Here is a 52,420-nt window from a genome sequence, read left to right as displayed (position 1 = left end):
AGCAATATCAGGAAGGCAGCCTCACCGCCGTTGCGGCTGGAGAGGAAGTCGTTCCTGCTTCTGAGCTTACTGCTGCTCTGAAGCAGGTCCGGGAGCTTCAGCGCCTTCTGGGCAAGAAAACGATGGAAGTTGAGATCCTGAAAGAAGCCGTGGAGTACGGTCAGTCGCGAAAATGGATAGCGCACGCGCCCTTGTTGCCAAAGGACGGGGAATAGCCATGGTCAGCCGGACCATGGGCGTGTCGCGTGCGCAACTGTCACTGCGGATTAACCGTTCTGCCGACTGGCAGGACAGGCGCTGTAACCGGCGTAATGAAGAAGCAGACGCAGAAATACTGTCGGCTATCCTCAACATTATCAGCGATATGCCGAGTTATGGTTATCGACGCGTGTGGGGCATCCTGCGCAAGCAACGTCGCACAGAGGGACAGCCACCTGTGAATGCCAAACGGCTTTACAGGATAATGAGCGAGCATAACCTGTTGTTGTTGCATCACAAACCAGAGCGACCGAAGCGTGAACATAAGGGCAAGATAGCGGTGGCAGAAAGCGATATGCGCTGGTGTTCAGATGGCTTCGAGTTCGGCTGCGACAACGGCGAAAAACTGCGGGTAACGTTCGCGCTGGACTGCTGCGACCGTGAGGCCATAGACTGGGCAGCAAGCACGGGAGGCTATGACAGTTCGACCGTGCAGGATGTGATGCTGAGGTCGGTGGAAAAGCGCTTCGGCGACAGGTTGCCCGACACAGCGGTGCAGTGGCTGACGGATAACGGTTCAGCGTATACCGCGTATGAAACGCGGAGGTTCGCGAGAGAGCTGAATCTGGAGCCCTGCACAACAGCGGTGAGCAGCCCGCAGAGTAATGGCATGGCCGAACGGTTCGTGAAAACGATGAAAGAAGACTATATCGCGTTCATGCCAAAACCGGATGTGAGAACAGCACTGCGAAACCTTGCAGTAGCGTTCACGCATTACAATGAAAACCACCCGCACAGCGCGCTGGGATATCACTCCCCGAGGGAATACCGGCGGCAGCGGACATCGTTAACTTAAGATACAAAAGCTGTTCGGAGATGGAGGGTCAAGATCAGATTTAGGCGCTTTGGAGCTCCATGGTTCATGCTGAAGAGATTGAAGAATTGGGTTCTCGACATCTTCCTTTGATAATTCTAAATAGGGATTCTCTCTTGCTGCCTTTGACCGCATGAAAGCAACGATTCTCATTGCTTTCAGAGCTATTTCAACGGAAGGTGAAACAATCCAGCGAGCATCAGAATCCTCAATGGTTTTTGTTGTTACACCTTTTAGCATGTGAATATCTTCACCGAGCTGATCACGTTCAACCTCATAACAATCAGCACGAAGTTTGGAGCCCTCTTCAATTCGCATCAAAGAAAAGTTCAAAAGATAAGCCAATCCAGCACTGCTAATTAAAGAGAGGTAAGTAGTAAGTGATCTGATTCCACTAACTTTATTAAACAACACCCAACGATCAAGCAATTCAGATATACCAAATTTTTCAGCTGTCTCTGTAAATGACCCATGAAAGATTTTTCCAGTTCTGCTTTCTCCTATAACTCGCGAGTCTCTAAATGGCCCATCACAGCCCAAGCCGTTGAATGCTTTTGATAAATGTCCTCCAGCATTTCTGGCATAAGCTGACAAACAAAAATCGTAACAGGCCTCAACTTGTTCTTGATGCGACAGAAAGTCTTCCAAGCATTCCCGAAGACGTGAAACCTGATAACTCCATATCCTCGCTGGTATATAAGCTGTCTGAGTCGAATCATTCGTTGTTAATACGCTGCTAAGTAGTTTAATTCCGCTTTCGTCAAGCAAGACAAACCCCAAAGTCTCTCGTGCGATGAATAATGAATGGAGACATTCAATCAAGCGATTTCCGCGTTGCTTGTAATATTCGGAGAGCTTCTCGATGACCTTGGGATATCTATAGAGCTCAGTAGCCAGAATACCTGAATCTGTGCAGGCCACAAACAGGGGTTTGATCGTCTCAAACCTAAACACCAATGCCTTGGCAGAACGTATAGCCGCTTCGCCCCAAAGCCACCACGCTACAACTTTACGCAATAACTCCGCGTTCTGAGGACTAACTCTTTTTCCCTGACCAGGACCATCCCCAAAGTAAATGGTGAGGGTGTGCCCAGACCAAGGAGAAAGATCCCATCTTACGTCACCATATCGAGACACAACATGGCCATAGGCGTCTATCACAGCAGGAAAATCCGGCTCTGGGGGCCAGCTTTTAGGTTTAAAATTCAGCGCATCTTCTTTTGATAAGGCTGATTCAATCTGCAATCCCGGGAAGTAAGCCAAGTTCATGCAATTACCTCCATCAGCTCTATATGACCACTCCAATAGGGGTGATATTTACCAGCACGAATCAAATCCCGGGATTCACTTACCCACATTGCTCGTATTTCGCTGCCTGACGCTATTGCTTCAAGTTTTTTGTTTATTCTTTCAATAACTCGATATGCAGGATGAAGGTCTTGCTTTTCCGATGGTTTATACAGGTTTGCTTCCAGGCTCTTGATCTTGGCGTGCGAGGCAAGCTTCCAGCAATAATCTGAACTCATAACATCTCGATGCTTAGTACAAAAAAGACAGCCTTCTGGGCTGATACAGTCCGGTTTCGGCGCTTCTTTAGCTATACCATTGATTGACTCGGGGGCACTACCTTTGTCGATACATACACCTGGTCCTGGTGGTGTATAGGCGGGATCTGTTGATGCATGGAACCGGACTATTTCAGATGCCGCTGATTGATGATGCGGCCTTTCATAATCACGCAGAAGGACTTCCTTGTCATGGGCCATTTGCTCAGCCGTAAGTTCGAGATCGTTACTTCGCCTTAGTAGCCAGTTTACTCTGGTTTTACGCAACTCCTGTGGCCCTATAATCCGAGCATCAATTTTCTTGAAGGATTCTTTCAATGTGTAGAATCCAATCTTTGAATCTTTTGCACGAATCATACCTCGACTTTGCAAAGGGAAAAGCCGGGTATCGTGTTCAGCAAACCCTGTGTCATTCAGCCACCGCAAGTATCGCTCGAGATGTTCCTTATAAGCACGATAGCAACGAAAAACAGCTTCGCCGCTGCGTCGCCCCTTGTATACGCGGAAAACCTCCAGATTGTCACCGTTAGACTTCCAACGATAAGTTTCTCTTTCAAGCGCTGATGCCTGAGTTAGATTCATCCCTGTTTGTGCGATGAATATCAAAAGTTCAGATTCTATTCTCAGATTCAGTATTCCCGATCTTTTATGCCGATCGAAAAGGCTTTCATTCTCCGCTAGTGGCGCTCTGGCTTTCTCGGCATTTTTTCTGACCGTGTTGCATTCTATAGATTCGACATCCATTTCCGGATTAAGCAGGCTTCCTGCAACCACCAAGGTCTTGCCATTTTGCAGCGTGATGCGGATTGGTAGCCGTCCTCTGACCGTCGAACAATCCAAGGCGTCACAGATCGACCTCAGGTAATGACCAAACTCAAATGTACTGCTGAGATTTTGCTTATCTGTGCTGCTGGTCATTACGCTCTTTTTTGAGCTAGGTTTTCTGATCCTTGTTTGCATCAAAAGTGCGCCACCAGGCTTAGCTCCAGGAAGCTTTAAGGCTCTTGCGATGAGGTTGGCTAACTTTGAAGTCTGTCTGTAAGCGTAATTTTCAGACACTTCCTTTTTTATTTTTGATCTATATAACTGGTGTTCCGACCACTTCTTGAAGTTGGTTACCACTTTATCTCGAGACATAGTCAATGAGTTGGTATCTGACCATGCAAAGAACCGCCAAAGCACTTCCAGACTGCCTTCGATAAGTGCACGAGAGCGCCCCTGACTTATCATGCTGGAAATAGCTTCATGAAATGCGAGTACAATTGGAATTCGAAGAACGTCAACATCCTCAGCAGAGGAATGATGTATCGCTTCCATCGCATTTTTTCTCGGTAAACATGCAGCACCATGGTGAAGCAATATGTTCAGGTTCCAGGGGATTTGATGCGTACCAAGACTCATGCCCGGGAAAGTAAGATTTAACTCATGCATTGGCACGCCCTCTTGCCAATCCCATAAAGGCTTCCGAAAAAGCATCAGCAGCATCTGCCATTGCTTTGTTTGTTTCAATAAACTTGATGTATTTCATCGTTATGCTTTCATCGCGGTGCAAACATGCCTCCCTTACAAACTGGATGGCATCACCGACTGGCATGAACTTTAGCGCCACGCGCATTAACTCTGTGGCAAAAGTGGCTCTTGTGCGATGGAAATGAAAACCGCGCATCACTTGCAGCCCAGCCCTTTTACCGGATGTCCGGAGACGAGACATTTCCACGTTAACCGCTCGGCTATCATCACCGCTGTACGAGTTGCCATAGCGAGTGAGGAATAGCAGATCCCTATCTTCGGGGCTCGCTAACATTTGGCGTTTCAGCCGTCTCGTACTCATGGAATAGGCAATAAGTGTTTCGAGAAGCTCATCTGGTATTGGCACTGAACCGGAAACGCCAAACTTGGTTGAGACCATTGGCCTCGCACCAGGGCCAACAGCTAATCGCTTCCAACCGACTTCTGGAACGATGGTTGCGTTGTGAAGAGTTTGAACTTTCAGGTCGGTAATTGAGCCAATGCGCAATCCTGTGAAGAAACCAATACGTAGCATTAACGAGAGCTCTTCGGTTGCGCTGCGATCTGCCAGCGCGAGAATTTCTTTCATTGCAGAAACAGTTACTGGGAGAAGGCCATCCTCAAGCTGTATGGCCCCAGCAACCTTTCGATTGGGAATGGCAAGGTCTGTACTGGCAACTCGCATGGTATGTTCAAGACCAAACGGATTGGTTAGTTTGATTCCAACAAATCGCTGCTCCCACATTGGCCATTCTGGTGAAATTAGTCGACGCGACTGTGTCCATTTATAGAAGCGGATTACAGCCGCCATTCGTTGAGATGCAGTACTTGGAGCAATATCACCATTATTTCTGGCGGCAACAAGGGCTCCGCGAAAGCGAACAAGGCAGCGCTCACTTTCTCGTTCTGGAAAATGCCACCATTGGATTGACTCTGCTTCCAGCCATTTTGCGTAGGCAAGCAGGTGGGACATATTGGATCGAACGGTTTTCAGATCCCGTTTTGAAGATGTTGCCTGATCTAGGGCCCAAAGATTAGCTTCTGCCCAGGTTGAATTATCTTCCCAGACTATTTGGGGAAGATTTCTGATGGGTTTTCTTTTTAATGGAGTCCACTGTAACGAGCTGTCCGATATTTCTGCTCGATGTGGCTGGTAGTTGATTTGCTCAAGGCTGGCCATTCATTTCCCCCTTCGACAACTCAATGCCGTTCAGGAAGGAATCACTTCTGAGCATGGAGTGGTCTAATTTGTCACCATTGAACCATGTATGGTGTGCGATTAAAACTTCGTATGTAACGTTTGCCGCTTGCCGGATCGCTGACGGTAACGAATCCCTCACGGCGTATCGTTTCGTCGACGTCCGGCATCAGCAGCCTCGCCAGCAGTGACTGGACGTGATACGGCGTGAAATACTGTCCGTTGCGGTCGTCGCCAAGCTCAAGCTCCATGAAGATCGCGCCGAGGAAGTCGTGGAATTTGGCCTCCAGTGCGCAGACCATCAGGCAGAAAAGCGTATGCAGGTTGCTGATATCACTCTCGCTGTACTTCGCGCAGATTTTGCGGCTCTGCTCAATATTCTCTGGCGTTCTTATCCGCGCCATATCCAGCTCGCTGGCGGCCAGCGTGATAAAGTCGCTGAACACCTCCCAGCGGCGCAGGCTGCGGGCGGTATCCCTGAACACGCTGATAAACTGGCGGCGGGCCTGGTCGATTGTCATCATCCGGTGCAGTATCGGCTGCGCATTCACGGTGGGCAATACGGGTTTAGCGGGTGTTAAGGGTGCGGCTTCTCTCGCCTGATCAAAGAAGCTGGCAAAACTGAGTTGAGACATATTTCCTCCTTAAATGCCGCCCCGTAAGGAGCGGCTCAGTTATCAGTTAAATGCCCGCTTCAGTTCGAGCGTGCGTAACACCTGCCCCCACTCACTCCCGCGCATGGCAGGAATACGAACGGCGCGCCCCTTCTTCCGGCAGTGCGCTATGTGACGGCCCAGCGCCCGCATTTCGGCGCTGATGTCGTCACGGTCGATATCACTGCGTTTAATACGCACCTGTTTTTTTACGGGTGCGTTTTCCGCCTCAAGCATCTGGACATACAGGGCGGTCGGTGTAACAATCGAAACTTCACTGAATTGCATTGGTTTGTTCCTTTTGGTGAAGGCCGGATTAATCGTTGCAAGCGGGTAAATCCGGCGGGATATGGCAGACGAAAGTCTGCCTTTTTCATTTCTGGCGCTGCACTCCCTCCTTAACGCGTGCCAGAATCTCCGCGTGGTCAAGGTTGCTGTAGTCGCGCATCCGGTAATAACGGATACCGATCCGCGCGTAGATTTCGGTCACATTGCCGCAGACCATTTCCGCCAGCATGAAGGTTTCACACTCGCCGTTCTGACTGCTGCGCCAGTTCATCGGGTACATCAGCCCCAGCGCATCATGGAAGGCGTGTACGTCGATTTCGACGGACGCGGTCAGATATGACTTTTCGCGGCTCAGCCAGTACGCGCGTTCGGCCTCACTGGTCGCATAAATACCCGCTTCAGCGCAGGATTCGGTCAGATTTAAGTGCATGGTTTATCTCCTTCTGGTTAATGGCGTTGATATTTCGCCGTGGTGGTTATTCGTCGAACGTGATGCCGGAAAAATGCGCCATCAGGTGCAGCATGTCGGCAATCCCGTCGACTTTCTGCTGAATGGCTGGCGTGGCTTTCAGGATGCGCGTGACAGCGGTTCTGAGTTCGCCCATATAGCGGTTTGCAGACTCGCCCAGCGCCGTTTTGTCCGTATTGCTCTGGTACTTCATCAGGGCTTTACTGACGTGGTTTTGCAGGGTATCAAGTTCGCTGAGCGCGCTTTTCTCCCATGCGTCAAAGCTGAACGTACTGTTCGTGTTGCTGTTGCTCATAATGTTTCTCCGGTGTGACTGGCGGCATCCCCTGCCGCCAGCCGGTTAAGTAATCAGTAATCCGCCGCCAGCTCGATCATCAGGTCAGCACATTCACCATCGGCACGTTCTTCTTCCGCAGTCGTCAGCATGTAACCCCGTTTCGCTGCCGCCCCCATAAACGCCGGACGGTCTTTCAGTGGCAGTTCTGCCAGGTAGTGCATAGCCATACCCAGCAGACGGGACTCATAAATCTCGTAGTGCAGGCCACACCCCCGGTTAGCCTGTATTTCCATACGGACCAGCACCACGTCCGCGCGAATAACATCGAACGGGTTACGGGAATGGATATTGCGCACAAAGCCATCAGTACGCAGGGACGAGGTTTTCACCCATCTTTCGGTAGATTCTTTGGTGGCGGTTTTGACGTTGACGTTTTGTGTGTTCATCCTGCTTTTCCTCCTGTCTGGTGGTTAATCCATCTCTCGGTGAGTTCCCTGGCGGCAAAGGGCAAAGGAGCAACGGCGGGGCGGCAGGAGAAGGGCGGAGGCAAAAGTTTTTGCGGTCCTTCGCAAAAAGTTTTGGCGGAGTGCATTTCACCCTTCGGATGACGACACGACGGTGCTACGACCAGCCCTCCGCCCGGGGACTTAACGGGAGAGGGCTCGCCAGAGGTACGGGGAGAGGATGAACACACCCGACACGGCGGAACGACGGGGCGTCAGAGGACTGTCGGCAGTTTTACCGCCGACAGGGTGAAGCGGCGCGTCCGTTTACGGACGCAGCAAGCGCAGGGGTTGACGTTGCGTCAGGATGGACGCCCGCAGGGCAGAGACAGCTCGCTGGCTCTGTTCACGACAGCCGTGTCCCGTCAGGGACGACGCCCGGATATTGCCGTAACGGTGATGCCAGCCAGTTCATTAGCCAGCCCCGCCAGCGTGTACCGTTTTTTATCCAGCACATCAGCCCGCAGCAGCAGGCTGTTTATCAGAAAGGTATCCAGTACCGGCATTCTGAGCAGACATTTAATCTGCTGTCCGCTGGCTGACTGAAGCAACAGCATCCAGTGGTCACAGACTTCGCCGGGGCTGGTCAGCATGAACCAGTGTCTGCCATGCGGTGGAACATACCGCAGGCTAACGGGCCATACGCCACCGTATTCAGTGTGATTCTCGGGTGAAACCACCCAGCCCTCCGGCAAAACCAACTCCCGCAGCACGGCCTGCGTCAGCACCTTACGAGAAGACCAGCCATCAGAGCGAAACTGCTCATAATCCTCCGGCGTCATGGCAACCAGCGCCGATAATGTCAGTCCTTTATTCAGAATCAGCCTCCTTTTATGGCTGCAGACTACGACTGCTCTCCGGCTCCTGCAGCCCTGAAGATTTCCAGGGGATAATAACAAAACTCACCGGTGAGACTTCCCTCGATAATAGTCCGGTCGCGCCGCAAGTTCCCGCCCGATGAGTTCATCAGCAAACAGCGGCGCAATTCTGTTAACACGACGCGCCAGATTCCGTCGGCGGGTGGCAGCCTTACGCTCGTCGGTCCAGCGTCTGATCTGTCTGTCACACAGAAAATCAACGCAGACAGCATATCCGGCTCCGGCCACCCACAGTGACATCACGGACTCAGGGGCGGGCTTCCCTGCCTCCACCACTTCTGACGCCAGTTCAGGTTCACCGGGACAGGGACCGGGACGCTTCCAGCGCAGCGAGTAACGCCACTTCATACCTGACTCCGCGCGGTCAGCTTGTTGGGGACCATCCAGCGCTCCAGCTGCCTGACAGACTCAGTGCTTTCCCGCGCCAGCGCATCCGTTTCAGCCATCACCGTCCAGAAAGGCTGGCTCTCCGTCATCCAGCGCTCCACTGGCGCCAGTGACGGGAAACGCTCGCTCCAGCGCCAGAACATCTCCTCCAGGTCGTACTGGCGCAGTTCAGTCCCCGACCAGCGCGCGCTCCAGCTGCTGACCGTTTCCGGCGTATGGAATGCCAGCTCAATCTCCGCCTGCCCCGCCAGCGCCTGGTACGCCCGCTCACGCTGACACTGTTCCTTACGGCGCTGGCGGGTGTATTTTTCATCCCGCAGGGCGTCCTGACAGCGAACCCGCTCGGTCTGCTGAAAGGCCACCTCCGGAAAGAGGCGCTGACCCGCACCGACAGGAAGCGGCAGCCAGCAACGCGTCCCGCGACTTTCAATCAGCGCATCGATGGCAATGAGCCAGCTGTCCCTGCTGCCCCGCAGCTCCCGCGCCGTCAGCACCGGCGAAAAATAATGGATTTCCCTGATGGTGATGCGCGTGCTGCCCGTGAGCCGGCGAAAAAAGGCGCTGGCATATGGGTACGCCGCAGACAGCGAGCCGCGAGACCGCCTGCGCTCAACCTCGGCGATGGCTTCCATCGCGGCGCGTCGCTCAGGACTGAAGGGAACCAGAGAGAGATGTGAAGGGATCATACCGCGCCCTCCGCTGCCAGAATGCTGATGATGCTGGCCTGACTGTATCCGTCCGCATCGAGACGCGCGGTCAGGCTGACGGTGTGGCTGACAAGCTCCGGATGGTAGCCGCTCAGGGTACGAATGACGGAGAACGGGCGACCGCTGGCGGGAACGAACACCACCATCCACGCCGGACTGATAGCACCTGGACTGCACACGGCAATATGGTAGTTGCCGTGCGGGGGCGTAAAGCGCACCTGCACGGGGAAGAAGCCACCGAACTCGCTGCGGTACTCGCCGTTTACATCCCAGTTCTCAGGGCAGGACAGGTCACGCATAACGGCGTGGGTCAGTTCGCGGCGAAAGTCTTCGCCGCTGTCCCGCCAGTCCTCAAACTCATCACAGGACATCGTTTTCAGTACATCGGGGGTAAGAATAGTGCGCATGGATATCTCCTTATTGCCGCCCTGTTCACACAAGGGCGGCTCTCCGTTATCAGGCGGCGTGTGCCGTGTTGGTGGTGTCGTTGTCAGTGCTGTCGGTATCGGAAACCGCGTCGTCAGCACCGGATTCAGCCGCTGGCTCTGGTCCTTTCAGCCATGCCGGAACCCAGCGGGTGTGCTGCATAAAGTGCTCCGCATGCGCTGCTGCATCGCCCTTCTTCATCTTCTCCGCATCACCCGCCGCGCCCGTCAGCCCCGCCTCTTTCAGGGAGGCCACAATCTGCGGATGTTTCAGGCTGCCGAAGTAGTTGTCCTTCGTCGGCTGCCACCAGTCGCGCAGATGGAACCCGATTGCCGCCTCGACCGCATCGAGTGGACTTCGGGAGGTATGCCCCATATCGCGGGTCTGTACCCCGTCAACGGAACAGGCCGTGCAGAAGGCCATCAGCGACATCAACACCCCGCCGTCAAGGGCAAAGAAGGTGGTGAAGTCCTTCTCCCACCCTTCCGGCAGCAGGGCTTTCAGCCTTGCCTGTTCGGTCATGAGCATCTCAAACGCTGCGCCATCCTTACCGGACGGGGCGTTCTCCGTCAGGCTGCCGTGAGACACGGTGAGGCTGATACGGAACGGGTGCGCCGTGGTCAGACAGCCCGAGAAGACGCAGGTACACATGCGCCAGACCATCAGCGCCACCGCCTTTTCGGGCTGCTGCATCAGCGCCGCCTGGACTGCCAGCGTACGCTCGGAGGTCATTTTCGTGAGCAGCGGAACACTGATCCCCTCTGCGGCGTCGGGCTGGCGTGAGGTGAACGGCACCGTTACGCTGCTGGTTTCGGTTTCTTCCGGCATATCTGCTTTCAGGCGAACTCCGCGCTGCACGTACACCTGTCCTTCGTACAGGCTGACCATCACCCCCGCGCCTGACTTCATGTCGTCAGTCCACGCGCTGACTTCTGCCGCCACCTGAATGGCGAGGATGTCCGCTTCGATCGCATCCGACTCGTCGCAAACGCTGTCATATGTGTCGTACTGCTCCCGCAGCGCATCAAGACGCTGCTGTTGTTCAGGGGTATACACCGGATCGGGTTCAACAGGCTGAACGAACTCCTTACCGTCTTCGCCGTGGTACCAGATGCGGGCTGCGCGTCCGCGACTCCATGCCCAGCCCTCACGCTGCTGAATGTCCAGGGCGATACGCTCCAGCTTCTCCTGCACCAGACGCTCAACCAGTACGCTGTCTGCCGTGCCGTCGCCCTCGTCCTGGCTGAACAGATCTTCACGAACGTAACCCCCTGCCGCCTCATACGCTTCGCGCCCGATAAACCGGAATTTGGTGTTGTCGGTGCGCATCTCGGTTTCGGTAATGGCGCGTTTAATCAGGTGTGCGGGCGCGTTCGACCAGCTGGCCTTCACGCTTTCAAATACCTCAACCTGACGGGCAGGATCGTCCTCGAGACAGAGCGCCTGACACTGCTCAACGGTCAGTTCGTCCTGCGCGAGCTTATCCATCAGGGACGGGGCGAGGTTTGCCAGCTTCAGCATGCGCTGCACGTGGCGGGAGCCGAAGCCGAGGGCGTCGCCAATCTGTGCGGGAGTTTTGCCCTGCCCTGCCAGCGTACGGAAACCTGCGATTTGCTCGGCGGGATGCATGGCGGCGCGCTGCTCGTTCTCGGCAACCGAGGCGAGGGCCGCAATGTCGTCTGAGACGCGCTTCACCATGACGGTATGATCGGCCGCAAGACGATCTTCCTGCGCCAGCAGATTCAGGGCAGTCAGTCGGCGGCCACCTGCGGCCACGCCGGATTGTCCGTCCGCGAGGGTGTGAACAATAAGGTTCTGCAGCAGTCCGAGCGCCTCGATGGAGTCAGCCAGACCGCGAACGCTGTCCACGGAATACGGGATGGTGCGCACGTTCAGCGGGGATTTAGCGAGACTGGACAGCGGAACATACTCGATGACAGCGGCCTCAAGGGCGGCTTTCAGGGCTTCTTCCTGCGCCTTCGTGATTTTTTTGCTGCTCGCTTTTTTGGGTGCTTTTGCTTTAACATCGGTTACTGACATAGTTGATACCTCACTGGATATTGATGATTGTCTGGCCCTGCGGAGTTCGCGCTCCGGCAGGGCACCTCTTTCTTACTGCGGCTTGCGGATACCGTAGTCCGCGATATAACGGTTGAGCCAGTACGTGCCGCCCGGCTCAAAGTTCCACGTGCGCCAGACCATTTCACCGTCCTTACGGACAACCAGGCGAAAATGCGCCCCCTGATCGTCCTCTATCGCCACGTTGGTGTACTGTGACGCAACGGCCTCAGCCTGTTCGCGGGTAAAGGTGTCGTCGGGTAAAACCGCCAGCGCCTCGCTCATGTTGCTCCTCCTTCTGAACCTGTTTTGCTTTTAAAAAACCATCACCCGTTGAGTTGCCGGGGCCGCGGTTTTGACGTTTTGCGGGGACCTGCTGAACGCCCCGATGGTTGTTACCTTCACCCGTTTGAGAGCCGTTCGCCGCAGGGGCGTAAACCAGCGCGGGCGATGGCGGATGTCCGGGGCGCGGTTTACCGCGTGCCATTTACCCTGGACAGCTGACAGCGGCTGTGCTTGTCTCAGCCCCGGCGAAAGGACTCAAAAGGGTGAAAAAACCAGGCAAGGAATGAGCAGGAACCCGCCGCAACGACGGAACGCGCGGGCGCGAAACGGCGTTGCCCCGAAGAGGCCCGGCAGCATTACCGCCGGGCTGGTGAGAGCGGCGCATCCGTAGACGGATGCCGCAAGCGTGATGTTAAACCTGCGACAGTGCGATGGAAGCCCGACAGGGCGGAGACGGTTTACCGGCTCCGTTTACGACAGCGCCGGTTCCCGTCAGGGAAGTCGCCCACAGGCAGACACAACAGGAAGAAAAACCGACAGGACAGAGATATCAGCCAGTACGCCATCGGTATGGCCACTATTGCTAACGGCAACGGCAACGGCAACGGCAACGGCAACGGCAACGGCAACGGCAACGGCAACGGCAACGGCAACGGCAACGGCAACGCAGGCATTATCGCCAGAACAGAAATATCGCCGTCCAGCTGCAGCACACCAATATTCATCCCCTGACACCACAGGAGCATCAGGCACTGGCGGAGATGCGCGGCGCCGCAGGCGCGGCGAACTTCGCCGGCAGGCAGAGCCTGCCTGGTTTTCCGCGCGGGCTGACAGGCGGCTGAACCGCCTGCCGGGGAAAATCAGTTGCTGAAGACGTAGCCGTCATGGAATACATAACCGCTGCTGAACAGGTCACGCGCCCAGGCTTCAAAATCGAAATAGCTGCGCAGCGGCTCCGGCACCTCATTCAGCAGGCCGTTGTCTTCAGCCATTTCACGCGCATAGTCCTCCTCGCTCTCCGCCTCGCCGCGATACGCATCGTCAAACGCGTCATAGTCACACTCGCCCGTATACTCTGCCCAGGCGATAAACGCGGTCTCCCTGCCCTCTTCTTCGGCACGTTTGTAAGCGGCGATAAAATCCCAGTCAATGGAGCTTTCAGAGACGAACTGCGAAGGGATGCCTTCCCAGTCCTGGAACATAAACTCGGCATCCCATTCATCGGCATGCAGCGCCTGACAGGCCTCGTAAAAATCCTCCCTGCCGTCAAACTCCGTCAGATCAAACCATTTGCCGAAAATGCTGCCGCAGTTGTATTTATGGTAGGTGCCAACGTAAACCGCAGGTGTGGTGATCGTAGTGCTCATAAAAAATCCTCCATAGTCGATGTTGTCTGAGTTCCGGCTTACGCCGTGCCGACACGACAGCCGGGCGAAAAGCGGAGGATGCAAGGGCGTCACCGAGGCCGCAGCGCAGTAAAAAAGCAGGAGCAGGCTGGACGGTTTGACGGCGAAAAATGAGCCGGAAAACGACGGGAAGACGGCGGATAATGCCGTTGAAATACACTGCGACCGGGTGAAGGTGACGGCGTTTACGCTTCCCTTGCATCAGCCGCGGCCCGGCTACAGTAGAGGCACGGCGTAAGCCGCAGTCCGCACGGGGCGTTACTCACCGCGAAGCCGGAACAACGTGGAGGAAGAGCCATAAAAGTGGAGCCGGCGACATCCTTATCCTTCGATGTTGATTCAGGGGGCCGCCGCCCCCTGCTGTTCGCTATACTGGCCGGATTGCTGACAGGGCATTGCGGACAAGACTGATTTCTGCACGCGCTTCTGCCATGACCTCATGTAACAGGGTTAAATCCATCCACCGGCGCGGGGGCTCGCCAGGAATACGCAGCACATCGCACATCTGGCCACATGCCAGGATTTGATCCACTTTGTCGCTGATAACAAAGAACTCGACGCTGCTGTAGCGTGCCTCTTTGTTCAGGATGGCATCGAGCACCACCGGTAAATTGTCATCATCGTCGTCCAGCCAGCAGGGCATATCGTTTTCCTTCACAACCAGACGGAAGTTTCGGGTCTGGCGATAAAACAGCGTTTCCCCGCGCGTGGTCAGCGCCGCTTTTATCCGGCGCGCATCCTCCCATACCTGCCGGGAGACATCCCGCACGGCGCGGGACAGGCAATCCGTTACAGCCTGAATCTCCGGCTCCGTCAGCCATTCCCCGGCCCAGGGGAACGCTATCTGTGTTCCGTTCTCCGGAAGCTGCGGCGCGTCGGCATAACGGCTGCCGGATAAAATAATCTGCGCTGGCGTCCCGGCTATTTTTGTCATGGCACTTTGCAGCTCTGCGGGTACGTCACCGGTACAAAGCAAAGGAAGCAGATGAGCAATATTTGCCGCATCCAGACGGACATAAATACTTATCCATCCCGGTTTATTGACCGGATCACGCTGATCAACATCGGTATGGTCAGGCCATCCATAATCAGCAATCAAATCGCGCGCACGGCGCATGATAAGGGCGGTTAACGTGGTGATTTCCTGCATAGTGGGTTCCTCTGAACGGGTTCAGTACACGCCGCCCGGGCGGCGTGCAGATTTCAGTTTTTCATTAAGGCGCGAACTTTCGCCGCATCAGCCAGGCGACGGGTCACGCTTTCCGGCACCGGATGGTTCTCATCCCGGGCGGACCATTCTCTGTGCCACAACGCCTGTTCAGCGGTTATCAGCAGGGTTTCTAGCAGGTCAGCCGGCACCATTACCGCCGGAACGGCCTGTTTCACCTGTTCAATCAGATCCATCACCGCACTGGCAGACACGCCCGACTCAAGCCGTTGTTCTTCCGGTATGGCGTCCATACGCGCCAGTACCGCCCTTGTGTCCTGTTTCGAAACGGCATATTCCATTCCGTCGGCCAGCGCTTCGATATCCGCCGGGGACCAGACAATGAGGTTCAAAGGGGTTTCTGCGGGATACTGCTCACGCAACAAGCGGCAGAGGGTTTTACAGGTTCCGTACATGTTTTTCTCCTTAGTCCTTAAAGCAGGCATCCAGCTCAAGAATTTCGTTGTACGCCGCCATAAACAGGGCATTGATGCGAAAAAGGGTCTGACGGGTCAGGCGTTCGGCCAGCACATCGGAGTCAAAGCGATAGCGGTGCTCCATCCCGTTCAGCGTCGCCCGCAGGTCACACATGTTGTTGGCGATTTCCGCCACTTCTGCGCGGAGTTTTTCGTGTCCTGCATAGTTCATTACGCGGCCTCCGGGAACTCGTCGTTAGCGGCCGGGTACTGCATGGCGCGCCGGACGGCGGCCAGACGCTGCTGCCCGGCCCGGTGGTACTGCTCAAGCAGTTCGATACCGATGTAGCGACGGCCAGACTGGAGCGCCGCTACGCAGGTGGAACCGCTGCCGGCAAACGGGTCCATGACTATCGCGCCGGGATGTGTGAAAGACTCAATCAGCGGTTGCAGGCTGGTCACGGGTTTTTCGGTCGGGTGGTGGCGGTTGCCGGAATACTTCCAGCCCAGCACGTCCGGCAGCGGATTCTGCGGCAGGGGCGGACGGCCTTTCGCCAGGATATAGGCGCATTCGTGGCGGTAGCCGACATACGCGGATTTGGACGAGTAGGTTTTGGTAAACACCAGGTGGCCGACGACGCTGAACCCGGCCTTTTTCCACGCGGCCATAAAGCGATCGACGCGGTTCCAGCCGTAGAAGCTCACCATCAGCGCGTCTTTTTTGAGGACGCGATACATCTCATGGCAGGCGGGTTGCAGCCATTCATCGGTTTTATCGCCGGCGATGGTACGCCCCTGACGGTCACGAAAACCGACGAGATATGGCGGGTCAGTCAGTATGAAATCGACAGCATTATCCGGAAAGCCGGACATGATATGGACGCAATTACCCTGGATAAATCGGGACATGGTAGTTCTCCTTTCTCAAATGCGGCGCCAGTTACGCCGTGCCGATACGACAGCCGGGCGAAAAGCGGAGAATGCAGGGGCGGTGCCGCAAGCCGCAGCGCAGTGAAAAAGCCCACGCTGGCTGGACGGTTTGACGGCGAAAATTGAGACGGAAAACGACGGGAAGACAGCGGGTAATGCCTTTGAAATTAACTGCGACCGGGTGAGGACACCGGCGTAGCGAACCCTTGCATTCGAAGCGGCCCGGCTACAGTAGCGGCACGGCGTTCACAGCAGAGCGGTATTAATGAGGAGCGCAGCGACATCGTATTTTCATCGTTGCTGTCCACAATTTCGGTGGGCAATCCTGTGTATAAAGTGAGGGTATTCTGCGCAGGTCGCTACCAGCACGGATGACAGCACGCCTGACAAAACGGTTATCTTTTAACCACACCACGCAGACTTCACTTTTCCTGGTGTGGTATGTTGATGCTGACTGTAAAAAACCGGAGCGGAGAAAGATGGACAGAGAAATGCTGGCAGAGTGGCTGCGGGATATTGCCCAACATATAGAAGAGGAAAGTCCACTGATTCGTGATGTCAGTGTGGATGATGCCCTTTCCGATGAGGGGCTGGCCAGAAAAATCATCACCATCACATTCAATGCACCAGGTCGCGCCTCACCGCCTGAAGAGAACGTCAGCGATATTTCCCGGCATTGAAAACAGCGCTGCTGATACACCCCGTGCTGCCCTCAGTCGTCAAGGATCTGACGCATGAAATGGAATACTTGCGTAATTCAGTAAAAATACTTGTGTATTACATTTGTAATGCTATAGTAATCACACACGGCGATACTCTATTGTCGCAAACGTAATACACCTGTATTTCATTGAGAGAGGAGTTCTCATGTCTGAAATTCCAGTGCAATCTCAGCTGACACCGCTGGTTAACACCGTGGCCCGCATCATTGCCATCATGAATAACAAGGGTGGTGCCGGTAAAACCTCCACGATCACCAACCTCGCCATGAGCCTCGCACATGCCGGGCGTCGGGTATTGCTTATCGACGGAGACCAGCAGGCCAACTCGACTGAGGTGATGGCTAACGGGAAAAAATACTACGCGCAGTATGGCCACACCATCTGCGATTTATATAACAACCCGCGGTTCAGTATTTTTGATGCAATTATCCCGGCCGTCAGTGGTGAAGAGGTGATCGATAACCTTTATATCATTCCGTCAGATCCGTCGTTTGAACGCGTCATGGAAAACTGCCTGACCCGGCACCATCGGGAAAAAATACTGTCCCGCCATCTGCAGTCGGTGATGGATAAATTCGATTATATCCTCATCGACTGTTCTCCAGGTCTGAACCTGTCCACCACGAACGCTGCCTATACCGCGGACCATGTGCTTATTCCCGTTGATGGCGGCAGCTTTGCTCTGACCGGGCTGGATGTTGTACTGGACTATCTCGATGAGATACGTGAAACCCGCTTTACCCGGTTCAGCGTATTCCGCAATGAGTACAATGGTGCCAAGAAGAAGATGAACACCTATCTTCATGAGCAACTGGCTTCCAACGAGCGAACCCGTGATAACTACCTGGAAACCCGTATCCGGGCTGATGAGAACATCTCCCAGGCACAGGTTGCCTGCGTCCCGCTCTGGTATTACAACAAAGGGTCCCTCGCCCTGAACGATTACCGTGCGCTGATGCGTGAACTTGAAACTCTCTTATCAAACGAGGCTGCATAAATGGCTAAAGGCCCTCTCGCGCGTCCCGCAATGGTCAAACCTGAAACCACACAGGGAGAGGCGAAAACCCGCCTTTCTAACGTCAAGGTCAACCGCAACAGAACGACCAGCGAAAACCCCAAAACCATCCGTATGACACCAGCGGAAAAAGTGATGTGCAGCGAACTGGTTGATGAAATTCAGGATCTCACGACAAAAACTATCACCGACTCAACCGTGCTGCGTGCAGCTCTGTACCTGGCCCGGGAAGCCGGACCGGAAAAAATGCTGGAGATGATTAAGGAATACTTGTAATACACAAGAATTACATAAGTAATCTTTCTGGCTTACAAAAAGGAGTGCAACTAATGCCCACTGTTACCGTGACCACTGAGTTAACTGACAGCCAGGCAATGGCGCTGGCACAATTTGTTAAGCGCTTAACCTGGTCAGAAATGCGGGCCTGTGCCGTCGACGATGATGAAACATGGGTGATGAAAGATGCCATCCAGGCACTGCAGAAATCACTCGCTGACGTCGGTTTCAGTCCTCGCTGATTACGGTGGCCTACATGTAGTTCTTATGTATTACATAAGAACTACATGACTTGCTTATTTTGTTCTCTTTGCAGCAAACCAGGCATCAAACTGCTTATGCCGGCTTTTAGGGATAGCGTCCCTCATATTGAAATACTGCCAGGGTTCCAGAAGCCGTATTTGATCTACAACGTTAGCCTTGCGGGTGTTGATTTTAAAATCCCCGGAATTAAAGGTGATCCGGTGGCTTTTACAAAGCACCGCAATCATCTTTAACTGACTGGCGGAGTACCCGACATCAAGATTAGCCACCCATTTCGGATCGCTGAACCTGTCAGGTGCTTTGATTTTTAGCTGTGCCAGAACCGATTTTGCGCGTTCCTGCCTTGAGGTTGCCCTGGCGGCCGCCATAATTTTACGGGCACTGTTGCAAATAGTCGGTGGTGATAAACTTATCATCCCCTTTTGCTGATGGAGCTGCACATGAACCCATTCAAAGGCCGGCATTTTCAGCGTGACATCATTCTGTGGGCCGTACGCTGGTACTGCAAATACGGCATCAGTTACCGTGAGCTGCAGGAGATGCTGGCTGAACGCGGAGTGAATGTCGATCACTCCACGATTTACCGCTGGGTTCAGCGTTATGCGCCTGAAATGGAAAAACGGCTGCGCTGGTACTGGCGTAACCCTTCCGATCTTTGCCCGTGGCACATGGATGAAACCTACGTGAAGGTCAATGGCCGCTGGGCGTATCTGTACCGGGCCGTCGACAGCCGGGGCCGCACTGTCGATTTTTATCTCTCCTCCCGTCGTAACAGCAAAGCTGCATACCGGTTTCTGGGTAAAATCCTCAACAACGTGAAGAAGTGGCAGATCCCGCGATTCATCAACACGGATAAAGCGCCCGCCTATGGTCGCGCGCTTGCTCTGCTCAAACGCGAAGGCCGGTGCCCGTCTGACGTTGAACACCGACAGATTAAGTACCGGAACAACGTGATTGAATGCGATCATGGCAAACTGAAACGGATAATCGGCGCCACGCTGGGATTTAAATCCATGAAGACGGCTTACGCCACCATCAAAGGTATTGAGGTGATGCGTGCACTACGCAAAGGCCAGGCCTCAGCATTTTATTATGGTGATCCCCTGGGCGAAATGCGCCTGGTAAGCAGAGTTTTTGAAATGTAAGGCCTTTGAATAAGACAAAAGGCTGCCTCATCGCTAACTTTGCAACAGTGCCCGGCAGAGTCGGGTTGTCGTTGTCACTGGAAGAAATTATAGCGGCCGTCGGCGCCCGCGCCGATGGGAGCGGGATCAACGCGATATCCGGCCGGTAGATCACGCTGGTGATGGTCAAGCCGAAGCCCTGTTCGACCATCGTCAGCAGGGTTTCTCGGCTGACTTGTTGGATCGAGAGTTGAACCGCTCCGTCTCCGGCGCCCACCATGCGCCGGAGTATGCCAGCGAGCTCACGCCCAGCGCCATCCGAGCGAACGAGGAAGACTTCGTCACAAACGTCCTCCCACGACAGCTGTGGCCGTGCTGCCAACTCGTGAAGCGGGGACAATGCCACGAACAGATCTGGTTCGCAGAGACGTCGAACTTGGAACTGAGGGCTCTTGCTCGCACTCAGGCTGATTGCTGCGTCCAGTAATCCGCGCTTCACCCCCAAAGTGTTTTCTTCTGAAGTGCCTTCCTCAAGCTTTACCTCGATCGTCGGATGTCTATTTCTGAATGCCGAGAGAATGTTGATGATCGGGCACGCCGGGAACGCTTCAAGCATTCCAAACCTCACGAGCCCGGTCTTGAGTTTCCGCGCGGAGCGGATCTCCGTTGCGGCGTTACGAAGGTAGCGCGCTCCCACCACCGCTTGTTGAAGGAAGCGCTCACCTTCTGGAGTCAGCCCTGCCCCCGCTCGCGTACGCTTGAAGAGAGAAAAGCCAAGTTGGCGCTCAAACAGCTGCACACGTCGGCTGACGGTGGATTGCGATATCGATAGGCGCTCCGCCGCTCGGCGGAAGCTGCCGGCCTCGGCGACCTGAACGGCGTACTTCAGGTATCGGAGATCAAGAGTCAGGTCGGGCATGAGACCCGTCCGATCATACCGGCGGTCTCATCGGCGAACCGCCTGCGCCCGGTGAGCGGCACCCATGCACGTCCACTTTCATCGAGCCCACCCCCGCTAGCGCCTGGGGAACGAGCACGTCCGTTGATCTCAGATGTGGAATCCGAGCTGAGCCCCTCAATGAGCATGACCATGTCCGAATCTGTCATAGATGCATGCGGCGGTCATACATTTTCACACGCTTGAAGTCTATGCGCGAAGCATATATTCTTGCGGTATGGAGCCTGAGGTCGCCAAGTACCATTTAGGTGCACTCGCGTTGGCCGTTGCAGACAGCATCGCCAGTGTCTCGGCCTCGTTTTCACCAAGCGGCCCGGGGACCGCCGTGATGGTGTTACTCAGCATGGAGCCCGGACTGCCGATCAGCGTTTTGGCTACCTCGATCGGGCTTTCTCATGCCGGGACGGTGCGATTGATCGATAGGCTCGAGCGCGAACAGTTGGTGGAACGACGAAGACAAATCACCGACAGGCGGGCGCGCTTCATTCACCTCACCAATTCGGGGAAGAAGATAACGGACGCCTTGCTCAAGGCACGGGAGCAGGTGATCTCCGAATGTATTTCGCCCCTGTCGCCCAATGACCTCGACATTCTAGGCATGCTGTCGGAGCGGCTCCTTGTGGCAAACGGCTTCGACAAAGATGGCTCGGTCAGCCTTTGCCATCTGTGCGGCTACAGCAGGATCGCGCCTTCCCGTGGTAAAGCTAAGCCGGGGCGCTCGCCACGCTGGAACGTCGCATCAGAAGGCTGACGATATGATCAGGCAGGCTTGAAATAATGGGATCGTTTGCGCTCGAACTTCTTCTATGCGTACTTGCCTTCGGGTTCGGATATGCGGCGAACCAAGGCGGAACCTGTTTAGTGGTGGCCGCTCATGAGTTACACAGAAGACAGCCGCCGAAAATGTTCGTCGGATTTCTCGCAGCGTCGGCAGCGGCAGGCCTGGTTGCGGTCCCGATAGTCTGGACGGGAACACTGGGCGCAACACTCGCACCCTCGACCAGCATCAATTTCCTCCTGCTCATCGGCGCCATCGCCTTCGGCCTCGGCGCACTCATTAATGACACATGCCTGCTCGGATCGCTGGCGCGGCTTGGGGATGGGGAGATGCGACTTCTAGCTCTACCCTTGGGATTAACGATTGGTATCTTGGCTGCCGACCATGGCAGGTTCGGCTACGATTCAACATGGCCAAGCTTAATCTCCAAACCGAGCGCAACAGGCCTCGTTACTCTCCTAGCCTTCCTAGTTGTGCTCGTGCTGGCACTCGTTTTCGTTTCCACGAAGAGCGTTCTGCGAACAAAGCCGGGTTGGTCGTTCGGCGCTTCGATGATTGGACTCGGTATCACTGGCGGACTTCTATATGCACTCTCGCCGGCCTGGACCTTCGCAGACGTGATTCAACGCGCCCTTCCTCTCAGAATGTCCCCGGCCGGCGAGGTCGCGCTCACTGCGGTGATCTCTTCGATCGCAGGCGCCCTAACCGCCTCCTTTCGCCAAGGCAATCTGCGTCTCCAACTGCCGACAGCCAATGGCATTCTGCGATCTGTCGTCGGCGGCACATTGATGGGTATCGGCATCGCGCTCATACCCGGCGGGAATGATGGGTTGATCCTCGCAGCGGTTCCGACTCTTTCACCTGGTGGGATAGTCGCCTACCTTCTGATGACGACGACAATCGTCTTCGGATTTGCAGCGCGTGGTAAGTTATTCCGGCGCTGCCTTTCACGGCCATGATAAGGGCAACAGAGGACTTGCCCTCCTGACATGAGCATTTATCCCGACCGGGAATATCGGCTGACTAGCTCGTATGCCTTTGCAGGCCCTTGGACCATGATGACCACTTCAAAGGCCGCCGGCCCCAGAATCCTGTAGGTTGCATGGTAGGTGTCGTCTCCGCAGGCATAGACGCCACTCGCTTCCAACCCGGTATCCGTCCGCGAGAAACTCAAGCTGAGGAACTGCGTCCCGATATGAGGTCCGTCTGCGAACTCGACGACAACACTGTCCTCGCTCAAGCGATAGCGATACTGCCGGCACGCGGAGAATACTCTGCCATCTGCCAGTGAGAGAATGCCGCTCTCTCGATAAGCGAGCGCGCCTTCGCCGATCGCTGCTACGATTTCGGTGGGCATGGTTATCTCGTCCAGGGCCGCGTCCATCCGTACAGGCTGGACGTTTGCCAACGGGCTATAGGCCCACCCGGAGCGCCAGCCCCATCAAGTCAAAATCCCGCAAAGGTCGCGCGTTTGCTGGGTAAAGGCATCGCCGATGAGGATGGCTTCGTGAGGCAGCGAAGCGCGAGCCAGCCGCTCGACATATCTCGCTTATTAGTATATGGTATATGCGTCGCGCATATACTGCAACGCCTGCCCGAAGCACGTAGACGACGTTCGTGACGTTCCCACGGGACCACTGTTGAGGAATTTTAGATGAGCATTTTCGACCGTTATGAATTTCTTGTCCCCGAGCACGGTCGGAGGGATCTTGGCCTGCTTAGATGGGCTCTCGTGATCGTATTTCTGTGGTTCGGCGCGATGAAGTTCACAGCGTACGAGGCCTATGGTATCGCCCCGTTTATCGAACACAGCCCGATCATGAATTGGCTCGGCATGTTCGGGACGCAGGGGCAAAGCTATTTCATCGGCGTTATCGAGTTATCGACCGGTCTCGTTCTGATCCTTGGTGCATTTCGTCCACTCTTCTCTGCGCTAGGCGCACTAATGTCAGCAGCGACCTATCTGATCACGCTGACCTTTTTCATCACCACTCCAGGTGTCGCGGAGCAGACTGCCGGCGGCTTTCCTGCGATTTCGGCTGCACCAGGGCAGTTTCTACTGAAGGACGCAGTTCTGCTAGCGGCGTCCCTCGTGCTGCTGCGTGCTTCGGTCCGCCACAGAGGGGCGCTTGTGCTCTCGTGACTGTGGTCCTCTCGTGACGGCGGGCGTGCAAATCCTGCAGAACCTCCGCGGGGCATGGATGCTCCGTCGCGATATCGAGCCCGGAGGCGCTCAGCTGCATGGCGACGCGGTCTTCGCCCGTTTCGCCGCAATCCCCGACGTCGTGGAGCACGGACTGTTCCTCAATGGGATTGATACAATCGTGATCGCGCGCGGTGACACGATGGAAGTGCGACGCCGGGGGCAAGCTAGGTCTCGCTGATCTGCACCTGCGCGGCCTGGATGACAGCGCTGACGCGGAGTGATTCTCGGGCGCGACCTACGGCGATTCCGAGCGAAAAGGCTTGCCCTATAGCCGCCAGGTATCAACGGTTCCGCGGCCTTAACGAGCCGGACCCGTTTTTTTCGGCGCGCTCGATCAGTCGAAATCCTCCGAAACCCTTCTAAAACAGGACATTTTCCACAAGCCGCGCGGAGGAAGAGGACCACGGTATGGCTTGCTGTCTATGCTCCGCGCACATATAGATGTGGCAATGGATGGACCTCGAGATCGAAACATTTTCGGGGCGTTCGCACTCATGATCAGCGACGACATCGTTCGCGCTAGTTCATCGCGGGCGCCGGAAGCTGGACCCGCCGCCTCAGCGCTGGCGTTGCTCGCGCACAAGCCCGGGCTCTCGATCCGTATGCTTGCGATCGGGGTGGGCTTTTCACATGCTGGAACTGTTCGCCTGGTGGATAGATTGGTAAGCGAGGGATTGATCGAGCGTAGGGAGCATTCGACAGACGGGCGCGCGCGATCCCTCTATCTTACTCCAACTGGCAAGGTCGCGAGCGACGAGGTCCTGGCCTCGCGCGATCAAGTGATTGCCGAAGGGCTATCGATCCTTAATCCAGACGAACTGAAAACCTTATCGGACATCGCTGAACGCGTTCTCCGAAATCGCTTGGAAAACCTCGAGCAGTCATACCGCATCTGCCGCTTGTGCTGCTACGAGGGCTGCACGAACTGCCCCGTCGATGCCGAATTGCATGAGCGAGGTGTGGACCGCGAGAAGAACGACGACGCGTAGGAGACTCGCAATTGCGGCAGCTCAACGCTGCTCAGATGGCGGGGCTTCATAATGTCAGCGAGCCTACCATCAGCCGCATTCTTTTGGCTACGCGTCAAGCCGGCCGATCGGGCATGGCGGTCTCATTCTAATATGTCGGTGATCGCCCCACTTTTAGCCGCTCAATTGATCGGAACGCGGTTTCGGAAGCGGCCGTTCAAACCACTCGCTGCATTCCCATTTCTCTATGTCCGATAGGTAGTTTCGGGGAAAAGCAGTCGGGAACAGGTTTCGGGAACGCATGCTCCGGCAGGAGCGCAGCGCGCGTCCCAAACGCGTTTTCCCGGTAGAGCTTCCCAATCGGCAAAGTGCGGGCCACCTCAGACTGCGAACGCGAAAAACCGCCTGGCTGGTCACTCAAGGCAGGGTAACGACGATTTTCGCTGCGGATACACCCGCCTTCAGGGCTTCCAAGGCAGCCTGGAGCATTTCAAGGCCCTGGCCCACGATCTTCGCCGGAGGGGCGGGGACGAACGTGCGCGCCGCGAGAGCCTGCGGCAGGAATTCGCGGTAGATCATTGGACCAACCTCGTCATCCTTGAGGCTCGTCCCGGAGATGTGCGTCGCCTCGACTCCAAATGAACGCTCGTCGGGCGGGGCCAGCGTCGCTGCCACCCGGCGCGAGCCCTCGCATCTCGCAACTACGGCAAAACAGTCTTTCATGTGACCGGTCGCGTGAAGCGTTCCAGCGAGACTGCGCCCGCGCATTGCCTCAATCACGTCTTCCACGATGGCTGGACTCGAGTGGTCAAGAACCTCGCTTGCACCCAGCTCCTTCAACAGGCCGACGTTGCGCGCCGAAGCGGTGGCGACGCACCTGTAGCCCGACGCCACCGCGAGCTGGATGGCGTTGCAGCCAACGCTCGACGATCCACCCCAGACCAGAACGACCTCTGGACGCGCGGTCGGCGAGTGTAACGGTGGCGCGAGAGCCAACTGTGTCCGTCCGTAGAGCCCGCTTGCGGCGGTGCCAAGGCCAAGCGGGAGGACTGCCGCATCAGCGAAGGCAATGTTGTTGGGGATCGGCGCCGCCATGTGGTCCAGCACGATCGTGTGGTGCTGGAACGCACCCTGCGCAGGTTGATTTACGGTTGTCCCGACCGCCTGTCCGATGACTCGATCGCCGACCTTGAACCGCTCGACCGCGCCACCGACCGCCGCGACCTCACCGGAGACGTCGCTGCCGAGAATCGCGGGATAGTCGAGCCATGGCAAAAGCGCGACGTCCTGCAGAATCCAGTCGAGTGGGTTGATCGCGATGGCCGCGTTGCGGATCAATATCTCGTTCGCCGCCAGATGCGGCAGAGCGGTGACACCGATCCTCAGTGGCTGCCCCGGCGCTTTCTGCCAGGCGGCCTGATTAGTCACGGTTTCGGTCATCATCAACTCTTTCTGTCAAGTATTACAGCTGGGCGTTCGTCTGAGCGGTCCAACCGCTAGGTCGGGCGCACGAAGTGGCAGCTATAGCCCCCAGGATAGCGCACCAGGTATTCTTGGTGCTCTGGCTCCGCCTCCCAAAAGGGTTCTTCTGGGTTGATCTCCGACACGACCGGGCCTGGCCAGCTTCCTGATGCCTCGATTTCCGCGATGGTTGTGAGGGCGACTTCCTTCTGCACTTCGGTGGTGTAGAAAATCGCCGATCGATAGCTCGGACCGACATCGCTGCCTTGTTGCTCGTAGGTCGTGGGGTCATGTATCTGGAAGAAGAGTTCCAAGAGCGAGCGATAGGCGAGAACGGAAGGGTCGAAGGTCACTTCCACTGCTTCCGCATGGCCGTAATGTCTCGCGTAGGTCGGATCAGGCATTTCTCCGCCTGTGTAACCGACACGCGTCGAAATGACTCCCCTGGCTCGGCGCAGCAAATCCTCCATGCCCCAGAAGCAGCCGCCTGCGAGAATTGCTCGCTCTGTCGCGGCCGCCCTATTGCCGGTAGGCGATTGGCTCACAGTCCGTTCGCCCTCCTCCGTGTGCGCCACGGTCAAGCCAGCCTCGCGGGATCCGCAGCCTGACTGGCGCTCAAGAGCTCGGTCTGCACGTCCGAACCCCGGATGAGACTCAGATCGACGGGACACCGATCAGCGATCGCGAGGATCCGAGCGCGCTGATCATCACTCAGCGGCCCATCGAGGACAATGGTGCGGGTGAACCGGTCGGGTGGCATCATGTCCGGCACCTTCTCGTGCTGCACGGTCGTGCTCGCCCGTTCGAGCGGAAAGCCCTTGCGGTTCGCATAGAGACGCATCGTCATCACCGTGCAGGCTGCGAGGCCGGCAGATACGAGTTCGTAGGGAGATAGTCCGGTCCCGAGGCCACCGACCGATGCTGGCTCGTCGGCGAACAGAGTGTGCTCGCCGCTGCGGACCTTGAGCTGGAACGTCCCTGCAAGAGTTTCGGTGGAGACGACGCCCTCCGCAACCTCGACCTGCGGAAGATCCGCGCTGAGTGGTGGGAGAAAGCGGCTCGCCCAAACCGCCACCATGGCCGCGGCGTAGTTCGCGTCCGCGACGTCGGTGAGAAGGTGATCCGCGTTGTCGAGCGAGATGAAGCTTTTAGGGTGCCTGGACGCGACGAAGATGCGCGACGCGTGGTCGATGCCGACCACCTGATCCAGCGGAGAGTGCATGACCAGCACCGGCCGTCGCAGGGAGGCAATGGCCTTCTCGACGTCGATCCCCTCAACCGCCTCAAGGAACCCTCGGCGAATGAGGAAGGGCCTACCGGCAATCTCCACCGAGGCCTCGCCCTCGCTCGCGATGGTGTCCAGATCATTCGGTCCGAAGAGGCGCAAGATATGCTGAAGGTCGGCCGGCGCACCAATCGTCGCTACCGCCGCAATATCAGGCATGTCGGCGGCGGCTACGATCGCAGCGGTGCCACCCAGGCTGTGCCCGACGAGGAGGGACGGTGACATGCCCGCCGCCGCCATCGCATTTGCGGCGGCCCGAAGGTCCTCGACGTCCGACGCGAAGTTCACAGGTTCTCCCGTCCCACCGCCGATCCCGGTCCCGGCGAAATCGAACCTCAAGACCCCGATGCCCGCACGCGACAGCGCGCGCGAGATGTGAACAGCGGCGCGACTGTCTTTCCCGCACGTGAAGCAGTGGGCGAAGATCGCCCAGCCCCGCGGCGTCCCTTCCGGCGGTTCGAGGTGCCCGGACAGCGGAGAGCCAGCCCCACTGACAAACGTAAATGATCTTCCTGCCATGTCCATCAAACCTCCAGCACGCGGCTTGGCGGTTGCGCTCTCAGAACCTTCGACGGAGCTGAGCGGAGCGCACCGCCAACCGGTAATCGTCATCTCAGGCTATCATTTATATGTCTGGCGCATATAGACAAGCCCCTATATCATGATTATATGCGCCAAGCATACTTCTGCGACCTGCGTTCCAAAGGCGGTCTCACGGAAGAGGTATCAGTCAGGCGCGTGGGCCAAAGGACTATGGAACTCAATCAAGTCAGCTATTTCATCAACTTGGCCGAGACGCTGAATTTCACAGCGGCCGCTCGCTTGAGCGGTGTGTCACAGCCAAGTCTGACCCGCGCGATCCGCCGCTTGGAAGATGAGCTTGGCGGGCCGCTGATCTATCGCGACGGGAAGAACAGCCGCCTGACTGGCCTTGGCCATGACGTCGAGGCAGAATTCCGGCGCATGGTGGTCGCGATGAAGAGCGTTCGCAATCACTCGGAGCACTGGGCGATGGGGGGGCACCGCGTGCTGGATGTCGCCGTCGCGCCCACCGTCGGACCAAAGGAATTTACGGCATTCTTCGAGAGCGCATTGGCGGAGATGCCATCCATCGAAATCAAGCTGCACTCGCTCCAGTCGAACGAGGACACATCGGAGGTGCTTTCAGGAAAATACCACGCGTGCATCATGCCGCGTGAAACAAGACCGGAACGCAAGCTGGATGTGCATCCTCTATTTCGGGAGCGCTTCGTGCTCGGCTGTTCTGCAAACCATCCCTTGGCTGCCAACGAGATCGTGCGCGGCGAAGACCTGCTCGAGTTTCCTTTCGTCGATCGCCTGAAATGCGAGTTTCGCGATCGGATCCTCGATCACTTCGCGCGACGGGACTTGCTCATGCGACCTCGCTTTCGATCAGATCGCGAGGACTGGGTGCAACGGGTCGTCGCTGACGGCCACGCCATATGCATTCTTCCGGAACGATCGCCGACCGTGCAAGGCCTCGTCACTCGGCCGATCGACGGATTTGTCTTGGAGCGCGAAGTCGTGATCGCGACAGTATCCGGCTCCACGGCAACGGTCGAGATACGGAACATCGCGCAGCTGGCAGCCCGGTATGAGTGGAACTGAATCACGACGTGAAGAGCTTCGGCGCTATGGAAACTATACGCGCAGCGTATTGGATAAATCTGGGGCGCATGCTATAGTCGGCGCAATGACTGCAAAGATAAATGACAGTGTGTCGAGCTCTCTAGATTAATTATTGGAGACTATCATGAAGTTTGAGAAGTCACAGGCAGCAGTTGACCGCCTGACCCCCGAGCAACGCCGGATTACCCAGGATTCGGGGACCGAAAGGCCCTTCACGGGTGAGCACAACGACAACAAGGAGCCTGGCATCTACGTCGACATAGTGTCGGGAGAGCCGCTGTTCGCTTCAACGGACAAGTTCGATTCGGGTACTGGCTGGCCCAGCTTCACCAAGCCGATCGTTCCGGCAAACGTGAACGAGGTGCGGGACAGTGCACACGGCATGGTCCGGACGGAGGTCAGGTCGGTACACGCCGACAGCCATCTGGGCCACGTTTTCCCGGACGGTCCTTCCGACCGCGGCGGTCTGCGCTACTGCATCAACTCTGCGTCCCTTCGCTTCATCCCGCGCGACGAGATGGAGTCCGAGGGATACGGTGAATATCTCGATCAAGTAGAGGAGGCTTAACATGCATCAGCGCGCTGTTCTCGCAGGAGGATGTTTCTGGGGCATGCAGGATCTGATCCGCAAGCGGCCCGGCATCATCTCGACCCGTGTGGGTTACACGGGCGGCGATATTCCGAACGCCACGTATCGTAATCACGGCACGCATGCCGAGGGGATCGAGATTGTCTTCGACCCGACAGTGACGAGCTACCGGCACATCCTGGAATTCTTCTTCCAGATCCACGATCCGACGACGCTGAACCGCCAGGGCAATGATCGTGGGCTCTCCTACCGGTCGGGCATCTATTATGTCGACGAGGAGCAGAAGCGCGTCGCCGAGGATACGATCGCCGATGTGGATGCCTCGGGGCTGTGGGATGGCAAAGTGGTGACCGAGGTCCAGCCGGTCGGCGAGTTCTGGGAGGCCGAGCCCGATCACCAGGATTATCTGGAGAAGCGGCCGGGCGGCTACACCTGCCACTTCGTCCGTCCCGACTGGGTTCTTCCAAAGCGGCATGAGGCCGGCGATGTGAGCCCTGCGGCCGGGGCTGCAGCGGAATAGGCTTCGCTGCCGTTAGTGCCGCGCCGATCCGGTTCGCAACCTCCGACGACCGCGTCAATCGACGCGGTCGTCGAACCCGGCCTTGAAGCAGATCATTCCATTCAGCCGCCGTCGCAGTGCCAGGATCCAGATATGACAGACCTCTCCTCCTTTCCCATCACGCAGCGCTGGCCAGCATCTTATCCGGATCGCTTGCAACTATACGCGGCCCCCACGCCCAACGGCGTCAAGGTCTCGATGATGCTGGAGGAGACTGGCCTGCCGTATGAGCCCCACTTCGTCGACATCTCGAACAACGAGTCGAAGGATCCAGCGTTCGTGTCGTTGAATCCCAACGGCCGCATACCCGCGATCATCGATCCGGCTGGCCCTGACGGCCAGCCCATTGGCATATGGGAAACCGGTGCGATCCTCATCTATCTGGCCGACAAGACGGGGCAGCTCATCTCAACAACACCCGCCCAGCGGTACGAGACTCTGGCCTGGGTGTTCTTTCAGGTGTCGGGCGTTGGGCCGACCTTCGGACAGCTAGGCTTTTTCCTGCGATTTGCCGGCAAGGACTATGAGGACAAGCGACCTCGGCAGCGCTTTGTTGATGAATCCAGGCGTCTTCTCGGGGTCCTGGATCACCGGCTGGAGGGCCGCGAATGGATTGTCGATGATTACTCGATCGCGGACATTGCGACGTTTGGCTGGGTGAATGCGCTGGTCGAATTCTACGCAGCGGGCGACATCCTCGGCCTAAGCAGCTATTCGAACGTGCAGGCATGGCTCGAACGCGGGCTGGCGCGACCGGCTGTACAGCGTGGCCTGCGAATTCCTGCGAGGCCTGCATGACCATTATCGCCGCATATTATTACAACGAAGGTAAGCGAGTCCGTGAAATCAGGCTCGATGAGCACGTCGAACTAAACGAGAATCGCTCGGGCTTCTGCTGGATCGCGCTTAGCGAGCCCACCGCAGACGAACTCAGCGCGATCCAGACGACGTATAACCTCCATCCTTTGGCGATCGACAACGCCATGCACCCGCTGTGCCCGCCCAAGCTCGAGGTCTACAACGATGAGTTGTACGTCGTCGCCCAGACCGCCGAGCTGGTCGGCGACCGGATCAGCTACGGCAAGATGGCGATCTTCACCGGTCACAATCACCTTATCACCGTGCGGCACGGCAATGCCGGAGCGCTGGGCAAACTTCGGGAGCAACTCGAGGCATCGCCGACGCAGTTCGGCAAGGGTGTCGACTATGTGCTGCACGCGATCTTGCACCGAGTGGTCGACCAGTATCTGCCCATCTTCGAAATGATCGAGGACGACGTCCTGGCGATGGAGCGACGGTCGCTGCACGATTTCCTCGGGCCAGAAGAGGTGGCGCGAATCTTCGAACTAAGGTCCGAACTCACGCGGTTCCAGCGCACGCTCGGGGCTATGGCCGAGCTGGTGCGAAAGCTCGTTCGCGGCCACTTTCCCTGCATCAGCGCCGAAATGACACCATATTTCCACGACGTCGCGGACCATGTCCACCGCGTGCAGTCCATGGTCGACGGCCTCCTGCTTGTCCTGTCCACGGTCTTCGAGGCCAGCAGCCTTCTGGAAGCGCAAAGGATCGGTGTGGTCACTCGCCAGCTCGCGGCCTGGGCGGCGATCTTGACGGTCCCGACGGCGATCGCCGGAATATATGGCATGAACTTCAAGCACATGCCGGAACTGGACACGCCATATGGCTACTTCGTCGTGCTCGGAGTGATAGCGGTGTTCTGCCTTCTCCTGTTCATGCGCTTCAAGAAGGCCAAGTGGCTATGAGTAACGCACTTCGCGAGCTTCTCCGTCCGCCGAGTCACAGCGCGCTTTGTGCGCGAGCGTGTCCAATCCAGTTCAAGATGAAGGTGCTTCCATGACCTCCCAGGTGACCGACGTTCTAGAAGCAGTCCAGTCATTCATCGCCAAAGGCTATGACCGCGAATACCGCGTCAAGGACGGCAATCTCGTCGATCTCGAACTAGGGTCAACCCTCGATGCATGCAGCATTCGCGTCGATGCGGCGTTGCGCCTCGAGAGCGGGGACGACGGCGAAGATGCCTCCAACATCTACGCGATCACCGATCCGGCGACAGAGCATAAAGGCCTGTTGATCGACGCCTTCGACGTGTTCCACGAAATCTGCCCCCGCGACTTGTCCGAGCGCCTTGTGGCGCATCGGGAAACAGCACCGGCAGGTGACCAGGACGCGCCGAGCAAGCACGGACTACGGAAAGTCTACAAGAGCGAGTTTCACAGCGATCCCGAGCGTTACGTTCTGCGCGAGGGCTTTCCAGACTTCCCGCCATGCCCTTTCGGCCAATCCTTCAGCATCCTCGGCTTCGATACCGCCGAGCAGGAATATGTCTGGCTCGTCACGAGCATCATTCGAGATCCTCGGCTGATCAGGGTTCCATACCAGGGCGAAGACGTCATCAGCGACGAATAGCGGTGTCGCTTAGCCGGAAAGGCTGGCCTTCCTGGCCCACACATCTGCAGGCTGAACTTTAAGAACATCGAAAATTAGGAGGTGATTATGGACTGGAACAAGGACCACATACGAGAAACTATGCTCTTGCTGGAGACAGCAGCGTTGCACAGCGCTCGCGAAAACTACCTGGACTATGTCTCTACCGCTCGGCTCGATCGGAGCGAACCGATCGAAAACGACGAACTAGCTCAGGCCGAGGTCGCGAGCGACTTCGCTGAAGCGCTCGATGACACGCTCCATGACTACGCCAATAAACTCGAAAAGCTCAGGACGATCGATTTCGGCCCCAAGTTGGCCGTCAACGAAGGCGCTGTCGTCAAGCTGTCCGGCCGCCACTTTGTGATCGCGGTGTCAACGAGCAAGTTTACCTGTCAGGGGCGTGAGCTCATGGGCATTTCCACGATGGCGCCGATCTTCGAAGCGATCGAGGGTGCCCGAGCCGGGGAGACCGTGCAGTTCAACGGCCGGGACCTCACCGTAGAAGACGTGGAATAAAGCCCTCCACCGCAGCCGGCGCGCTAGTGCCGAACGCCCTGCATCTCTTTCTGCATGCATACGGTCACTTGCAGCCGCGTTGACCTGGCTCATCAAAGGCAAACTCATGACAACACCTTCATTCTTCATCACCCCCGGATACGGGACGCGCCTGCATGACGCGCTTCATTATTCTCAGGCAATGCGCATTGGTGACCGCGTGGAGATCTCCGGACAGGGCGGATGGAACGACGATCTCGTCATTCCGGAGTCGATTGAGGAAGAGATCGAGCAGGCGTTCAAGAACGTGGAACGGACGCTCGCGACCGCCGGAGCACGCTGGCCGCATGTGGTCCACGTCAATTCCTATCACGTCGGTGGATTCCCTCCCGTGATCAACGAAACAATGGCCAAGCTGTATCGCCACTACATGCCCGACCGCGCTCCAATCTGGACGCAGTTGGGAATCGAAGCGCTGGGGCTTCCAACCATGCGTATCGAAATTCGCGTAACAGCTATCATCGCCTGACCCCGCGGTTCGTGCAGGCGCCGTGCCGCGCTAATCCCGCACGCCCTGCGCCCGCTTCTCCATGCATATCATCGTATCGAGAGATCCGGTTATCATCGGCGTGCTCGGAGAACGGGGGGCCGCCTTGGCCTGGTTGGCGCGCCTCGGCTGCCTGCGGGCGATGGCCAGCACTGCCAGGAGCGTGAGCAACGCCGCCGGGCACTGTTGCAAAGTTAGCGATGAGGCAGCCTTTTGTCTTATTCAAAGGCCTTACATTTCAAAAACTCTGCTTACCAGGCGCATTTCGCCCAGGGGATCACCATAATAAAATGCTGAGGCCTGGCCTTTGCGTAGTGCACGCATCACCTCAATACCTTTGATGGTGGCGTAAGCCGTCTTCATGGATTTAAATCCCAGCGTGGCGCCGATTATCCGTTTCAGTTTGCCATGATCGCATTCAATCACGTTGTTCCGGTACTTAATCTGTCGGTGTTCAACGTCAGACGGGCACCGGCCTTCGCGTTTGAGCAGAGCAAGCGCGCGACCATAGGCGGGCGCTTTATCCGTGTTGATGAATCGCGGGATCTGCCACTTCTTCACGTTGTTGAGGATTTTACCCAGAAACCGGTATGCAGCTTTGCTGTTACGACGGGAGGAGAGATAAAAATCGACAGTGCGGCCCCGGCTGTCGACGGCCCGGTACAGATACGCCCAGCGGCCATTGACCTTCACGTAGGTTTCATCCATGTGCCACGGGCAAAGATCGGAAGGGTTACGCCAGTACCAGCGCAGCCGTTTTTCCATTTCAGGCGCATAACGCTGAACCCAGCGGTAAATCGTGGAGTGATCGACATTCACTCCGCGTTCAGCCAGCATCTCCTGCAGCTCACGGTAACTGATGCCGTATTTGCAGTACCAGCGTACGGCCCACAGAATGATGTCACGCTGAAAATGCCGGCCTTTGAATGGGTTCATGTGCAGCTCCATCAGCAAAAGGGGATGATAAGTTTATCACCACCGACTATTTGCAACAGTGCCACAGAAAATTACCTGAACTGCGTCAACTCGGAGTCTGGCCGCGTGCGCGTGGAAGCAAAGCGGGCGAGCGAAGAATACGGGCGAGTGCTGCGGCGCTATCCGCTGAAACCCGGCGAGACGGTCGAGCGTCCGCAACGCGGGGAAGTCGTCAGCAGCTCCGGGGTTCTCCCCCCACTGGACCCAGGCGAATACTAAGCGCGGCGGTGTGTAATAGACGGAGCGCGAGGCGACTACTGGTCAGGGTTTGCGCAAGGCGGGTGTGTAATAGACGGGAGGGGATCGATCCGGCGATCCAGCCTGTGGATAGTCCGTCTATTACCCACCCGGTTCCGTCGTTTACCCACCCAACCCCGTCTATTACCCACCGGAAACCGTCTATTACCCACCGAGGGGTTCTATAAGCAACTGATAATGAAGGTAAATTTTGCCTTCTGATTCCCTAAAACTCTTTAAAACAAAAAAAACATATATAAAACGTGTAGCCCTGGGGAAAACAGCCCGTGGAATTATGGACAATCCGGCAAGCCGGATACCTGCCTAACCGCTTCGCGGTTCCCCATTGACAGGCCAGGGACAACCGCGAGCGGTTGCCCCCACCCTGCCAACAGGTCGGCAGTTGCCCACAATACCACCGGCTCAAGCAACAGGATTTTTTTATATTTTTGTTTTTAAAAGAAAAAAGCGGCCGTGCTCTAGTGGCATGGCCGCGTTACGTGGTCCTATCAGGGGCTTGTGGCTCTTGCGCCTCCTCGGATCGACACAAGTGCCGATCACTGCGGCGGGGCGCTCCTGGCTCAAGCTGAAAAGCGATCAGTATCCGCACCAGTGGCGACGGCGTTCCCTCCACGCATTCGGGCCGGGCCTCCACTCAACGGCTAACCCCTCGGCCATGAGGGTTTGCCCCACGTCCCGCCCGTCGATCAGCAGGTGAACAAGGCGGCGGTCGTACTTGTCGGCTTGGCCGGAATCGACAACCTCGATGCGCTGAGCGTTGGCAACCAGTTCGCGGAGGCGTGCGGTTGCCTCGCGGCCCTTCGTCAGCTCGGCGTCGCACCTGGGCTTGTAGGTTTCCGGGGTGTCAATCGACAGCAGGCGCAAGCGTTGACCGTTGTATCGTAACCGTCCGGTGATTCCACCTTGAGCCAAATCGCCTGCCGACCAAAAGGCTCGAAGCTTACCACCCGGTCGATTCCGGTCAGATCCAGAAACGCCTCGTCGATGGAGTAGACATCCACTCTCGATGCCAGAGCTTCCAGGGTCGTCATCACCCGCCGGCTTATATCGCCATTTGTGTGGAATAGAGAATCAATTGGAACGGGGGCTTTGCTCGCCCCCCCTTGAACTTCTCATACCCAACCTGTTTGGCTATAGCTACTGAGGAGATCGCGGTGGCCCACCAAATCTTCCGGTCATCCTGTTCAATTACACCGCTAGCCGTACCCAGGAGGTGCCGCAGCGCCTCCTGGAGGCAGAAAGGCGTCGAGCGTATAGGTTGCTGGGCATGCGCGGCGCAAGTTCATCAGAAAACTCAATCCAAGGGCAAGATCGGCCGAGCGGAGATGGCACTGACTCTTATCAACAAGCTCTACGGCATCGAGCGCGACATGGAAGAGGCGGGCGATGCCCAGCGATACCAGACGCGCCAGTCGCAAAGCCAGGCTTTCCTGGAGCAACTGAAAGCTAGGCTGGACAAAACCCCTCCCCAGGTCACGTCGTCAAAGTGCCTTGGGCAAGCAATCAATTGCCTTGCGAGCAACTGGTTAAAGCTGATCCGCTACATCGAAAGGGGGACACCTGCCCATCGACAACAACCCTGCCGAGCGGGCGAGCCACCTTCTCATGTACATATGACCAAAGCGTCGCCCGTCTCCTCCCGTTATGTCATGCCTACCCACGACGGAGTATTGACGGTCTCTGTGCGCCAGAGCATAGTTTTCCCGAAGGGCGCTTAGGTACATATCTTCATGTGCTGTCCAGGCGCAGTTGCGTTTAGAGTACGTGTCCAATCAGTTTTAAATGGGTGTGAACATGAGAGCAGAAACTGAATCGCGGATTTTTTCGGTGGATGAATATGTTCGTCCGTCTAACGGCGAACCGATTCGTTCGGTTGTTCTGGAAACCAATGACTCTGTCGTCGTTGTTTGGCACGCCCACCCTGGGCAGGAAATAGCTTCCCATGTACATCCTCACGGCCAAGATACTTGGACGGTTATCTCAGGTGAAGCCGAATATCATCAAGGTAACGGCATAGTCACTCATCTTAAAGCTGGAGATATTGCGATCGCAAAACCTGGGCAGGTACATGGTGCAATGAACTCTGGCCCCGAACCTTTTATATTTGTTTCAGTGGTTGCGCCGGGCAATGCCGGTTTTGCGTTGGCTGAGAAATAGGCGAAAGGCCTGAGAGGAAACTGATGAATACACGATTATTTACGTTCGCTGGTGGAGAAACGGGTGTTTGGCGCGTTGTTCGGATGGATGCCGTGGCGGGAGCCCCTCTCCCTGGAATCCCCCGGCTCGACGTAGCCGCTGGCTCTGTTTCGCCGCAGCCTTTGGGCACCAAATGGCTTCTTCGCGGGATAACGAGTAACGAGCGTTATGTCGTGCGTGAAGAGAAGGATCGTCTCGTGGCGAAGCAGCCAAGTTTGGGTCGAGCAGAGGCCACCTGTGCCGCCCTGATCCCTATCCGGAAAAACCCCTCATGGTGGGGACTGGCTCAAGACGAACGCCGGAAGATTTTTGAGGAGCAGTCCCGTCACATTCACATTGGGCTCCAATATCTCCCTGCTGTGGCCCGTCGTCTCCACCATTGTCGGGACCTGGGCGAGAGCGAACCCTTCGACTTCTTGACGTGGTTCGAATATTCCCCGTCTGATGAGCCGGGCTTTAACAGGCTTTTGGCCGAACTCCGGGCCTCGGTGGAGTGGAAGTATGTCGACAGAGAAATCGACATCCGGCTAGTGCATGAGCCGGCCTAGTATCAGGTTTAACTGCGATCTCCGTGCGGCATACACCTGCGACACCCGCAGCCCAGCAAAGCCCGGAAAATCTAGTGTGTCTAATAACTTAGGAGTAACACGACACGTATGCCTAGCGAGCCACCAGTCGCTTGGGAAATTTTCTACTTATGGCCTCCTCTTTCTCTCATCGATCTCCCAGGGCATATCCTGCCGTCTAGAGTTGGCACCTTGTCCAGCTTTCGAAGAAGGCTCTCCATACACGTCCGGCCTACACCTTGTTAGGTATGGCCGGTTTCCAGTTGTGGGGCAATAGCTCGTCGATGGCGTTGTTCTTCTGTGTCGGCAGGCGAGTCAGCACATCCTTCAGGTAGGCATAGGGATCATGCCGATTCAGCTTCGCTGACTGTATTAGGGTCATGACCGCAGCCGCACGTTGACCACTGCGCAGTGAACCCGCAAACAGCCAATTGCTGCGCCCCAGCGCCCAGGGTCGGATCTGGTTTTCCACCCAGTTGTTGTCGATGGGCACAGCGCCATCGTCCAGGTAGCGCGTCAGCGCTTCCCAACGTTTGAGGCTGTAATCCAGGGCTTTGGCCGTGCCGGAGCCATCCGGCACTTTCTGGCGATGGGCCAGCATCCACTGATGCAGCGCATCGGCAAGGGGTTTGGCTTTGGTTTGCCGGATTTCCCGCCGCATATCCGGTGGCAGATCTTTGGTTTCCCGCTCGATCTCGTAGAGTCCACCGATGTATTCCAAGGCCTTGGCCGCCAATTCGCTCTTGTTGGCCTCGTGCAGGTCATAGAACTTGCGCCGGGCGTGGGCCATACAGCCGATTTCGGTAATGCCGTTGCCGAACCCGGCCTTGTAGCCAGCGTAATCATCACAGACCAGCTTGCCCCGCCAGTCACCCAGGAAGGTTCGGGCGTGTTCGCCTGCACGGCTGGGTGCGAAGTCGTAAATAGCTGCCTTCAGGTCGGCAAACGGTGTGGTGCAGTAGGCCCAGACGTAGGCCTTGTGGGTTTTCTTCTTGCCCGGGGCCAGCATGCTGACCGGGGTTTCATCGGCATGCAGAACACTGTGTTCCAGCAGAGTATTTCTCAACGCATCCACCAGCGGCTGCAACTGCACACCACAGGCACCCACCCATTCGGCCAGGGTGGAGCGCGGGATTTCCAGGCCGGCACGGCCGAACATGCGTTCCTGACGGTACAGCGGCAGATGGTCGGCATACTTGGCCACCAGCACCTGGGCCAGCAGGCCAGCGGTGGGGATGCCTTTGTCGATCACCTGCGGTGGCACCGGTGCCTGGATCAACGTCTCGCAGCTGTCGCAGGCCCATTTGCCCCGGATGTGACGTTCAACGGTGGGCACTGTTGCAAAGTTAGCGATGAGGCAGCCTTTTGTCTTATTCAAAGGCCTTACATTTCAAAAACTCTGCTTACCAGGCGCATTTCGCCCAGGGGATCACCATAATAAAATGCTGAGGCCTGGCCTTTGCGTAGTGCACGCATCACCTCAATACCTTTGATGGTGGCGTAAGCCGTCTTCATGGATTTAAATCCCAGCGTGGCGCCGATTATCCGTTTCAGTTTGCCATGATCGCATTCAATCACGTTGTTCCGGTACTTAATCTGTCGGTGTTCAACGTCAGACGGGCACCGGCCTTCGCGTTTGAGCAGAGCAAGCGCGCGACCATAGGCGGGCGCTTTATCCGTGTTGATGAATCGCGGGATCTGCCACTTCTTCACGTTGTTGAGGATTTTACCCAGAAACCGGTATGCAGCTTTGCTGTTACGACGGGAGGAGAGATAAAAATCGACAGTGCGGCCCCGGCTGTCGACGGCCCGGTACAGATACGCCCAGCGGCCATTGACCTTCACGTAGGTTTCATCCATGTGCCACGGGCAAAGATCGGAAGGGTTACGCCAGTACCAGCGCAGCCGTTTTTCCATTTCAGGCGCATAACGCTGAACCCAGCGGTAAATCGTGGAGTGATCGACATTCACTCCGCGTTCAGCCAGCATCTCCTGCAGCTCACGGTAACTGATGCCGTATTTGCAGTACCAGCGTACGGCCCACAGAATGATGTCACGCTGAAAATGCCGGCCTTTGAATGGGTTCATGTGCAGCTCCATCAGCAAAAGGGGATGATAAGTTTATCACCACCGACTATTTGCAACAGTGCCTTCTAATATCGGTGATGAACCCGCAGGTTTACTCGGCACCGATACCGGCATGAGCCCGACTGAATACATCATGCAGGCGCTGGCTGGCTGTTATACCGCCACCCTTACCATGATGGCTGCTGAAAAAGGGATCGACCTGGACGGTATCGAGCTGGATCTTAATTTCGATATCAACCTCAACGGCTTCCTTGGGCTGGACAGCAACGTGCGTAAAGGTGCGAAATCTATTCGCGTCGATGTTCACCTTACGAGCAAGACCGCCAGTCGCGAGGAGTTAGAAGCGCTGGTCAGCGAAATGCAAAAGAATTCGCCAATCCACGATACTCTGGCTAATCCGGTTGAAATGATTACACGCCTGGCGTGATGTCAGAGATGTAATGCTGCCATTCAGAATGCAGGATGGCAGTGACGTTCAGCTCTGCACGATACTGAGTCAGTGATACAACTTGCTACGGAAAAATAGCAACAATATAATCTATCAACTAGTAGATTATATGGAGTAATTATGACAACCATGACACGGGAACGGCTGCTCAGCGAAGCAGAACACCTGATGCGCGAAAAAGGGTATTCAGTATTCAGCTATGCTGATTTATCAAAAATAGTGGGTATCACCAAGGCCAGTATTCATCACCATTTCCCGACCAAAGATATTCTGGGTGAGCAGGTGGTAATACAGGCGTTCTCTGATACACAACGCGTATTTGAGCAGATAGAGGCGACTGAGAAAAGCGCGGAGAGAAGAATTGCGGCTTACATCGATATCTTCGCGCAAAGCCATAAAGCTTCGCTACTGCCACTGTGTTGTGCGTTGTCAGCAGAGACCGCCAATCTGCCTCAGGCAATTACTGTACAGACATCACTTTATTTCGATATGCAAATCGAGTGGCTCACAAAAGTCGTCAGGGCGGGCATGGAGTCAGGTGAGTTTTCATCCCATGCCGAACCATCAGATATTGCTTTGATGATCATTAATGTCTGTGAAGGCTCAAGCGTAGTGGCGCATGCAACGGCCAGACCCGAAGTCTTCGCCAACAGCCTTAAGTATATAAAACTGCTTCTTAATACCCCTCATTCAGGAGAATGACACTATGCTGGACTGGAACAACTATCGCTCAGAGTTAATGCAACGTTTAGGCGAGTTGGGCAAACTGACCCCCGAGACCATGAAAGGCGTGGTTGCCCTGGGCAACGCAGGTAACAAAACTGACCTTTTGGGCGCAAAAGTGCGTGAACTCATTGCCCTGGCGTGCGCAGTCACAACCCGCTGCGACGGCTGTATTGCTTTTCACGCCGACGCCGCTGTGAAAGCCGGTGCAACCGACGCTGAAATTGCTGAAGCGCTGGGCGTGGCGATTAACCTCAACGCTGGCGCGGCGGTCATTCATTCAGCCCGCACTCTGGATGCCGTCGGTCAGGCACGCGGTTAAGCATTAATAAATTCCACGTTAAAAGGGCATTACTGCCCTTTTTTTATGTCCGCAATAGCCTGAGCATATACCGATGCAGGTTTCACACCCGGTATGCGTTTAACTAATTGCCCTTCATGAAATATCAGCACAGACGGCAGCCCCCAGATCTCGTATTTGGTTGTCAGCACCGGCGCCTGATCTACATTGACTTTCCCCACCTGAATATCTCTATCGAGCCGGTCTGCAAACTGACTGAACATTTCTTCGCTGGCCTGACAGGGCGGACACCAGGGTGCAGAGAAACGTACCACCGATATTCCTTTGTACTGCTCTATCTGGCGGAAATTATCTTCGTTATAAGCTGTTAATGTACGCATGGTGATGACCTCGCAAAATGAGTGACAATTCAGGAATGGCTGCGTTATGACAAAAAAATACGACACACCCATTGACCTACCTACTAGATGGTTGGCATATTGCCACCCATCAGATGTTTATGCAACTCCAGTGCGCGACGTCCAGTCGATGATACTGCCGGGCTGTGCAAATCCCTGCCGGGATACTCCTTTTTGTTTTTTGTGAGGTATACGATGAGTAAGCTTTTCACCCCCTACAATCTGTCTGGCCTGGCGTTAAAAAACCGTGTAGTCATGGCACCGATGACCCGCACCCGCACCATGAATGACGTGCCGGATGAGGTCGTGGCTTTGTACTATGCACAGCGTGCTTCTGCTGGCCTGCTCATCACCGAAGGGATGCCGGTTTCAGAAGAAGGCCGGGGTTACCTTTATACCCCTGGTATCTACAACGACGAACACGTCCAGGGCTGGCGTAAAGTGACACAAGCGGTTCACGCCAAAGGTGGCCGTATTTTCGCGCAGCTCTGGCACGTCGGCCGTATGTCTCACGTCTCTCTTCAGCCAGGCCACATAGCGCCGGTTTCAGCGGGCACCGTTCAGGCGGTCAATACCACCGTTTTTGCGCTGACCGAATCCGGAGAACCGGGCCCGGTTGTACCAAGCCAGCCACGCGCGCTGGAAACGCATGAAGTTAAACGCATCACTGCAGACTTCGTGCACTCCGCACGCCTGGCGATGGAAGCCGGCTTTGACGGCGTGGAAATCATGGCGGCAAACGGATTCATCTTTGACCAGTTCCTCAGTAGCGAACTGAACACCCGCACCGACGAATACGGCGGCTCGGTGGAAAATCGTCAGCGTTTCCTGCTGGAGACCATTGACGCCGTGGCGGAAGCCGTGGGTAACAGCCACGTTGCCGTGCGCCTGTCACCGTTCGGCCGCATTTATGACCTCGCGCCGTATGAAGGTGAAGAGCAAACCTGGTCAGCCATCACCGACGCGCTCGGTCAGCGGGAACTGGCCTACGTACACCTTTACTATCAGCCGGTGTACACCAAAGCGCCACTTCCGGAAGGCTTCCGCCGCCGTTTTCGCAACACGTTTAAAGGCACCATCATCGCTGCCGGCGGTTTTACCCGTGATATCGCAGAGCAGGCTCTGGAAGATGATGAGCTGGATCTGGTGGCATTTGGTGTGCCCTACATCGCTAACCCGGATCTGGTTGAAAGAATGCAAAACGGCTGGCCACTGGCAGAAAGTGACCGCGCCACCTACTACGGCGTCAGTGGTTCCCCGGAAAAAGGCTATACCGATTACCCGGTCTGGCAGGCGCAATAAATCCCATACGGTCGCGGTTCTCTGATAAGTGAGAACCGACCGCCCAACGTCTTTGAGGAATCATTATGCAAACGCTGAAACCCACCCTTACCATCGATATCTGGTCAGATTTGGTCTGCCCGTGGTGCTGGATTGCTAAAAAAAGATTTGAACAGGGTCTGAATCGCTTTGAATTTCGCGACCAGGTGGTGATCCGCCATCACAGCTACCGTCTGGCCGGTGGTACTCCCGCGATGCCTTTTAAGGATGCCATCGTTAAAAAGCTGGGCAGTCAGCATTCAGCGGAGCTGATGATGAATCAGGTGGGCACCGCCGGTAAATCTGAAGGTCTGATCTACAACTTCGACGGCATGATGTTTGGTGATACAGAAGATGCACACACCCTGCTGGTTGCCGCGCGTAAGGCCGGAATTGCGGACACGGTGGAAGAACGTTTTTATCATGGCAGTATCACCGAAGGTCGCTCTCTCTTTGACCGTCAGCAGCTCGTTGCCATGGCCGTAGAAGCCGGTATGCCGAAAGCTGACGCTGAAGCCGCCCTGGAAAATGACGATTTTCGCGCCACCGTTTCCGACGATGAAGCCCACGCACAGTCTATTGGCCTCAGCGGCGTTCCGGTTTTTGTGATGAACGAAAAATATGCCATCAGCGGGGCTCAGGCAGCAGATAACTTTTTGAATGCCCTGCGTCAGGTCTGGGATGAACAGCAAACCGAATTTTCAGCCACTGCGGGTCAGACCTGCGGAACGGATGGCTGCAGTATTTAATCCGTCAACCGCCGGCAGTTTCACGCTGCCGGCAACGTCTTACCCACCAGTAATGGAGTCAGAAAATGAACACTTTTTTCAAAGGTAAAAAACTGCTCGTCGTCGGCGGTACCAGCGGCATGGGCCTGGCCGTGGCACGCATGGTACTGGAAGCGGGCGGCAGTGTCGTGCTGACCGGGAATAAAAAAGACAAAGCCGAAGCGGTGCAAAAAGAACTGAGCCCTCTGGGACCGGTTGCGGTCATCGCGGCGAACCTGATGACCGAAGAAGGTATGGAAACTATCCGTCAGGAAATTAATGCTCACCATCACGATATCAGCCTGATGGTGAATGCCGCCGGTATCTTCATGCCCAAAGGATTTACCGAGCACAGCTTTGCCGATTATGACATGTATCTTTCGCTGAACCGAGCCACGTTCTTTATTACACAGGATGTCGTGAAGAACATGCTCGCCGCGAAGCTCGAAGGGTCTATCGTCAACGTCGGTTCGATTGGTGCTCAGGCTGCACTGGGTGACTCGCCGGCCTCGGCCTATTCAATGGCAAAAGCGGGTCTGCATGCCCTGACGCGTAATCTGGCGATTGAGCTGGCCAGCGCGGGTATTCGTGTCAACGCGGTGTCTCCCGGGATTGTTCATACGCCGATATACGAAGGCTTCATGGACAAAGCGGATATCGCAGATGCTATGAAGTCGCTGAACGATTTCCACCCGCTGGGACGCGTCGGAACTGCCGAAGATGTGGCAAACACTATTCTCTTCCTGTTGTCTGACAAAACCTCATGGGTGACGGGCGCTATCTGGGATGTCGATGCGGGCATCATGGCGGTCAGACGATAACCCCGTGACGCTGGCATAAGCCGCCCCTTAAGGGCGGCATTTTTTTGTCGCCAGACATGTCATCAGCAGGCTTCACTAAGAATATTCACGACCTGTTCATCCGTGCCTTTTGTGTTCCCGGCACAGGGTGTTATGCCGGGTTCTGACGACATCCTGACAGGACAAAACGGCCAGAGAGAAAGGGGTTATACACGATGAGGAGCCGGTATCCGCAGTACCTGTGAAATTCTTTTCATCCCTGCTGTCAGCATACTCCGTGGGCAGGCCAGATTTAACCGGATATATCCGTCCCCATTGTCGACAAACAGCAAGCCCCCTTCAAGAAGGACCCCTGACTCCCGGGCAAAATACAGCGATAAATCCTCACCTGCGGTGTCGGGCAGGTAGCGGCTAATATCTATCCAGGCCAGATATGTCCCTTCGGGGATCGAGAACCTGGTTTCGGGTAAATAGCTTTTGAGATAGTCGTGCAGGTACTGGAAATTGCCGTCAATATATTCCCTCAGATGGACAAGCCAGTCATCACATTCACTCCACGCCGCTTTGTTTGCTGCCAGGCTCAGTGGAGAGATGAACTCGTCGTGTCTGAGACGCCACTCGCTTCTGACACCGGGATCCGGAATAATGATATTTGGCACTGTTGCAAATAGTCGGTGGTGATAAACTTATCATCCCCTTTTGCTGATGGAGCTGCACATGAACCCATTCAAAGGCCGGCATTTTCAGCGTGACATCATTCTGTGGGCCGTACGCTGGTACTGCAAATACGGCATCAGTTACCGTGAGCTGCAGGAGATGCTGGCTGAACGCGGAGTGAATGTCGATCACTCCACGATTTACCGCTGGGTTCAGCGTTATGCGCCTGAAATGGAAAAACGGCTGCGCTGGTACTGGCGTAACCCTTCCGATCTTTGCCCGTGGCACATGGATGAAACCTACGTGAAGGTCAATGGCCGCTGGGCGTATCTGTACCGGGCCGTCGACAGCCGGGGCCGCACTGTCGATTTTTATCTCTCCTCCCGTCGTAACAGCAAAGCTGCATACCGGTTTCTGGGTAAAATCCTCAACAACGTGAAGAAGTGGCAGATCCCGCGATTCATCAACACGGATAAAGCGCCCGCCTATGGTCGCGCGCTTGCTCTGCTCAAACGCGAAGGCCGGTGCCCGTCTGACGTTGAACACCGACAGATTAAGTACCGGAACAACGTGATTGAATGCGATCATGGCAAACTGAAACGGATAATCGGCGCCACGCTGGGATTTAAATCCATGAAGACGGCTTACGCCACCATCAAAGGTATTGAGGTGATGCGTGCACTACGCAAAGGCCAGGCCTCAGCATTTTATTATGGTGATCCCCTGGGCGAAATGCGCCTGGTAAGCAGAGTTTTTGAAATGTAAGGCCTTTGAATAAGACAAAAGGCTGCCTCATCGCTAACTTTGCAACAGTGCCGATAAAACAACATCTTCTTTCAGCAGTTCAAGCAGCTCCTGTGCTGCTCTTTTGCGTTTATCCTGCCCTTTAAATTTATTACCCTGCGGAAACAGTGAAAGGAGCTCATTAATCGCATTGAGGATGTTATTGAATCCGACCCTGTCAGTATCCGTGCTTTCTTTATGCGCAAGACTTCCCCAGCATTCAATGAAAAATAACTGACGTGGGGAAAGGCCGTTACGTCTCAGGCGAACATCAATCCTCATGCTGTTGCGTCCTTTCTGTGTAGTGTTATAATTACCGTATATTAGCGCATTTGAATACGTTGCAGAACCTGCAGCGTATTGTACCGAAAAAAACGGCTCTCTCCTGCTTGACTGTGGTTTTGTCCCGGACTGGTTAGGGCCATACCTTTAAAAAACCGCCTCTGAAGGCGGTTTTTTTTCGCCTGAACGCATTCATTCCCGTCGATGTAACGAAACAGGCAGAGTGTTTCACTGCCCAGCCTCTGGCAACTTTTCGCTTCCGGCCCGCATCCTGTCCGGTTCCACGGCAGAACAGAGCATTTTTTCTCCGACTCTCCCGGCACCTGGCTGAAAATACCCAGGTATCAGAACACGAATATTTCGATTTTTGTTACCTCACGGAAACGGCTGCGGCGAATTATTCCCGTGGCATAAGGGCTACGGAGGTGTCAGAATAAGTACGAAAGCCGGGATTACGCTACGCGAATAATTTATAACTGGCAGGGGTATTACCCGACAGAATTTGCACAGCGCACCTGTGTAATACAAATGAATTACACAAAAAATGATACCTCCCCACCCCGGGATACCCATGTTGTTGTTCCTGCCGGGCCGTGGTTTTGTTTTTATTCAGCAACAGGAGTGCAGCATGGAGGTTAACATCAGCCTTGAAGACCTGTTCGGCGACAGCATCAGAGAGATGCGGGAGCGGGATAAAGCGTTTTTACCTGAACCAGAATGGTTCTCCAGGATTGAGACAGACCTGGACACCTTTATGCAGACCTATATGACGAAGTATCCCTTTACGTCCTTTGAGGCCATCCCCCGGGACGAGTCGGGCCTCACGTTCCCGGCTTTTGAGGACCTGCAGTTTTATCTGCCGCAGCCGCTTCGCCATCAGCCGACGAAGATTGTTGAAGTAGACGGACTGGCCTTTCTCAGCGTTCTTGGTGACGGTGCATTCTGCATTGACCCGCGCCGGTGGCACAGGATCAAAACCTACATCGCGAAAGGCACAGTTGAATACCCGCAGGTTTCAGTCACACACTCTGGCGTATCGGACGGCCGCCATCGCACATTGTTGCTGATGCAACTGTACAACCGCAGAACAATCCCGGTCGTCGTCCCAGAAAGCCATTACGGGACGTTTATGGCTGAGGCGAAAAACATGGGTGCGATTTAACTGGTCTGAGTGAGTGTTTATGTAATTCATTGGAATTACATTTGTATTTTAAATGTATTACATCAAATAAAAGGGGGGAGGGAAGAATGCTGATGACAGCGGGCGACAGCCCTGTCCCTGCGACAAACTATGAAACAGCCATCGCGCTGCGTGGTATGGCGCTGCTGCAGCCATATCTCCCTAAATATCTGCTGGCGCCCGAAGTTGCCGTATTACTGCATTATCTGCCGGATGAGCGCCAGCGTATGCTCTTTGCCACACTGTGGAATACCGGAGCCCGTATTACTGAAGCCCTGACCATCACACCCGAGGATTTGCAACTTGATGGTCCACGCCCCTGCATCCGGTTACGCACACTGAAACAACGCCAGCGGGGAAGGGGACGACCGTCAGCGGATGAGAAGATAGCCCGGATAGTGCCGCTGCTCGATGCCGCATATGTCGATCAGCTTCGCCGCTATCTGGCCACGTTCAGAACCGGCCGACGACGCCCCTTGTTTGCCGTCAGCAGGAAAACAGCCTGGCTGTGGATGCAACAGGCGATCGACAGAGCCCGGGAGGAGGGGATTGAATTTGCACTCCCGGCCATCAATCCAAAGACGCTGCGGCACAGTTTTGCCATGCATCTGTTTTTCAACCACGTGCCGCCGAAAGTCGTCCAGGCCTATATGGGGCATGAACGTTATGAAAGCACGGAGGTGTATCTGAAGGTTTTTGCACTGGACGTTGCACCACAGCTGGGTGTCACATTTTCGCTGGATCACCGCGATTACAGCCATCTTCTGACACGAAAATAGACTACTTATGTATTACATAAGTCATTCATTTAGTGTTCTGCCGTCAAAAAAGGGTGGTGGCCATTACTTGCTGGTTAGAAAAAAATGCACCACACTTGTAATTACACTTGTAGTACACGTATAATAACTGTACACGATATAACCGGAGTACGAGCAATGAGCACAATTCAAATCCGCGTTGATGACGAACTGAAAAAAGACGCCTATCAGGCCTTTGAAAAACTGAATCTGTCGCCTTCGGACGCACTTCGTCTGTTCCTGCGGTATGTTGCAGAGAACGAAAAACTCCCCTTTGCTGAAGTCTCAGTGATGGTGAGCGAAGATGATGAAGACGCTGATATTCTGGCAGTTGTTCGGGAAAGACTGAAAAATCCGGCAAGACGGATCAGGGTTAACGTTGATGACCTTTAATGTTGAATTTGACGAAAGGGCGTTTAAGGAATGGAATAAGCTCGAAAAGACGATCCGTGAGCAATTCAAAAAGAAGCTAAAAAAGCTTCAGCAAAACCCTTATGTGGAATCAGCCCGACTGCATGGTGATCTGGCTGGCTGCTTTAAAATAAAGCTGAGAGCATCTGGTTTTCGTTTGATTTACAAGGTTATCGATGACGAGATTGTTATATGGGTGGTCGCAGTAGGTAAACGGGAAGACGAAAAAGCCTATGAAACGGCCCGAAAGCGTCTTTTATAAAAGAAATACAAACGTATTGCATTTGTATTCAAGATATCAATAAAAATAACTATCAAGCTCATACATAACAAAACCCACCTTGAGGTGGGTTTCGCCAGAAATATATCTGGTATTCAGAAGCGCCTTTACCGGACCAGGCCTGACCAGCGAACGCTGGTAGCGGGATGTCTGGATTAACCAGTCTGCTGCATCCTTAACTACATTATCGTGGCCTCATGTGTATATTACAACCAATATACCTTCACCTTGTGTTGCGGCTTTGGTGATTAATGATTGATTACAAATGTATTACATATGTAATCAGGATAACCTATCCGGCATCCCGGCAGGCTACCAACATAAACTGGTGTGGCATGGAGGTATCCTGTGCTGACTCTGCCTGCCAGCCACACCGGTTAAACAGCTTTACCACGCCCCCGACATTACCGGTCAGGCGCGTCAGCAGCGGATTTATCTGTCGCCCATCGTCGTCAAACGCCGCGTCGAGGTTAGTCCGCGAGAGATAAATGCCGTTCACGCCGGCGTTCAGCGCAACGGCATACCGACCTGACCATTCCCGATCGCTCAACAGGCGGTAATTCCAGCTCATGTCTTTCGCGGTTTCCAGGGCATACGTCAGCCGGAACAGGTCGTTTTGCTCAGACAGTTCGCCGGTGCAGGAGCGCCAGAGATAATTCAGCTTGCTGGCCAGCTTCGCGCTGACGCCCAGCTGGCGTCCCTGTTTCAGAAGCCACTCGATATCGGGGGCAACATCACGCGAAAAACGCCGTTGCTTCAGCGCAGTCGCCAGCCAGCGGGTAAGAAAGAGATTTTCCTGTGCCGGTGACAGCACATCTCCGTTCTGTCTGGCCAGCGCAAGCGCCACCAGGGCGCACCATGCCAGATGACCCGATTTTATAGTTAATGTCACAAAGATACTCTCAGCCTGATTAAGACTTCAGCCGCACATAGGGCAGATTATGAGACATGCCTATATTATTGCCTCTGACCAATTCGAATGTATCTTGTTTGCTTTGTAACATCGCTGACAAGTTACGATATCCATAATTCCTGGCATCAAAATCAGGATTTCGTTTATTCATGATATCTCCGAGTTGTCCGAGATGAACCCATTCTTGTTCAGCAAAACTTTCAATAATTTCAGTCAGCATGCTGTAACTTTCTTCTTCTGTTCGAATCCCGGCCTGTTCAGGTTGAGCAGCACTATCTCTTTCTTCACGATAAACTTCAGTGGTAATAAATTTATTACATGCGCTCCTGAATGCCTGAGGTGTTTTCTTTTCACCAAAACCGATAACCTCAAGACCTGCTTCTCTGATTCGAATGGCCAAACCAGTAAAGTCACTGTCACTGGAAACGAGACAAAAGCCATCAAATGCCTGAGTATACAACAGATCCATTGCATCAATAATAAGCATACTGTCAGTGGCATTTTTACCAGTTGTATATGCGAACTGCTGTATCGGTTTTATAGCATTTTTCTGAAGAAGATGTTTCCAGCATGAGCTCTGTGGGTTGGTAAAATCGCCGTAAATCCTTTTGACGGTTGCATCTCCCATGAGGGAAATTTCATTAAGGATGGACTCAAGGACTGATGCCTGAGCATTATCCGCATCAATCAGTACGGCAAATTGTTTACTTTCCTTTTCCATGGGCTACGAACCTTTTGCATTGTACAAAGAGATAAACTAAGCAATTTATAAAATCCATATATTATTCAGTATGTTTGATTATTTCTACTGAATATTGTTCGTTTAATCCTCACATGGTGTACATCAACGTCACGAGTCATCGTCCTCCCCTATAGCAGGTGTTGGATTCAGAATAGAGAATGCCGAGCAGCGCGCAGGCATTCCTGGATGCGCCAGCGGCGCATGAAGGCGCCAGCTGGAGCTGAATGTGGCTCTTCTGGTTAGTGGCGCCGTAGCCCGGCGCAGCCGGCTGATTTATAGAGGATCGCTATCAACCCCCCCTTCCCTGCAAAGCCTTAACCCGCTAATCGCGATGTAGAAGCATCTGTGCGCCGTCGGAGTGGTCACGACAAGGCGTAGCCGCAGTCGGGGCGTATCTCCGCGTTAGCGGGCCGTGAGGGCCGCTTACGGGCGTGTACGAGAAAATCCCAGCTGTACTACTTAAAGCGGCTCAAAAGCTAGTTACAACATCCATCATTAAAAGCGACGTTGTTCCGGGCCTTCGGCCCGGGGCGGCCTCGCTTTTCAGTGGTGGGGAGGGGCTGTGAGGGTTCAGACAGGCACTGATCCTGCTTTTGGGGAATTGTTTCGTATGTTGTAACTATGAATGTACCTGGGGCCCGTCGCGTAGCGATGGGAGCTACTTTAGGCAGTTGCCGAACCGGCGCGGACGTGAGTCCGCTGCAAGGGCGGGCATTATCAGGAGCCTGTCCACAGGTCAGGCGACGAACAGGTTATTTATTTATAAGAGAGAAAGATTATTTATTTAAAAGAAGTACAGAGCTGGTTTTTAAAGGAAACCACGCACTTTGAAATCAGGCCGCTTGGCGCTCTGCAAGCATAACGGTTGTAACTTTATGGAAAGTTCCCTTGCAGTTATTTGTGGGTAACTGAATTTAGCGACCGGACATGATGCTGGCGAGGCAATTTCTGGCCATTCTGATGGCGGAATAGAGTGAATGTCAGGAAGGACGGCCGTCCTTTCGTGCAGAAAACCGTCAGCCGGGAGTAGCAGACGTGCGAAACCCTCCGGCGCCAGCCGGATTTTTCACACAGGAAGGGTTATATGGGGACTGTGGCCAGCCGCGTGTAGTTGTTGCCGCGCGACATCAGCATGCGCTCTTTCACGCGGCGCTCCAGCTCCCGCTTCATGGCATCAAGACCGCCGGTGAATCGCCCGCTGGCGTATTCCCGCGTCAGCTGTTGCTTCACCAGGGTCACAATGTCCTTACGGGTTCTGTCCGAGTCACGACGTGCACGGGCGCGTTTCAGGCCATGCTGTTTACGTTCGGACTGATAGCTGCGGAACCGTTCGCGCACAAACCGCCAGGCTTTAGCTATCAGCTCGTCCATCTCCAGCGGCTTCAGGTTCTGCTTCTTACGCTGCTGATTTTCCCATTCAACGCGGCTGCGCCTCGCGGCCACAACAGCAACGTCAGAGACGTCAAGCGCGGAGAACAGTGCCGGCGTGAAGGTGATATCGGTCGGGATGTTGCAGCCAATCTGCGGGTCATACTCGGTCTGGTAGGTAATCAGCCCCAGCTCCGCTATGAACTTCAGCGCCCGCGTGGCACGGGTGATGGACAGATTGCCACTTTTTGACTCGGTGGCCAGACCGCACTCGATGGCCAGATTGGTGATGGAGCGCTGTACACGATTGGCCAGCGGGTCATAGTGGAAGCATATCCCCTGGAGCAGTGCATCAATGGCACGACGACGCAGCAGAGGCGGCATCCGGTGACGTTTACCCAGCGAGCGTACAAACGCCACATGGACGGAAAAGTCAAAACGGGACGTGAAGCCCTCAGCTTTCGCCATCAGCTTACGACAGAACGGCAGGGTCTTTTTCCCTTCTCGCGGCGTGAATATCGGATTCGGGTTTTTGACCTGACGATAATGGGAGAACAGGGTCTGAGCGTCAGTCACACCTTCCCGCAC

Annotated in this window: 65 protein-coding genes and 4 pseudogenes (1 of these 69 cut by a window edge); 34 read left to right on the top strand and 35 right to left on the bottom strand. The window is 55.3% G+C overall.

What is annotated here, in order from left to right:
- Positions 1 to 1,054 (top strand): IS3 family transposase gene (locus AC0XWG_RS25540; RefSeq protein ID WP_089617520.1). Its coding sequence is split into 2 segments (ribosomal slippage): positions 1 to 168 and positions 168 to 1,054, totalling 1,209 coding nucleotides; it begins 154 nt to the left of the window's first position; the frame shifts between segments, so codons are not numbered across the junction.
- Here the strand turns inward: AC0XWG_RS25540 and AC0XWG_RS25535 are convergent.
- From AC0XWG_RS25535 to AC0XWG_RS25470, 14 genes and pseudogenes are all read right to left on the bottom strand, one after another.
- A complete protein-coding gene (locus AC0XWG_RS25535; protein WP_475681174.1) occupies positions 1,046 to 2,341 on the bottom strand; it encodes a hypothetical protein in 1,296 nt (431 codons plus the stop codon). The genes AC0XWG_RS25540 and AC0XWG_RS25535 overlap by 9 nt on opposite strands.
- Complete coding sequence (locus AC0XWG_RS25530; RefSeq protein WP_208165723.1) at positions 2,338 to 4,122, bottom strand: site-specific integrase; 1,785 nt, start codon at positions 4,120 to 4,122, stop codon at positions 2,338 to 2,340. The genes AC0XWG_RS25535 and AC0XWG_RS25530 overlap by 4 nt, the downstream gene beginning before the upstream one ends.
- Positions 4,061 to 5,326, bottom strand: a complete 1,266-nt coding sequence (locus tag AC0XWG_RS25525) for a tyrosine-type recombinase/integrase (RefSeq protein WP_208165724.1) — start codon at positions 5,324 to 5,326, stop codon at positions 4,061 to 4,063. The genes AC0XWG_RS25530 and AC0XWG_RS25525 overlap by 62 nt, the downstream gene beginning before the upstream one ends.
- A 122-nt stretch (positions 5,327 to 5,448) precedes the next feature.
- Positions 5,449 to 5,865: pseudogene (locus AC0XWG_RS25520) on the bottom strand (N-6 DNA methylase); the annotation flags it as partial.
- 156 nt (positions 5,866 to 6,021) lie between these two features.
- A complete protein-coding gene (locus tag AC0XWG_RS25515) occupies positions 6,022 to 6,285 on the bottom strand; it encodes a hypothetical protein (RefSeq protein ID WP_008324174.1) in 264 nt (87 codons plus the stop codon).
- A gap of 85 nt (positions 6,286 to 6,370) precedes the next feature.
- Entirely contained in the window at positions 6,371 to 6,715 is a 345-nt protein-coding gene (locus AC0XWG_RS25510) for a hypothetical protein (RefSeq protein WP_008324177.1), read from the bottom strand.
- A 46-nt stretch (positions 6,716 to 6,761) separates the two neighbouring features.
- Complete coding sequence (locus tag AC0XWG_RS25505; RefSeq protein ID WP_032672744.1) at positions 6,762 to 7,049, bottom strand: hypothetical protein; 288 nt, start codon at positions 7,047 to 7,049, stop codon at positions 6,762 to 6,764.
- 53 nt (positions 7,050 to 7,102) lie between these two features.
- Entirely contained in the window at positions 7,103 to 7,477 is a 375-nt protein-coding gene (locus AC0XWG_RS25500; RefSeq protein WP_060446823.1) for a hypothetical protein, read from the bottom strand.
- Between the two features lie 422 nt (positions 7,478 to 7,899).
- A complete protein-coding gene (gene psiB, locus AC0XWG_RS25495; protein WP_227660342.1) occupies positions 7,900 to 8,433 on the bottom strand; it encodes a conjugation system SOS inhibitor PsiB in 534 nt (177 codons plus the stop codon).
- Between the two features lie 3 nt (positions 8,434 to 8,436).
- Positions 8,437 to 8,760 (bottom strand): theronine dehydrogenase, encoded by a 324-nt coding sequence (locus tag AC0XWG_RS25490; RefSeq protein WP_072271145.1) that lies wholly within the window; start codon positions 8,758 to 8,760, stop codon positions 8,437 to 8,439.
- Positions 8,757 to 9,485, bottom strand: coding sequence for a plasmid SOS inhibition protein A (locus AC0XWG_RS25485; RefSeq protein WP_060446822.1), 729 nt, complete (start codon positions 9,483 to 9,485; stop codon positions 8,757 to 8,759). The genes AC0XWG_RS25490 and AC0XWG_RS25485 overlap by 4 nt, the downstream gene beginning before the upstream one ends.
- Positions 9,482 to 9,913 (bottom strand): conjugation system SOS inhibitor PsiB, encoded by a 432-nt coding sequence (psiB, locus tag AC0XWG_RS25480; protein WP_060446821.1) that lies wholly within the window; start codon positions 9,911 to 9,913, stop codon positions 9,482 to 9,484. The genes AC0XWG_RS25485 and psiB (AC0XWG_RS25480) overlap by 4 nt, the downstream gene beginning before the upstream one ends.
- Positions 9,914 to 9,962: 49 nt before the next feature.
- Entirely contained in the window at positions 9,963 to 11,972 is a 2,010-nt protein-coding gene (locus AC0XWG_RS25475; RefSeq protein ID WP_045911936.1) for a ParB/RepB/Spo0J family partition protein, read from the bottom strand.
- 72 nt (positions 11,973 to 12,044) lie between these two features.
- Positions 12,045 to 12,275 (bottom strand): DUF905 domain-containing protein, encoded by a 231-nt coding sequence (locus AC0XWG_RS25470; RefSeq protein ID WP_025760392.1) that lies wholly within the window; start codon positions 12,273 to 12,275, stop codon positions 12,045 to 12,047.
- Between the two features lie 570 nt (positions 12,276 to 12,845).
- Between AC0XWG_RS25470 and AC0XWG_RS25465 the strand changes: the two genes are divergently transcribed.
- Entirely contained in the window at positions 12,846 to 13,007 is a 162-nt protein-coding gene (locus AC0XWG_RS25465; protein ID WP_180958791.1) for a hypothetical protein, read from the top strand.
- 128 nt (positions 13,008 to 13,135) lie between these two features.
- Here AC0XWG_RS25465 and AC0XWG_RS25460 read toward each other — a convergent pair whose 3' ends face one another.
- The 5 genes from AC0XWG_RS25460 to AC0XWG_RS25440 form a co-directional block, all read right to left on the bottom strand.
- A complete protein-coding gene (locus AC0XWG_RS25460; protein WP_060446820.1) occupies positions 13,136 to 13,642 on the bottom strand; it encodes an antirestriction protein ArdA in 507 nt (168 codons plus the stop codon).
- A 406-nt stretch (positions 13,643 to 14,048) separates the two neighbouring features.
- On the bottom strand, positions 14,049 to 14,831 hold the full coding sequence (locus AC0XWG_RS25455) for a hypothetical protein (RefSeq protein WP_025760320.1): 783 nt from the start codon (positions 14,829 to 14,831) through the stop codon (positions 14,049 to 14,051).
- Positions 14,832 to 14,884: 53 nt separating this feature from the next.
- Positions 14,885 to 15,304: a DUF1380 family protein gene (locus AC0XWG_RS25450; protein WP_025760321.1), complete on the bottom strand. Its 420-nt coding sequence runs from the start codon at positions 15,302 to 15,304 to the stop codon at positions 14,885 to 14,887.
- A gap of 10 nt (positions 15,305 to 15,314) precedes the next feature.
- The gene (locus AC0XWG_RS25445; protein WP_060446819.1) at positions 15,315 to 15,536 is read right to left on the bottom strand and encodes a hypothetical protein; all 222 of its coding nucleotides are present in this window, start codon (positions 15,534 to 15,536) and stop codon (positions 15,315 to 15,317) included.
- A complete protein-coding gene (locus AC0XWG_RS25440) occupies positions 15,536 to 16,213 on the bottom strand; it encodes a DNA methylase (RefSeq protein WP_045911951.1) in 678 nt (225 codons plus the stop codon). The genes AC0XWG_RS25445 and AC0XWG_RS25440 overlap by 1 nt, the downstream gene beginning before the upstream one ends.
- Positions 16,214 to 16,713: 500 nt before the next feature.
- On the opposite strand from AC0XWG_RS25440, the gene AC0XWG_RS25435 reads away from it, so the two are divergent.
- From AC0XWG_RS25435 to AC0XWG_RS25420, 4 genes are all read left to right on the top strand, one after another.
- Positions 16,714 to 16,914: a hypothetical protein gene (locus AC0XWG_RS25435; RefSeq protein WP_025760324.1), complete on the top strand. Its 201-nt coding sequence runs from the start codon at positions 16,714 to 16,716 to the stop codon at positions 16,912 to 16,914.
- A gap of 187 nt (positions 16,915 to 17,101) precedes the next feature.
- The gene (locus AC0XWG_RS25430; protein WP_045265524.1) at positions 17,102 to 17,953 is read left to right on the top strand and encodes a ParA family protein; all 852 of its coding nucleotides are present in this window, start codon (positions 17,102 to 17,104) and stop codon (positions 17,951 to 17,953) included.
- The gene (locus AC0XWG_RS25425; protein WP_025760326.1) at positions 17,954 to 18,247 is read left to right on the top strand and encodes a hypothetical protein; all 294 of its coding nucleotides are present in this window, start codon (positions 17,954 to 17,956) and stop codon (positions 18,245 to 18,247) included. It begins immediately after the preceding gene.
- Between the two features lie 53 nt (positions 18,248 to 18,300).
- Positions 18,301 to 18,489, top strand: a complete 189-nt coding sequence (locus tag AC0XWG_RS25420) for a DUF7706 family protein (protein ID WP_025760327.1) — start codon at positions 18,301 to 18,303, stop codon at positions 18,487 to 18,489.
- 54 nt (positions 18,490 to 18,543) lie between these two features.
- Here the strand turns inward: AC0XWG_RS25420 and AC0XWG_RS25415 are convergent, their stop codons facing one another.
- The gene (locus tag AC0XWG_RS25415) at positions 18,544 to 18,975 is read right to left on the bottom strand and encodes a hypothetical protein (protein WP_475681173.1); all 432 of its coding nucleotides are present in this window, start codon (positions 18,973 to 18,975) and stop codon (positions 18,544 to 18,546) included.
- Here AC0XWG_RS25415 and AC0XWG_RS25410 point away from each other — a divergent pair.
- Positions 18,952 to 19,656 (top strand): IS6-like element IS26 family transposase, encoded by a 705-nt coding sequence (locus AC0XWG_RS25410; protein WP_001067855.1) that lies wholly within the window; start codon positions 18,952 to 18,954, stop codon positions 19,654 to 19,656. The two genes, AC0XWG_RS25415 and AC0XWG_RS25410, sit on opposite strands and share 24 nt — an antisense overlap.
- Here the strand turns inward: AC0XWG_RS25410 and AC0XWG_RS25405 are convergent.
- Complete coding sequence (locus AC0XWG_RS25405) at positions 19,547 to 20,554, bottom strand: LysR family transcriptional regulator (protein ID WP_326979402.1); 1,008 nt, start codon at positions 20,552 to 20,554, stop codon at positions 19,547 to 19,549. The genes AC0XWG_RS25410 and AC0XWG_RS25405 overlap by 110 nt on opposite strands.
- Before the next feature lie 367 nt (positions 20,555 to 20,921).
- Here AC0XWG_RS25405 and AC0XWG_RS25400 point away from each other — a divergent pair, with 367 nt between their 5' ends.
- Both AC0XWG_RS25400 and AC0XWG_RS25395 read left to right on the top strand, forming a co-directional pair.
- The gene (locus AC0XWG_RS25400; RefSeq protein WP_223296479.1) at positions 20,922 to 21,344 is read left to right on the top strand and encodes a MarR family winged helix-turn-helix transcriptional regulator; all 423 of its coding nucleotides are present in this window, start codon (positions 20,922 to 20,924) and stop codon (positions 21,342 to 21,344) included.
- A 26-nt stretch (positions 21,345 to 21,370) separates the two neighbouring features.
- Positions 21,371 to 22,330 (top strand): YeeE/YedE thiosulfate transporter family protein, encoded by a 960-nt coding sequence (locus AC0XWG_RS25395; RefSeq protein ID WP_004099025.1) that lies wholly within the window; start codon positions 21,371 to 21,373, stop codon positions 22,328 to 22,330.
- A 38-nt stretch (positions 22,331 to 22,368) separates the two neighbouring features.
- Here AC0XWG_RS25395 and AC0XWG_RS25390 read toward each other — a convergent pair whose 3' ends face one another.
- Positions 22,369 to 22,728, bottom strand: a complete 360-nt coding sequence (locus AC0XWG_RS25390; protein ID WP_166479491.1) for a DUF6314 family protein — start codon at positions 22,726 to 22,728, stop codon at positions 22,369 to 22,371.
- A gap of 297 nt (positions 22,729 to 23,025) precedes the next feature.
- Here AC0XWG_RS25390 and AC0XWG_RS25385 point away from each other — a divergent pair, with 297 nt between their 5' ends.
- Together AC0XWG_RS25385 and AC0XWG_RS25380 are read left to right on the top strand one after the other, a co-directional pair.
- Positions 23,026 to 23,514, top strand: coding sequence for a YkgB family protein (locus AC0XWG_RS25385; protein ID WP_004099027.1), 489 nt, complete (start codon positions 23,026 to 23,028; stop codon positions 23,512 to 23,514).
- Between the two features lie 557 nt (positions 23,515 to 24,071).
- Positions 24,072 to 24,566: a MarR family winged helix-turn-helix transcriptional regulator gene (locus AC0XWG_RS25380; protein ID WP_475681172.1), complete on the top strand. Its 495-nt coding sequence runs from the start codon at positions 24,072 to 24,074 to the stop codon at positions 24,564 to 24,566.
- 396 nt (positions 24,567 to 24,962) lie between these two features.
- Here AC0XWG_RS25380 and AC0XWG_RS25375 read toward each other — a convergent pair whose 3' ends face one another.
- From AC0XWG_RS25375 to AC0XWG_RS25365, 3 genes are read right to left on the bottom strand one after another with little or no spacing between them, the layout of a single operon-like run.
- Positions 24,963 to 25,988, bottom strand: a complete 1,026-nt coding sequence (locus tag AC0XWG_RS25375; protein WP_004357654.1) for a zinc-binding alcohol dehydrogenase family protein — start codon at positions 25,986 to 25,988, stop codon at positions 24,963 to 24,965.
- A gap of 53 nt (positions 25,989 to 26,041) precedes the next feature.
- Positions 26,042 to 26,551: a peptide-methionine (S)-S-oxide reductase MsrA gene (gene msrA / locus AC0XWG_RS25370; protein WP_227536979.1), complete on the bottom strand. Its 510-nt coding sequence runs from the start codon at positions 26,549 to 26,551 to the stop codon at positions 26,042 to 26,044.
- A gap of 32 nt (positions 26,552 to 26,583) precedes the next feature.
- Positions 26,584 to 27,816: a bifunctional alpha/beta hydrolase/OsmC family protein gene (locus tag AC0XWG_RS25365; RefSeq protein WP_004357650.1), complete on the bottom strand. Its 1,233-nt coding sequence runs from the start codon at positions 27,814 to 27,816 to the stop codon at positions 26,584 to 26,586.
- Positions 27,817 to 28,044: 228 nt separating this feature from the next.
- Between AC0XWG_RS25365 and AC0XWG_RS25360 the strand changes: the two genes are divergently transcribed.
- From AC0XWG_RS25360 to AC0XWG_RS25325, 8 genes are all read left to right on the top strand, one after another.
- Positions 28,045 to 28,920 (top strand): LysR family transcriptional regulator, encoded by an 876-nt coding sequence (locus AC0XWG_RS25360; RefSeq protein ID WP_011191349.1) that lies wholly within the window; start codon positions 28,045 to 28,047, stop codon positions 28,918 to 28,920.
- Between the two features lie 145 nt (positions 28,921 to 29,065).
- Positions 29,066 to 29,509 (top strand): peptide-methionine (R)-S-oxide reductase MsrB, encoded by a 444-nt coding sequence (msrB, locus tag AC0XWG_RS25355; protein ID WP_004099035.1) that lies wholly within the window; start codon positions 29,066 to 29,068, stop codon positions 29,507 to 29,509.
- Between the two features lies 1 nt (position 29,510).
- A complete protein-coding gene (gene msrA / locus AC0XWG_RS25350) occupies positions 29,511 to 30,050 on the top strand; it encodes a peptide-methionine (S)-S-oxide reductase MsrA (protein WP_004099036.1) in 540 nt (179 codons plus the stop codon).
- A 132-nt stretch (positions 30,051 to 30,182) separates the two neighbouring features.
- Positions 30,183 to 30,887 (top strand): glutathione S-transferase N-terminal domain-containing protein, encoded by a 705-nt coding sequence (locus AC0XWG_RS25345; protein ID WP_004099038.1) that lies wholly within the window; start codon positions 30,183 to 30,185, stop codon positions 30,885 to 30,887.
- Complete coding sequence (locus tag AC0XWG_RS25340; protein WP_002118270.1) at positions 30,884 to 31,852, top strand: magnesium and cobalt transport protein CorA; 969 nt, start codon at positions 30,884 to 30,886, stop codon at positions 31,850 to 31,852. Before AC0XWG_RS25345 ends, AC0XWG_RS25340 begins: the two co-directional genes overlap by 4 nt.
- 91 nt (positions 31,853 to 31,943) lie before the next feature.
- Positions 31,944 to 32,516, top strand: coding sequence for a hypothetical protein (locus AC0XWG_RS25335; RefSeq protein WP_004099040.1), 573 nt, complete (start codon positions 31,944 to 31,946; stop codon positions 32,514 to 32,516).
- Positions 32,517 to 32,603: 87 nt separating this feature from the next.
- On the top strand, positions 32,604 to 33,053 hold the full coding sequence (locus AC0XWG_RS25330) for a hypothetical protein (protein WP_004099042.1): 450 nt from the start codon (positions 32,604 to 32,606) through the stop codon (positions 33,051 to 33,053).
- Positions 33,054 to 33,159: 106 nt separating this feature from the next.
- On the top strand, positions 33,160 to 33,561 hold the full coding sequence (locus tag AC0XWG_RS25325) for a RidA family protein (protein ID WP_004099044.1): 402 nt from the start codon (positions 33,160 to 33,162) through the stop codon (positions 33,559 to 33,561).
- Positions 33,562 to 33,810: 249 nt separating this feature from the next.
- On the opposite strand, the gene AC0XWG_RS25320 is transcribed toward AC0XWG_RS25325, so the two are convergent.
- On the bottom strand, positions 33,811 to 34,515 hold the full coding sequence (locus AC0XWG_RS25320; protein ID WP_001067855.1) for an IS6-like element IS26 family transposase: 705 nt from the start codon (positions 34,513 to 34,515) through the stop codon (positions 33,811 to 33,813).
- A 24-nt stretch (positions 34,516 to 34,539) separates the two neighbouring features.
- On the opposite strand from AC0XWG_RS25320, the gene AC0XWG_RS25315 reads away from it, so the two are divergent.
- A complete protein-coding gene (locus tag AC0XWG_RS25315; RefSeq protein ID WP_000624775.1) occupies positions 34,540 to 34,773 on the top strand; it encodes a hypothetical protein in 234 nt (77 codons plus the stop codon).
- 615 nt (positions 34,774 to 35,388) lie between these two features.
- Here the strand turns inward: AC0XWG_RS25315 and AC0XWG_RS25310 are convergent.
- Positions 35,389 to 35,676, bottom strand: coding sequence for a thermonuclease family protein (locus AC0XWG_RS25310; RefSeq protein WP_009486461.1), 288 nt, complete (start codon positions 35,674 to 35,676; stop codon positions 35,389 to 35,391).
- Positions 35,677 to 35,968: 292 nt separating this feature from the next.
- On the opposite strand from AC0XWG_RS25310, the pseudogene AC0XWG_RS25305 reads away from it, so the two are divergent.
- From AC0XWG_RS25305 to AC0XWG_RS25295, 3 genes and pseudogenes are all read left to right on the top strand, one after another.
- Positions 35,969 to 36,405: pseudogene (locus tag AC0XWG_RS25305) on the top strand (IS66 family transposase); the annotation flags it as partial.
- 189 nt (positions 36,406 to 36,594) lie between these two features.
- Complete coding sequence (locus tag AC0XWG_RS25300; RefSeq protein WP_001348195.1) at positions 36,595 to 36,969, top strand: cupin domain-containing protein; 375 nt, start codon at positions 36,595 to 36,597, stop codon at positions 36,967 to 36,969.
- A gap of 23 nt (positions 36,970 to 36,992) precedes the next feature.
- The gene (locus AC0XWG_RS25295) at positions 36,993 to 37,556 is read left to right on the top strand and encodes a chlorite dismutase family protein (RefSeq protein WP_001097412.1); all 564 of its coding nucleotides are present in this window, start codon (positions 36,993 to 36,995) and stop codon (positions 37,554 to 37,556) included.
- 250 nt (positions 37,557 to 37,806) lie between these two features.
- On the opposite strand, the pseudogene tnpC reads toward AC0XWG_RS25295, so the two are convergent.
- A pseudogene (tnpC, locus tag AC0XWG_RS25290) lies at positions 37,807 to 38,904 on the bottom strand (IS66 family transposase); the annotation flags it as partial.
- A 53-nt stretch (positions 38,905 to 38,957) separates the two neighbouring features.
- The gene (locus AC0XWG_RS25285) at positions 38,958 to 39,662 is read right to left on the bottom strand and encodes an IS6-like element IS26 family transposase (RefSeq protein ID WP_001067855.1); all 705 of its coding nucleotides are present in this window, start codon (positions 39,660 to 39,662) and stop codon (positions 38,958 to 38,960) included.
- A gap of 64 nt (positions 39,663 to 39,726) precedes the next feature.
- Between AC0XWG_RS25285 and AC0XWG_RS25280 the strand changes: the two are divergent.
- The 3 genes and pseudogenes from AC0XWG_RS25280 to AC0XWG_RS25270 all read left to right on the top strand — a co-directional run.
- Positions 39,727 to 40,089, top strand: a pseudogene (locus tag AC0XWG_RS25280) (OsmC family protein); the annotation flags it as partial.
- A 141-nt stretch (positions 40,090 to 40,230) separates the two neighbouring features.
- On the top strand, positions 40,231 to 40,812 hold the full coding sequence (locus AC0XWG_RS25275) for a TetR/AcrR family transcriptional regulator (RefSeq protein WP_020277920.1): 582 nt from the start codon (positions 40,231 to 40,233) through the stop codon (positions 40,810 to 40,812).
- Between the two features lie 4 nt (positions 40,813 to 40,816).
- Positions 40,817 to 41,155 (top strand): carboxymuconolactone decarboxylase family protein, encoded by a 339-nt coding sequence (locus AC0XWG_RS25270; RefSeq protein ID WP_020277919.1) that lies wholly within the window; start codon positions 40,817 to 40,819, stop codon positions 41,153 to 41,155.
- 29 nt (positions 41,156 to 41,184) lie between these two features.
- On the opposite strand, the gene AC0XWG_RS25265 is transcribed toward AC0XWG_RS25270, so the two are convergent.
- The gene (locus AC0XWG_RS25265; RefSeq protein ID WP_002431133.1) at positions 41,185 to 41,514 is read right to left on the bottom strand and encodes a thioredoxin family protein; all 330 of its coding nucleotides are present in this window, start codon (positions 41,512 to 41,514) and stop codon (positions 41,185 to 41,187) included.
- A gap of 213 nt (positions 41,515 to 41,727) precedes the next feature.
- Here AC0XWG_RS25265 and AC0XWG_RS25260 point away from each other — a divergent pair, with 213 nt between their 5' ends.
- From AC0XWG_RS25260 to AC0XWG_RS25250, 3 genes are all read left to right on the top strand, one after another.
- Positions 41,728 to 42,834, top strand: a complete 1,107-nt coding sequence (locus AC0XWG_RS25260) for an alkene reductase (RefSeq protein WP_006687059.1) — start codon at positions 41,728 to 41,730, stop codon at positions 42,832 to 42,834.
- Between the two features lie 65 nt (positions 42,835 to 42,899).
- Entirely contained in the window at positions 42,900 to 43,601 is a 702-nt protein-coding gene (locus AC0XWG_RS25255; RefSeq protein WP_020277918.1) for a DsbA family oxidoreductase, read from the top strand.
- 65 nt (positions 43,602 to 43,666) lie between these two features.
- Positions 43,667 to 44,440: an SDR family NAD(P)-dependent oxidoreductase gene (locus tag AC0XWG_RS25250; protein WP_020277917.1), complete on the top strand. Its 774-nt coding sequence runs from the start codon at positions 43,667 to 43,669 to the stop codon at positions 44,438 to 44,440.
- A 185-nt stretch (positions 44,441 to 44,625) separates the two neighbouring features.
- Here AC0XWG_RS25250 and AC0XWG_RS25245 read toward each other — a convergent pair whose 3' ends face one another.
- Entirely contained in the window at positions 44,626 to 45,078 is a 453-nt protein-coding gene (locus tag AC0XWG_RS25245) for a beta C-S lyase family protein (protein WP_475681171.1), read from the bottom strand.
- A 58-nt stretch (positions 45,079 to 45,136) separates the two neighbouring features.
- Here AC0XWG_RS25245 and AC0XWG_RS25240 point away from each other — a divergent pair, with 58 nt between their 5' ends.
- Positions 45,137 to 45,841 carry an IS6-like element IS26 family transposase gene (locus AC0XWG_RS25240; protein WP_001067855.1) on the top strand — a complete coding sequence of 235 codons (705 nt, stop codon included), beginning with the start codon at positions 45,137 to 45,139 and terminating at the stop codon, positions 45,839 to 45,841.
- Positions 45,842 to 45,874: 33 nt separating this feature from the next.
- Here the strand turns inward: AC0XWG_RS25240 and AC0XWG_RS25235 are convergent, their stop codons facing one another.
- Positions 45,875 to 46,141, bottom strand: a complete 267-nt coding sequence (locus tag AC0XWG_RS25235; RefSeq protein ID WP_475681170.1) for a hypothetical protein — start codon at positions 46,139 to 46,141, stop codon at positions 45,875 to 45,877.
- Positions 46,142 to 46,769: 628 nt separating this feature from the next.
- Here AC0XWG_RS25235 and AC0XWG_RS25230 point away from each other — a divergent pair.
- From AC0XWG_RS25230 to AC0XWG_RS25215, 4 genes are all read left to right on the top strand, one after another.
- Positions 46,770 to 47,303 carry a hypothetical protein gene (locus AC0XWG_RS25230; protein ID WP_248261074.1) on the top strand — a complete coding sequence of 178 codons (534 nt, stop codon included), beginning with the start codon at positions 46,770 to 46,772 and terminating at the stop codon, positions 47,301 to 47,303.
- An 86-nt stretch (positions 47,304 to 47,389) separates the two neighbouring features.
- Entirely contained in the window at positions 47,390 to 48,100 is a 711-nt protein-coding gene (locus AC0XWG_RS25225; protein WP_025760373.1) for a tyrosine-type recombinase/integrase, read from the top strand.
- A 156-nt stretch (positions 48,101 to 48,256) separates the two neighbouring features.
- Entirely contained in the window at positions 48,257 to 48,511 is a 255-nt protein-coding gene (locus tag AC0XWG_RS25220) for a type II toxin-antitoxin system RelB/DinJ family antitoxin (RefSeq protein ID WP_000104338.1), read from the top strand.
- Positions 48,501 to 48,791 (top strand): type II toxin-antitoxin system RelE family toxin, encoded by a 291-nt coding sequence (locus AC0XWG_RS25215; protein ID WP_000143805.1) that lies wholly within the window; start codon positions 48,501 to 48,503, stop codon positions 48,789 to 48,791. The genes AC0XWG_RS25220 and AC0XWG_RS25215 overlap by 11 nt, the downstream gene beginning before the upstream one ends.
- A 310-nt stretch (positions 48,792 to 49,101) precedes the next feature.
- Here AC0XWG_RS25215 and AC0XWG_RS25210 read toward each other — a convergent pair whose 3' ends face one another.
- From AC0XWG_RS25210 to repA, 3 genes are all read right to left on the bottom strand, one after another.
- Positions 49,102 to 49,701 carry a DUF2913 family protein gene (locus AC0XWG_RS25210; RefSeq protein WP_025760201.1) on the bottom strand — a complete coding sequence of 200 codons (600 nt, stop codon included), beginning with the start codon at positions 49,699 to 49,701 and terminating at the stop codon, positions 49,102 to 49,104.
- Between the two features lie 19 nt (positions 49,702 to 49,720).
- Entirely contained in the window at positions 49,721 to 50,443 is a 723-nt protein-coding gene (locus AC0XWG_RS25205) for an NYN domain-containing protein (protein WP_025760202.1), read from the bottom strand.
- Positions 50,444 to 51,544: 1,101 nt separating this feature from the next.
- The gene (gene repA / locus AC0XWG_RS25200) at positions 51,545 to 52,420 is read right to left on the bottom strand and encodes an incFII family plasmid replication initiator RepA (RefSeq protein WP_128350917.1); all 876 of its coding nucleotides are present in this window, start codon (positions 52,418 to 52,420) and stop codon (positions 51,545 to 51,547) included.

The sequence above is a fragment of the Enterobacter sp. DVT3837 genome (genome assembly GCF_056238685.1).
This window is presented reverse-complemented; position numbering and strand designations above follow the sequence as displayed.

Excerpts from the sequence above, each read along its gene's own strand:
- AC0XWG_RS25535 (WP_475681174.1), bottom strand. The coding sequence starts at position 2,341 with ATGAACTTGGCTTACTTCCCGGGATTGCAGATTGAATCAGCCTTATCA.
- AC0XWG_RS25530 (WP_208165723.1), bottom strand. The coding sequence starts at position 4,122 with ATGCTGCTGATGCTTTTTCGGAAGCCTTTATGGGATTGGCAAGAGGGC.
- AC0XWG_RS25525 (WP_208165724.1), bottom strand. The coding sequence starts at position 5,326 with ATGGCCAGCCTTGAGCAAATCAACTACCAGCCACATCGAGCAGAAATA.
- AC0XWG_RS25515 (WP_008324174.1), bottom strand. The coding sequence starts at position 6,285 with ATGCAATTCAGTGAAGTTTCGATTGTTACACCGACCGCCCTGTATGTC.
- AC0XWG_RS25510 (WP_008324177.1), bottom strand. The coding sequence starts at position 6,715 with ATGCACTTAAATCTGACCGAATCCTGCGCTGAAGCGGGTATTTATGCG.
- AC0XWG_RS25505 (WP_032672744.1), bottom strand. The coding sequence starts at position 7,049 with ATGAGCAACAGCAACACGAACAGTACGTTCAGCTTTGACGCATGGGAG.
- AC0XWG_RS25500 (WP_060446823.1), bottom strand. The coding sequence starts at position 7,477 with ATGAACACACAAAACGTCAACGTCAAAACCGCCACCAAAGAATCTACC.
- AC0XWG_RS25490 (WP_072271145.1), bottom strand. The coding sequence starts at position 8,760 with ATGAAGTGGCGTTACTCGCTGCGCTGGAAGCGTCCCGGTCCCTGTCCC.
- AC0XWG_RS25485 (WP_060446822.1), bottom strand. The coding sequence starts at position 9,485 with ATGATCCCTTCACATCTCTCTCTGGTTCCCTTCAGTCCTGAGCGACGC.
- psiB (WP_060446821.1), bottom strand. The coding sequence starts at position 9,913 with ATGCGCACTATTCTTACCCCCGATGTACTGAAAACGATGTCCTGTGAT.
- AC0XWG_RS25475 (WP_045911936.1), bottom strand. The coding sequence starts at position 11,972 with ATGTCAGTAACCGATGTTAAAGCAAAAGCACCCAAAAAAGCGAGCAGC.
- AC0XWG_RS25470 (WP_025760392.1), bottom strand. The coding sequence starts at position 12,275 with ATGAGCGAGGCGCTGGCGGTTTTACCCGACGACACCTTTACCCGCGAA.
- AC0XWG_RS25465 (WP_180958791.1), top strand. The coding sequence starts at position 12,846 with ATGGCCACTATTGCTAACGGCAACGGCAACGGCAACGGCAACGGCAAC.
- AC0XWG_RS25460 (WP_060446820.1), bottom strand. The coding sequence starts at position 13,642 with ATGAGCACTACGATCACCACACCTGCGGTTTACGTTGGCACCTACCAT.
- AC0XWG_RS25455 (WP_025760320.1), bottom strand. The coding sequence starts at position 14,831 with ATGCAGGAAATCACCACGTTAACCGCCCTTATCATGCGCCGTGCGCGC.
- AC0XWG_RS25450 (WP_025760321.1), bottom strand. The coding sequence starts at position 15,304 with ATGTACGGAACCTGTAAAACCCTCTGCCGCTTGTTGCGTGAGCAGTAT.
- AC0XWG_RS25445 (WP_060446819.1), bottom strand. The coding sequence starts at position 15,536 with ATGAACTATGCAGGACACGAAAAACTCCGCGCAGAAGTGGCGGAAATC.
- AC0XWG_RS25440 (WP_045911951.1), bottom strand. The coding sequence starts at position 16,213 with ATGTCCCGATTTATCCAGGGTAATTGCGTCCATATCATGTCCGGCTTT.
- AC0XWG_RS25435 (WP_025760324.1), top strand. The coding sequence starts at position 16,714 with ATGGACAGAGAAATGCTGGCAGAGTGGCTGCGGGATATTGCCCAACAT.
- AC0XWG_RS25430 (WP_045265524.1), top strand. The coding sequence starts at position 17,102 with ATGTCTGAAATTCCAGTGCAATCTCAGCTGACACCGCTGGTTAACACC.
- AC0XWG_RS25425 (WP_025760326.1), top strand. The coding sequence starts at position 17,954 with ATGGCTAAAGGCCCTCTCGCGCGTCCCGCAATGGTCAAACCTGAAACC.
- AC0XWG_RS25420 (WP_025760327.1), top strand. The coding sequence starts at position 18,301 with ATGCCCACTGTTACCGTGACCACTGAGTTAACTGACAGCCAGGCAATG.
- AC0XWG_RS25410 (WP_001067855.1), top strand. The coding sequence starts at position 18,952 with ATGAACCCATTCAAAGGCCGGCATTTTCAGCGTGACATCATTCTGTGG.
- AC0XWG_RS25415 (WP_475681173.1), bottom strand. The coding sequence starts at position 18,975 with ATGCCGGCCTTTGAATGGGTTCATGTGCAGCTCCATCAGCAAAAGGGG.
- AC0XWG_RS25405 (WP_326979402.1), bottom strand. The coding sequence starts at position 20,554 with ATGCCCGACCTGACTCTTGATCTCCGATACCTGAAGTACGCCGTTCAG.
- AC0XWG_RS25400 (WP_223296479.1), top strand. The coding sequence starts at position 20,922 with ATGGTGTTACTCAGCATGGAGCCCGGACTGCCGATCAGCGTTTTGGCT.
- AC0XWG_RS25395 (WP_004099025.1), top strand. The coding sequence starts at position 21,371 with ATGGGATCGTTTGCGCTCGAACTTCTTCTATGCGTACTTGCCTTCGGG.
- AC0XWG_RS25390 (WP_166479491.1), bottom strand. The coding sequence starts at position 22,728 with ATGCCCACCGAAATCGTAGCAGCGATCGGCGAAGGCGCGCTCGCTTAT.
- AC0XWG_RS25385 (WP_004099027.1), top strand. The coding sequence starts at position 23,026 with ATGAGCATTTTCGACCGTTATGAATTTCTTGTCCCCGAGCACGGTCGG.
- AC0XWG_RS25380 (WP_475681172.1), top strand. The coding sequence starts at position 24,072 with ATGATCAGCGACGACATCGTTCGCGCTAGTTCATCGCGGGCGCCGGAA.
- AC0XWG_RS25375 (WP_004357654.1), bottom strand. The coding sequence starts at position 25,988 with ATGATGACCGAAACCGTGACTAATCAGGCCGCCTGGCAGAAAGCGCCG.
- AC0XWG_RS25365 (WP_004357650.1), bottom strand. The coding sequence starts at position 27,816 with ATGGACATGGCAGGAAGATCATTTACGTTTGTCAGTGGGGCTGGCTCT.
- AC0XWG_RS25360 (WP_011191349.1), top strand. The coding sequence starts at position 28,045 with ATGGAACTCAATCAAGTCAGCTATTTCATCAACTTGGCCGAGACGCTG.
- msrB (WP_004099035.1), top strand. The coding sequence starts at position 29,066 with ATGAAGTTTGAGAAGTCACAGGCAGCAGTTGACCGCCTGACCCCCGAG.
- msrA (WP_004099036.1), top strand. The coding sequence starts at position 29,511 with ATGCATCAGCGCGCTGTTCTCGCAGGAGGATGTTTCTGGGGCATGCAG.
- AC0XWG_RS25345 (WP_004099038.1), top strand. The coding sequence starts at position 30,183 with ATGACAGACCTCTCCTCCTTTCCCATCACGCAGCGCTGGCCAGCATCT.
- AC0XWG_RS25340 (WP_002118270.1), top strand. The coding sequence starts at position 30,884 with ATGACCATTATCGCCGCATATTATTACAACGAAGGTAAGCGAGTCCGT.
- AC0XWG_RS25335 (WP_004099040.1), top strand. The coding sequence starts at position 31,944 with ATGACCTCCCAGGTGACCGACGTTCTAGAAGCAGTCCAGTCATTCATC.
- AC0XWG_RS25330 (WP_004099042.1), top strand. The coding sequence starts at position 32,604 with ATGGACTGGAACAAGGACCACATACGAGAAACTATGCTCTTGCTGGAG.
- AC0XWG_RS25325 (WP_004099044.1), top strand. The coding sequence starts at position 33,160 with ATGACAACACCTTCATTCTTCATCACCCCCGGATACGGGACGCGCCTG.
- AC0XWG_RS25320 (WP_001067855.1), bottom strand. The coding sequence starts at position 34,515 with ATGAACCCATTCAAAGGCCGGCATTTTCAGCGTGACATCATTCTGTGG.
- AC0XWG_RS25315 (WP_000624775.1), top strand. The coding sequence starts at position 34,540 with ATGATAAGTTTATCACCACCGACTATTTGCAACAGTGCCACAGAAAAT.
- AC0XWG_RS25300 (WP_001348195.1), top strand. The coding sequence starts at position 36,595 with ATGGGTGTGAACATGAGAGCAGAAACTGAATCGCGGATTTTTTCGGTG.
- AC0XWG_RS25295 (WP_001097412.1), top strand. The coding sequence starts at position 36,993 with ATGAATACACGATTATTTACGTTCGCTGGTGGAGAAACGGGTGTTTGG.
- AC0XWG_RS25285 (WP_001067855.1), bottom strand. The coding sequence starts at position 39,662 with ATGAACCCATTCAAAGGCCGGCATTTTCAGCGTGACATCATTCTGTGG.
- AC0XWG_RS25275 (WP_020277920.1), top strand. The coding sequence starts at position 40,231 with ATGACAACCATGACACGGGAACGGCTGCTCAGCGAAGCAGAACACCTG.
- AC0XWG_RS25270 (WP_020277919.1), top strand. The coding sequence starts at position 40,817 with ATGCTGGACTGGAACAACTATCGCTCAGAGTTAATGCAACGTTTAGGC.
- AC0XWG_RS25265 (WP_002431133.1), bottom strand. The coding sequence starts at position 41,514 with ATGCGTACATTAACAGCTTATAACGAAGATAATTTCCGCCAGATAGAG.
- AC0XWG_RS25260 (WP_006687059.1), top strand. The coding sequence starts at position 41,728 with ATGAGTAAGCTTTTCACCCCCTACAATCTGTCTGGCCTGGCGTTAAAA.
- AC0XWG_RS25255 (WP_020277918.1), top strand. The coding sequence starts at position 42,900 with ATGCAAACGCTGAAACCCACCCTTACCATCGATATCTGGTCAGATTTG.
- AC0XWG_RS25250 (WP_020277917.1), top strand. The coding sequence starts at position 43,667 with ATGAACACTTTTTTCAAAGGTAAAAAACTGCTCGTCGTCGGCGGTACC.
- AC0XWG_RS25240 (WP_001067855.1), top strand. The coding sequence starts at position 45,137 with ATGAACCCATTCAAAGGCCGGCATTTTCAGCGTGACATCATTCTGTGG.
- AC0XWG_RS25235 (WP_475681170.1), bottom strand. The coding sequence starts at position 46,141 with ATGAGGATTGATGTTCGCCTGAGACGTAACGGCCTTTCCCCACGTCAG.
- AC0XWG_RS25230 (WP_248261074.1), top strand. The coding sequence starts at position 46,770 with ATGGAGGTTAACATCAGCCTTGAAGACCTGTTCGGCGACAGCATCAGA.
- AC0XWG_RS25225 (WP_025760373.1), top strand. The coding sequence starts at position 47,390 with ATGCTGATGACAGCGGGCGACAGCCCTGTCCCTGCGACAAACTATGAA.
- AC0XWG_RS25220 (WP_000104338.1), top strand. The coding sequence starts at position 48,257 with ATGAGCACAATTCAAATCCGCGTTGATGACGAACTGAAAAAAGACGCC.
- AC0XWG_RS25215 (WP_000143805.1), top strand. The coding sequence starts at position 48,501 with ATGACCTTTAATGTTGAATTTGACGAAAGGGCGTTTAAGGAATGGAAT.
- AC0XWG_RS25205 (WP_025760202.1), bottom strand. The coding sequence starts at position 50,443 with ATGGAAAAGGAAAGTAAACAATTTGCCGTACTGATTGATGCGGATAAT.